At 47.1% G+C, this 57,671-nt stretch carries 60 protein-coding genes, 1 riboswitch and 1 other annotated feature (2 of these 62 only partly in view); of the genes, 11 read left to right on the top strand and 49 right to left on the bottom strand.

Going from position 1 to position 57,671, the window contains the following annotated elements; translation table 11 throughout:
* From typA to trmL, 6 genes are all read right to left on the bottom strand, one after another.
* Positions 1–269, bottom strand: partial view of a translational GTPase TypA gene (gene typA, locus SATMO3_RS14910; protein ID WP_371381567.1) — the start only. 1,543 nt of this gene lie to the left of the window's left edge; 269 of the gene's 1,812 nt are visible here — the first part of the coding sequence; the start codon lies at positions 267–269; its stop codon lies beyond the left edge, outside the window.
* Between the two features lie 288 nt (positions 270–557).
* Positions 558–2,168, bottom strand: coding sequence for an MBL fold metallo-hydrolase RNA specificity domain-containing protein (locus SATMO3_RS14905; protein WP_371381566.1), 1,611 nt, complete (start codon positions 2,166–2,168; stop codon positions 558–560).
* Between the two features lie 165 nt (positions 2,169–2,333).
* Complete coding sequence (gene murB / locus SATMO3_RS14900; RefSeq protein ID WP_371381721.1) at positions 2,334–3,251, bottom strand: UDP-N-acetylmuramate dehydrogenase; 918 nt, start codon at positions 3,249–3,251, stop codon at positions 2,334–2,336.
* A 7-nt stretch (positions 3,252–3,258) separates the two neighbouring features.
* A complete protein-coding gene (locus tag SATMO3_RS14895) occupies positions 3,259–3,609 on the bottom strand; it encodes a YlbF family regulator (RefSeq protein WP_371381565.1) in 351 nt (116 codons plus the stop codon).
* Between the two features lie 68 nt (positions 3,610–3,677).
* A complete protein-coding gene (locus tag SATMO3_RS14890) occupies positions 3,678–4,532 on the bottom strand; it encodes a TIM barrel protein (protein ID WP_371381564.1) in 855 nt (284 codons plus the stop codon).
* A gap of 23 nt (positions 4,533–4,555) precedes the next feature.
* A complete protein-coding gene (trmL, locus tag SATMO3_RS14885; protein ID WP_371381563.1) occupies positions 4,556–5,014 on the bottom strand; it encodes a tRNA (uridine(34)/cytosine(34)/5-carboxymethylaminomethyluridine(34)-2'-O)-methyltransferase TrmL in 459 nt (152 codons plus the stop codon).
* Between the two features lie 187 nt (positions 5,015–5,201).
* On the opposite strand from trmL, the gene SATMO3_RS14880 reads away from it, so the two are divergent.
* Positions 5,202–6,299, top strand: a complete 1,098-nt coding sequence (locus SATMO3_RS14880) for a PRK06851 family protein (protein ID WP_371381562.1) — start codon at positions 5,202–5,204, stop codon at positions 6,297–6,299.
* Positions 6,300–6,527: 228 nt separating this feature from the next.
* Positions 6,528–8,147, top strand: a complete 1,620-nt coding sequence (locus SATMO3_RS14875) for an SGNH/GDSL hydrolase family protein (protein WP_371381561.1) — start codon at positions 6,528–6,530, stop codon at positions 8,145–8,147.
* Here SATMO3_RS14875 and SATMO3_RS14870 read toward each other — a convergent pair.
* The 6 genes from SATMO3_RS14870 to phoU all read right to left on the bottom strand — a co-directional run bounded on the left by SATMO3_RS14870 (position 8,116) and on the right by phoU (position 13,578).
* Positions 8,116–9,024: a prephenate dehydrogenase gene (locus SATMO3_RS14870; protein ID WP_371381560.1), complete on the bottom strand. Its 909-nt coding sequence runs from the start codon at positions 9,022–9,024 to the stop codon at positions 8,116–8,118. The two genes, SATMO3_RS14875 and SATMO3_RS14870, sit on opposite strands and share 32 nt — an antisense overlap.
* Positions 9,021–10,037 carry a 3-deoxy-7-phosphoheptulonate synthase gene (aroF, locus tag SATMO3_RS14865; protein ID WP_371381559.1) on the bottom strand — a complete coding sequence of 339 codons (1,017 nt, stop codon included), beginning with the start codon at positions 10,035–10,037 and terminating at the stop codon, positions 9,021–9,023. The genes SATMO3_RS14870 and aroF (SATMO3_RS14865) overlap by 4 nt, the downstream gene beginning before the upstream one ends.
* A gap of 121 nt (positions 10,038–10,158) precedes the next feature.
* Positions 10,159–10,403, bottom strand: a binding site (T-box leader).
* Positions 10,404–10,459: 56 nt separating this feature from the next.
* Complete coding sequence (locus tag SATMO3_RS14860; RefSeq protein WP_371381558.1) at positions 10,460–10,897, bottom strand: zinc-ribbon domain-containing protein; 438 nt, start codon at positions 10,895–10,897, stop codon at positions 10,460–10,462.
* 38 nt (positions 10,898–10,935) lie between these two features.
* A complete protein-coding gene (locus tag SATMO3_RS14855; RefSeq protein ID WP_371381557.1) occupies positions 10,936–11,181 on the bottom strand; it encodes a TIGR03905 family TSCPD domain-containing protein in 246 nt (81 codons plus the stop codon).
* A gap of 81 nt (positions 11,182–11,262) precedes the next feature.
* Entirely contained in the window at positions 11,263–12,894 is a 1,632-nt protein-coding gene (locus tag SATMO3_RS14850) for a putative manganese-dependent inorganic diphosphatase (protein ID WP_371381556.1), read from the bottom strand.
* 12 nt (positions 12,895–12,906) lie between these two features.
* Complete coding sequence (gene phoU, locus SATMO3_RS14845) at positions 12,907–13,578, bottom strand: phosphate signaling complex protein PhoU (protein WP_371381555.1); 672 nt, start codon at positions 13,576–13,578, stop codon at positions 12,907–12,909.
* Between the two features lie 188 nt (positions 13,579–13,766).
* Between phoU and uvsE the strand changes: the two genes are divergently transcribed.
* Complete coding sequence (uvsE, locus tag SATMO3_RS14840) at positions 13,767–14,723, top strand: UV DNA damage repair endonuclease UvsE (protein ID WP_371381554.1); 957 nt, start codon at positions 13,767–13,769, stop codon at positions 14,721–14,723.
* Position 14,724: 1 nt separating this feature from the next.
* Here uvsE and SATMO3_RS14835 read toward each other — a convergent pair whose 3' ends face one another.
* From SATMO3_RS14835 to mobB, 16 genes are all read right to left on the bottom strand, one after another.
* Positions 14,725–15,795 carry an ABC transporter ATP-binding protein gene (locus tag SATMO3_RS14835; protein ID WP_371381553.1) on the bottom strand — a complete coding sequence of 357 codons (1,071 nt, stop codon included), beginning with the start codon at positions 15,793–15,795 and terminating at the stop codon, positions 14,725–14,727.
* Between the two features lie 14 nt (positions 15,796–15,809).
* A complete protein-coding gene (locus SATMO3_RS14830) occupies positions 15,810–16,469 on the bottom strand; it encodes an ABC transporter permease (RefSeq protein WP_371381552.1) in 660 nt (219 codons plus the stop codon).
* Between the two features lie 25 nt (positions 16,470–16,494).
* Positions 16,495–17,379: a substrate-binding domain-containing protein gene (locus SATMO3_RS14825; RefSeq protein WP_371381551.1), complete on the bottom strand. Its 885-nt coding sequence runs from the start codon at positions 17,377–17,379 to the stop codon at positions 16,495–16,497.
* Positions 17,380–17,452: 73 nt separating this feature from the next.
* On the bottom strand, positions 17,453–17,941 hold the full coding sequence (locus SATMO3_RS14820) for a molybdenum cofactor biosynthesis protein B (protein WP_371381549.1): 489 nt from the start codon (positions 17,939–17,941) through the stop codon (positions 17,453–17,455).
* A complete protein-coding gene (locus tag SATMO3_RS14815; protein WP_371381547.1) occupies positions 17,934–18,374 on the bottom strand; it encodes an MOSC domain-containing protein in 441 nt (146 codons plus the stop codon). The genes SATMO3_RS14820 and SATMO3_RS14815 overlap by 8 nt, the downstream gene beginning before the upstream one ends.
* A 1-nt stretch (position 18,375) precedes the next feature.
* Positions 18,376–18,855 (bottom strand): cyclic pyranopterin monophosphate synthase MoaC, encoded by a 480-nt coding sequence (moaC, locus tag SATMO3_RS14810; protein WP_371381545.1) that lies wholly within the window; start codon positions 18,853–18,855, stop codon positions 18,376–18,378.
* Between the two features lie 28 nt (positions 18,856–18,883).
* Positions 18,884–19,120 (bottom strand): MoaD/ThiS family protein, encoded by a 237-nt coding sequence (locus tag SATMO3_RS14805; protein ID WP_371381543.1) that lies wholly within the window; start codon positions 19,118–19,120, stop codon positions 18,884–18,886.
* Between the two features lie 15 nt (positions 19,121–19,135).
* On the bottom strand, positions 19,136–21,076 hold the full coding sequence (locus SATMO3_RS14800) for a molybdopterin biosynthesis protein (RefSeq protein ID WP_371381542.1): 1,941 nt from the start codon (positions 21,074–21,076) through the stop codon (positions 19,136–19,138).
* 1 nt (position 21,077) lies between these two features.
* On the bottom strand, positions 21,078–22,319 hold the full coding sequence (glp, locus tag SATMO3_RS14795) for a gephyrin-like molybdotransferase Glp (RefSeq protein ID WP_371381541.1): 1,242 nt from the start codon (positions 22,317–22,319) through the stop codon (positions 21,078–21,080).
* 2 nt (positions 22,320–22,321) lie between these two features.
* Positions 22,322–22,519 carry a hypothetical protein gene (locus tag SATMO3_RS14790; protein WP_371381539.1) on the bottom strand — a complete coding sequence of 66 codons (198 nt, stop codon included), beginning with the start codon at positions 22,517–22,519 and terminating at the stop codon, positions 22,322–22,324.
* Positions 22,520–22,729: 210 nt separating this feature from the next.
* A complete protein-coding gene (locus SATMO3_RS14785) occupies positions 22,730–23,890 on the bottom strand; it encodes an iron-containing alcohol dehydrogenase (RefSeq protein ID WP_371381537.1) in 1,161 nt (386 codons plus the stop codon).
* A gap of 426 nt (positions 23,891–24,316) precedes the next feature.
* Positions 24,317–24,580 (bottom strand): hypothetical protein, encoded by a 264-nt coding sequence (locus SATMO3_RS14780; RefSeq protein WP_371381535.1) that lies wholly within the window; start codon positions 24,578–24,580, stop codon positions 24,317–24,319.
* Between the two features lie 256 nt (positions 24,581–24,836).
* On the bottom strand, positions 24,837–26,837 hold the full coding sequence (locus tag SATMO3_RS14775; protein ID WP_371381533.1) for a sigma-54-dependent Fis family transcriptional regulator: 2,001 nt from the start codon (positions 26,835–26,837) through the stop codon (positions 24,837–24,839).
* Between the two features lie 109 nt (positions 26,838–26,946).
* Entirely contained in the window at positions 26,947–28,668 is a 1,722-nt protein-coding gene (locus SATMO3_RS14770) for an aldehyde ferredoxin oxidoreductase family protein (RefSeq protein WP_371381532.1), read from the bottom strand.
* 42 nt (positions 28,669–28,710) lie between these two features.
* Positions 28,711–28,819: riboswitch (molybdenum cofactor riboswitch) on the bottom strand.
* A gap of 70 nt (positions 28,820–28,889) precedes the next feature.
* The gene (gene moaA / locus SATMO3_RS14765; RefSeq protein ID WP_371381530.1) at positions 28,890–29,870 is read right to left on the bottom strand and encodes a GTP 3',8-cyclase MoaA; all 981 of its coding nucleotides are present in this window, start codon (positions 29,868–29,870) and stop codon (positions 28,890–28,892) included.
* 6 nt (positions 29,871–29,876) lie between these two features.
* Positions 29,877–30,380, bottom strand: a complete 504-nt coding sequence (gene mobB / locus SATMO3_RS14760) for a molybdopterin-guanine dinucleotide biosynthesis protein B (RefSeq protein WP_371381528.1) — start codon at positions 30,378–30,380, stop codon at positions 29,877–29,879.
* Positions 30,381–30,563: 183 nt separating this feature from the next.
* On the opposite strand from mobB, the gene SATMO3_RS14755 reads away from it, so the two are divergent.
* On the top strand, positions 30,564–31,229 hold the full coding sequence (locus tag SATMO3_RS14755; RefSeq protein ID WP_371381526.1) for a metal-dependent hydrolase: 666 nt from the start codon (positions 30,564–30,566) through the stop codon (positions 31,227–31,229).
* 119 nt (positions 31,230–31,348) lie between these two features.
* Here SATMO3_RS14755 and SATMO3_RS14750 read toward each other — a convergent pair whose 3' ends face one another.
* Positions 31,349–31,801 (bottom strand): N-acetyltransferase, encoded by a 453-nt coding sequence (locus tag SATMO3_RS14750; RefSeq protein WP_371381524.1) that lies wholly within the window; start codon positions 31,799–31,801, stop codon positions 31,349–31,351.
* Between the two features lie 56 nt (positions 31,802–31,857).
* Positions 31,858–32,499 (bottom strand): endonuclease III, encoded by a 642-nt coding sequence (nth, locus tag SATMO3_RS14745; protein ID WP_371381522.1) that lies wholly within the window; start codon positions 32,497–32,499, stop codon positions 31,858–31,860.
* Positions 32,500–32,802: 303 nt separating this feature from the next.
* Here nth and SATMO3_RS14740 point away from each other — a divergent pair, with 303 nt between their 5' ends.
* Complete coding sequence (locus tag SATMO3_RS14740) at positions 32,803–34,095, top strand: dicarboxylate/amino acid:cation symporter (protein ID WP_371381521.1); 1,293 nt, start codon at positions 32,803–32,805, stop codon at positions 34,093–34,095.
* Between the two features lie 428 nt (positions 34,096–34,523).
* On the opposite strand, the gene SATMO3_RS14735 is transcribed toward SATMO3_RS14740, so the two are convergent.
* Positions 34,524–35,552, bottom strand: coding sequence for a low specificity L-threonine aldolase (locus tag SATMO3_RS14735; RefSeq protein WP_371381520.1), 1,029 nt, complete (start codon positions 35,550–35,552; stop codon positions 34,524–34,526).
* Positions 35,553–36,083: 531 nt separating this feature from the next.
* Between SATMO3_RS14735 and aroF (SATMO3_RS14730) the strand changes: the two genes are divergently transcribed.
* The 3 genes from aroF (SATMO3_RS14730) to SATMO3_RS14720 all read left to right on the top strand — a co-directional run bounded on the left by aroF (SATMO3_RS14730) (position 36,084) and on the right by SATMO3_RS14720 (position 38,765).
* The gene (aroF, locus tag SATMO3_RS14730; protein WP_371381519.1) at positions 36,084–37,097 is read left to right on the top strand and encodes a 3-deoxy-7-phosphoheptulonate synthase; all 1,014 of its coding nucleotides are present in this window, start codon (positions 36,084–36,086) and stop codon (positions 37,095–37,097) included.
* Between the two features lie 122 nt (positions 37,098–37,219).
* On the top strand, positions 37,220–38,023 hold the full coding sequence (gene blaOXA, locus SATMO3_RS14725) for a class D beta-lactamase (protein ID WP_371381518.1): 804 nt from the start codon (positions 37,220–37,222) through the stop codon (positions 38,021–38,023).
* A gap of 55 nt (positions 38,024–38,078) precedes the next feature.
* A complete protein-coding gene (locus tag SATMO3_RS14720; RefSeq protein WP_371381516.1) occupies positions 38,079–38,765 on the top strand; it encodes an FHA domain-containing protein in 687 nt (228 codons plus the stop codon).
* Positions 38,766–38,775: 10 nt separating this feature from the next.
* On the opposite strand, the gene SATMO3_RS14715 is transcribed toward SATMO3_RS14720, so the two are convergent.
* The 7 genes from SATMO3_RS14715 to SATMO3_RS14685 all read right to left on the bottom strand — a co-directional run bounded on the left by SATMO3_RS14715 (position 38,776) and on the right by SATMO3_RS14685 (position 45,683).
* Entirely contained in the window at positions 38,776–38,973 is a 198-nt protein-coding gene (locus SATMO3_RS14715; RefSeq protein ID WP_371381515.1) for a YwbE family protein, read from the bottom strand.
* 30 nt (positions 38,974–39,003) lie between these two features.
* On the bottom strand, positions 39,004–39,276 hold the full coding sequence (locus tag SATMO3_RS14710; RefSeq protein ID WP_371381513.1) for a GIY-YIG nuclease family protein: 273 nt from the start codon (positions 39,274–39,276) through the stop codon (positions 39,004–39,006).
* A 9-nt stretch (positions 39,277–39,285) separates the two neighbouring features.
* Positions 39,286–39,843 (bottom strand): GDYXXLXY domain-containing protein, encoded by a 558-nt coding sequence (locus tag SATMO3_RS14705; protein ID WP_371381512.1) that lies wholly within the window; start codon positions 39,841–39,843, stop codon positions 39,286–39,288.
* The gene (locus SATMO3_RS14700) at positions 39,833–41,128 is read right to left on the bottom strand and encodes a DUF2157 domain-containing protein (RefSeq protein WP_371381511.1); all 1,296 of its coding nucleotides are present in this window, start codon (positions 41,126–41,128) and stop codon (positions 39,833–39,835) included. Before SATMO3_RS14700 ends, SATMO3_RS14705 begins: the two co-directional genes overlap by 11 nt.
* Positions 41,129–41,220: 92 nt before the next feature.
* A complete protein-coding gene (recQ, locus tag SATMO3_RS14695; protein WP_371381509.1) occupies positions 41,221–43,386 on the bottom strand; it encodes a DNA helicase RecQ in 2,166 nt (721 codons plus the stop codon).
* Positions 43,387–43,412: 26 nt separating this feature from the next.
* Positions 43,413–43,748, bottom strand: coding sequence for an arsenate reductase family protein (locus tag SATMO3_RS14690; RefSeq protein WP_371381508.1), 336 nt, complete (start codon positions 43,746–43,748; stop codon positions 43,413–43,415).
* Between the two features lie 24 nt (positions 43,749–43,772).
* The gene (locus tag SATMO3_RS14685) at positions 43,773–45,683 is read right to left on the bottom strand and encodes an ABC-F family ATP-binding cassette domain-containing protein (protein ID WP_371381506.1); all 1,911 of its coding nucleotides are present in this window, start codon (positions 45,681–45,683) and stop codon (positions 43,773–43,775) included.
* Positions 45,684–46,037: 354 nt separating this feature from the next.
* On the opposite strand from SATMO3_RS14685, the gene SATMO3_RS14680 reads away from it, so the two are divergent.
* Positions 46,038–47,363 carry a DEAD/DEAH box helicase gene (locus SATMO3_RS14680; RefSeq protein WP_371381505.1) on the top strand — a complete coding sequence of 442 codons (1,326 nt, stop codon included), beginning with the start codon at positions 46,038–46,040 and terminating at the stop codon, positions 47,361–47,363.
* Here the strand turns inward: SATMO3_RS14680 and SATMO3_RS14675 are convergent, their stop codons facing one another.
* The 4 genes from SATMO3_RS14675 to SATMO3_RS14660 all read right to left on the bottom strand — a co-directional run bounded on the left by SATMO3_RS14675 (position 47,364) and on the right by SATMO3_RS14660 (position 51,904).
* Entirely contained in the window at positions 47,364–49,370 is a 2,007-nt protein-coding gene (locus SATMO3_RS14675; RefSeq protein WP_371381503.1) for a DNA topoisomerase III, read from the bottom strand.
* The gene (locus SATMO3_RS14670) at positions 49,367–49,657 is read right to left on the bottom strand and encodes a rhodanese-like domain-containing protein (RefSeq protein WP_371381502.1); all 291 of its coding nucleotides are present in this window, start codon (positions 49,655–49,657) and stop codon (positions 49,367–49,369) included. The genes SATMO3_RS14675 and SATMO3_RS14670 overlap by 4 nt, the downstream gene beginning before the upstream one ends.
* Positions 49,658–49,911: 254 nt before the next feature.
* Positions 49,912–51,087 (bottom strand): DEAD/DEAH box helicase, encoded by a 1,176-nt coding sequence (locus tag SATMO3_RS14665; protein ID WP_371381500.1) that lies wholly within the window; start codon positions 51,085–51,087, stop codon positions 49,912–49,914.
* 25 nt (positions 51,088–51,112) lie between these two features.
* Entirely contained in the window at positions 51,113–51,904 is a 792-nt protein-coding gene (locus SATMO3_RS14660; RefSeq protein WP_371381499.1) for an inositol monophosphatase family protein, read from the bottom strand.
* Positions 51,905–52,027: 123 nt separating this feature from the next.
* On the opposite strand from SATMO3_RS14660, the gene SATMO3_RS14655 reads away from it, so the two are divergent.
* Complete coding sequence (locus SATMO3_RS14655) at positions 52,028–52,342, top strand: hypothetical protein (RefSeq protein ID WP_371381497.1); 315 nt, start codon at positions 52,028–52,030, stop codon at positions 52,340–52,342.
* A 189-nt stretch (positions 52,343–52,531) separates the two neighbouring features.
* On the opposite strand, the gene SATMO3_RS14650 is transcribed toward SATMO3_RS14655, so the two are convergent.
* The 4 genes from SATMO3_RS14650 to SATMO3_RS14635 all read right to left on the bottom strand — a co-directional run bounded on the left by SATMO3_RS14650 (position 52,532) and on the right by SATMO3_RS14635 (position 56,104).
* Positions 52,532–53,890, bottom strand: a complete 1,359-nt coding sequence (locus SATMO3_RS14650; protein WP_371381496.1) for a PFL family protein — start codon at positions 53,888–53,890, stop codon at positions 52,532–52,534.
* 47 nt (positions 53,891–53,937) lie between these two features.
* Entirely contained in the window at positions 53,938–54,207 is a 270-nt protein-coding gene (locus SATMO3_RS14645; RefSeq protein WP_371381495.1) for an ACT domain-containing protein, read from the bottom strand.
* 147 nt (positions 54,208–54,354) lie between these two features.
* Positions 54,355–55,266, bottom strand: a complete 912-nt coding sequence (locus tag SATMO3_RS14640) for an NAD(P)/FAD-dependent oxidoreductase (protein ID WP_371381720.1) — start codon at positions 55,264–55,266, stop codon at positions 54,355–54,357.
* Positions 55,267–55,345: 79 nt separating this feature from the next.
* Positions 55,346–56,104 (bottom strand): flavin reductase, encoded by a 759-nt coding sequence (locus SATMO3_RS14635; protein WP_371381493.1) that lies wholly within the window; start codon positions 56,102–56,104, stop codon positions 55,346–55,348.
* A 123-nt stretch (positions 56,105–56,227) separates the two neighbouring features.
* Here SATMO3_RS14635 and SATMO3_RS14630 point away from each other — a divergent pair, with 123 nt between their 5' ends.
* Positions 56,228–56,437 (top strand): DUF896 domain-containing protein, encoded by a 210-nt coding sequence (locus SATMO3_RS14630; protein WP_371381492.1) that lies wholly within the window; start codon positions 56,228–56,230, stop codon positions 56,435–56,437.
* Between the two features lie 155 nt (positions 56,438–56,592).
* Here SATMO3_RS14630 and SATMO3_RS14625 read toward each other — a convergent pair whose 3' ends face one another.
* The 3 genes from SATMO3_RS14625 to SATMO3_RS14615 form a co-directional block, all read right to left on the bottom strand.
* Positions 56,593–56,979 (bottom strand): DUF1540 domain-containing protein, encoded by a 387-nt coding sequence (locus SATMO3_RS14625; protein ID WP_371381491.1) that lies wholly within the window; start codon positions 56,977–56,979, stop codon positions 56,593–56,595.
* A gap of 56 nt (positions 56,980–57,035) precedes the next feature.
* Positions 57,036–57,269 carry a hypothetical protein gene (locus tag SATMO3_RS14620; RefSeq protein ID WP_371381490.1) on the bottom strand — a complete coding sequence of 78 codons (234 nt, stop codon included), beginning with the start codon at positions 57,267–57,269 and terminating at the stop codon, positions 57,036–57,038.
* 119 nt (positions 57,270–57,388) lie between these two features.
* Positions 57,389–57,671, bottom strand: the end of a protein-coding gene (locus tag SATMO3_RS14615; protein WP_371381489.1) for an APC family permease. Its footprint extends 1,028 nt past the window's final position; only the last 283 of its 1,311 coding nucleotides appear in the window; the start codon falls outside the window, past its right edge; the stop codon is at positions 57,389–57,391.

Below are 57,671 nucleotides of genomic sequence, written 5' to 3'. Positions count from 1 at the left end.
AGCACCCGTTCTACTTCCCCGCCGAAATCGGCATGCCCCGGAGTATCTACAATGTTAATCTTGGTATTGTTATACATAACTGCTGTATTCTTGGACAAAATGGTGATGCCGCGTTCACGTTCCAGGTCGTTGGAATCCATGACCCGTTCGGCAACATGTTCGTTTGCGCGGAAAACACCGCTTTGTTTAAGCATAGCATCCACTAAAGTTGTTTTGCCATGGTCGACGTGAGCAATAATAGCAATATTACGTAAATCGTTGCGTTCCATATAAATGACTTCCTCCCTATAATAAAGAAAACACGGCTTACAGAGCCCTTAGCAGTCGCTCAAGCCCGATGCTGCGTCTGTACCTCTGAAGCGGTATAAAGAAAACACGGCCTGCTCCGGGGTTTGTCGAAAGCAAAAGCTGTGCTGTCCTAACCGGCAAGAAAGTTATACTTTCTATCAGAGCAAACAAAAGGATGCATTTATTTGCACCCTTTTGTAGTGTCATGCACAATTCACTATATTATACCAGCCAACAGATGTCAAATTAAATTTATTAAATACCCTATACTATGACCATAATTCGTGCAATGTCTTTTTTATAAAAGTCCGGATTTTCTCAGCCTGCCTTATTACTTGCTGAAGTTTGCCGGCGTCGGCGGCAACCAGTTCTTCCAGTCTGCGCCGTGAATCGGTATATTCTTTTTCCATTTCGTCGAGGTATTCCCTAAGCAGCTGAACAGCAGGTTCGACGGTAATAGCGGAAGGCTCTACCTGCCAGTTGCGCCCGGCAATAATAATCGAGTCGCCGTATTTGGGAATATAGGTGGGAATGCCGAATTGGCCGCTAATCTGTTTGGCGAATGGCTCAGACATCTCGGACTCGCCATGCACAATAAAGATATTGGCCGGTTTGGTTTTAAAATTTCCCAGCCAGGTAGTCAGCTGGTTGCGATCGGCATGTGCCGAAAAACCTTCAAGATTATATATCTTGGCTTTTACACTGATTTCTTCACCCATAATTTTGACCTTTTTAACACCTTCCAACAGGCGCCGCCCCATACTGCCCTGAGCCTGATAGCCGACAAAAAGCACTGTGCTTTCCGGCCGCCAGAGATTATGCTTTAAATGGTGCAGAATACGCCCGGCATCGGCCATACCACTGGCAGAAATAATGACAGCCGGATGATCCAGCTTATTGATGGCCTTGGATTCATCTGAGGTTTTGGTATAAGTCAACTGTGGCAGCCGCAGGGGATGATCGGCATCCTTATATAACATATCATACGCTTCTTTGTCATATTCCTGTGAATTTTTCAGAAAAATATCAGTGGCTGAGATAGCCAGCGGGCTGTCAATTATTACTGGAATATCAGGAATAAGTCCGGCCTTGAACAGACTGTGCAAGTGGTAAAGAATAGTTTGGGTCCGGCCTACGGCAAAAGACGGAATAATTATGTTGCCGCCCTTGGCCACACTGTCATTAATATATTTCGCCAAAAGCTCCACCGGGTCACTGGGATCATGCTGCCGGTCCCCATAGGTAGACTCCATAATAACGTAGTCAGCATAATCAATTACTGCCGGATCTTTGATGATTGGCTGTTCCGGCTGTCCCAAGTCGCCGGAAAACAGAATCTTAGCGGTTTGTCCATTTTCAGTCACCCATATCTCAATCATGGATGATCCCAAAATATGACCAGCTTCCCTAAATTGAACAGTCATTTGGTCATCCAGCTTCAATTCGGTATCATAAGCAACAGGCGAAAACTGTTTAAGACAGGCGTACGCCTCATCTACCGTATACAAGGGTTCTATCGGGTTACGACCGGCCCGCTGACCCTTTCGGTTGGCAATCTCGGCATCAAATTCCTGAATATGCCCGCTGTCAGGCAGCATTATGCTACATAATTCAGCTGTAACTTTTGTTGCATAGACAGGGCCTTGAAAGCCTGATTTGCATAGCCTGGGTATAAGACCGCTATGGTCAATATGAGCATGAGTTAGAAACACTCCGTCAATTTCAGCAGGATTATATAAGAAGGGACGCCGGTTTAGCGCTACAATGGCTTTCGAGCCCTGAAACATGCCACAGTCAACTAAATACTTTTTTTGTCCAAATTCCAAAAGATAGGAGGAACCGGTTACCATTCCGGCCGCTCCTAAAAAAGTTATCCGCATTGGCTTATCTCCTTTTCAGCTTGATGGCTAACATATCCGTCGTTTCCAGCGTGTGTAGAGATCTAATTTTCTAAATTCAACAAGTCCGGTCAATTTCCTGCAAAAATAGTAAAAACCGGGATATTAATCATTTCCCGGCTTCTTCTTGCTGACCCTATATTTACCCTATTCTTCACCCAGAACCCGTACTTCCGGATGCAGTGATACACCAAACTGCTTATACACACTGTCCTGCACTTTGCTGATCAACGCCAGTACATCCTGAGCGGTAGCGCCACCGGCATTAATAATAAAGCCGGCATGCTTGGTAGAAACCTGTGCACCGCCAACACGAGTCCCTTTTAGTCCGGCCTGTTCAATCAGGGTGCCGGCGTAATGTCCTTGCGGGCGTTTAAACGTGCTGCCGGCACTGGGCATTTCGATCGGCTGTTTGCTATGTCTTTTGGTAGTATAATCATCAAGCCTAACCCGAATTGTAGCGTCTTCACCATCGCATAAAGCCAGTTCAACTTCACATACTATACAACCATTTTCCTGAAACACACTATGCCGGTAACCAAACTGCAGGTCTTCCCGCGTGAACCGTCTTAAGAGACTGTTGCCGCATACTGCGGTTACTGCGTCTACTACTTGACCCATTTCCCCCTCATAGGCGCCTGCATTCATAAAAACAGCGCCGCCAATGCTGCCCGGTATACCAATGGCAAATTCAAATCCTGTCAGATTAAATTCCGCCGCATATTGGGAAACATCAGCTAATAACGCTCCCGCTCCGGCAAAAACAGTAGTACCGTCATGCCGGACGTACCCCATCTCAGGGCCAAACTTAACGACCAGACCGCGAATTCCCCTGTCAAGTACTAAAACATTAGAGCCATTTCCCAGCACTGTAACAGGTACATTAAAGTGCTGAACGATATCCAGCAGCCGGGCTACTTCCTGCAAGGAGGCCGGAAAAGCAAGATAATCGGCCGGACCACCTATACGGAATGTGGTATGATTGGACATCGGTTCATTAATTAGCAGTCTTTCCGGGGGAACAGCTTTTTTTAATTCGGCAGCAAACTCCACAGGCATACTCATCACCATCTCATTTTTTGCCAAATAAATCCATTCCTTCGGCGACCGCATCGCCAATTATTTTGTAAATATCAGCAGCGACCTGCTGAAAACGCATGTGGGCATGGATAAAGTCTCTGGCCTTAGGATTCACTAGAATGAGCTCATACATTTTCTGCAATTCCTGAGACTGTTCTTTATCTTCAGGATTGCCGGCCATTAAATCATACTCAGCTGCCAGCTTTTTTTTTAAAAAATCCTGCACCATTGTCTTACTTGTTATGTCACTGTCAATACTCTGTTTAGCGGCCAAAAAAGCCCGGTATTCCTCAGAATTTCTTAATGCTTTACCCAAATCATGCGCTTTGTCGTGCACGGTCATAATGATTCCTCCAGTTCACCATCTATCTTATGCTTAGCCGCTGGCATTTATACCCTACCGGCCTCCTTCTATTTCAATAACGCCCGATAGAAATCCTGCATAGTTTTGGCATCCTGCGCCTGTGTACCGGCTGACTCGGAAATAATTCGCGGCGTATACCGGCGTTCAGCAATAACCGCCAGCAGAGGCTCATGAGGCGGTCCAAAAGGATCAGCCAGCGTCCAATGGCGTTTTTCTCCCGCCTTGGTAAATTCAATCCGACTAAAATGTATATGCAAATTTTGCGCCGCTTCTTTTCCCAGTGCTCCGGCTATTTTATCAAATACGGCGGCAAATTCCTCACTGGTTGTACAGCCGCCGCCTGATACGGCATGCAAATGGCCAAAATCAACAGCAGGCCGCACATAAGCAGACATCTTACATAATTCCAGAACTTCATCCAGTGATCCCAGCTGATTTTGCTTGCCCATCGTTTCAGGCAACAGCAATGGACCTGTTAATCCCTGCCTGTCCACCTGTTCCAGAACCCTGGCAAACAGGCGCTTGGCCCGTTCCATCGCCTGGCGACGGTCATTGCCTTTGCCTGGGCCGCCAATATGAAATACAATCCGTTCTGCACCCATCCATTGGGCAACCTCAAGTGAACGCAGGAAATGACGCTGGGTATTCGCCGCAATCGTTTCATCTTCTGTAGCCAGGCTAATATAATAGGGTGCATGAATACTGAGCTTGATACCGTAACGCTTAGCCTGCTCACCTACTAATTCAGCAGTAGGCTGCCTTACATTAACTCCCCGGCTGCATTGATACTCATAAGCGCCAAGTTTAAGGCTCGCCAGCCATTCCGGCATATCTGCCGACGCTTTAAATCCGGCTTCATAAAATGCATCGGGGTTGCCGGCCGGACCGAATTGTGCAAACATGACGTCACCGTCCTAAAATTTCATCATCTTAAGCCTGAATAATTCTGTTGCCTAAGCGCTTCATAAACTACAACAGCTACTGCGTTTGACAAGTTAAGCGATCTGGCATCATCAACCATCGGAATACGTACACAGTTATTTGGATAGGCAGCAAGCAGCGCCTGCGGCAATCCGGCCGTTTCCTTGCCAAAAACCAGGAAGTCTTCCGGCTGGTATACAATATCACTATGTCGTTTACCGGCCTTAGTGGTATTGAAATAAAAATTATTTGACGGGTATAGCTTTTGAATCTCTGCAAAATTTTCATGAACATGAACTTTTACTAAATGCCAGTAATCCAGTCCGGCCCGTTTCAGGTACTTGTCTTCAATGGAAAAACCCAGGGGTTTAACCAGATGCAGCTCACTCCCTGTAGCGGCGCACAGTCTGGCAATATTTCCGGTATTGCCGGGTATTTCCGGTTCCACCAGTACAATATGCATCAAAATCACTCCAGTTATACAACTAAAAAAAGACTAAGGTATTAATTATTCTACACAGAAAACAAAAATCCTACCCGTTCCCTGCCAGCTCTGCCAAATCTGCGTAAATTCAGATATACTCACACAAATTCAATCATAACATTATACATAGACATTAATGGCAACTGCCATAAAAGGGAGGAAGAAAATGGCTGGAGAAAAAATCAAGCATGTATTCCCTGGCGGCAATACTCCCCAAGGATTTTATTCTTATTACGAATATGTAATACCTGTTAACGCAACCCGGATTTTTTTACTAAAAGGCGGTCCTGGCGTTGGCAAGTCGACCTTTATGAAAAAAATTGGCCAGGTCATGCTGGAACGCGGCTATAACATTGAACACCACCACTGTTCCAGCGACCCCAATTCTCTGGATGCTCTGGTCATACCGGCACTCAATATTGCCCTGATTGACGGCACTTCTCCTCATATTGTCGACCCTAAACATCCCGGCTGTGTTGATGAAATACTAAATCTTGGTGAATACTGGGATGAAGCTGCACTGATTAAACATAAAGCTGCCATATTATATTACACCAAAGAAATAAGCCGTAGCTTTCAGCGCGCTTATCGCATGCTTACAGCCGCCAAGGCCGTCTATGACGATTGGGAAGCCGCCAACAGCGAAGCTATGATTTTTTCACGGGCTAACGAGAAAATAGCTGCTGTTATCACCAATGTATTCAGCGGTGTAAATACTGTTGGCTATGGCAAGAACAGGAAGTTGTTCGCTTCCGCCATTACACCGGCGGGTCCGGTTAATTATATCGATTCTGTCTCTGCAGGAATTCCCTTCAGGTACATTCTTACAGGATTGCCAGGCACAGGCAAAGCCACGCTTCTCGCCGCGGTTGCCGCTGCTGCCATAGCCAAAGGCCTCGATATTGAAACCTACTATTGTCCGCTTGATCCGCAAAAGATAGAACACGTAATAATTCCGTCTCTGGATACGGCGCTCTTAACTTCAACACCGCCGCATAATTTATCTGCCAGCGAAGCGGCTGCTACGATTGATATGAATGAATGTCTTGATCAGACTATTATTGACAAATTAACAGCAGTTACTGACTATGATCGCACCGCCTTCTGGGAATTCTTCGGCAAAGCCGGGTCATATATTAAAGAGGCCAAAAAATTGCATGATGAACTGGAAAAATTTTATATTCCTAATATTAATTTCTCCGGAGTCGATGAACTTTGGGAAAACACATTGGCAAGAATAGTCAAGTGCTGTGAAAAACAATAAGCGTTAAGTATAAAAAAAGAAACTTTGTGGAAATACTCACAAAGTTTCTTTTTTATTCAACTTCTTATGTCTTGCCGGTGTTAGGAAATACTATAATGTGGTAAGATATAGAAAACACGGCTTGCACCGAGCCTCAGGCGAAAGCGGGAGCCGATATTGCCGTTTATACTAGTAACAATATACTTTCAGTATGAGAGAAGCGCTAAATAAATCCGGTAGGTGTAGTGTTTGAAAAAAATCGTTATTATTATTTTCCTGATCCTGGCAAGCCTCTATGCATTGGAAACCTCGGCCGCTGTCGGGCTGAGTCAGTTCAAACCGCAATTAACCATCAACTATACGGCTAATGAATATGTATTGAGCTGGCCTAAACTGCCGTATCCCGTACTATATCAGGTTGAGGCTTTAAGCACTCCTCCCGGAGATGACCAATTGGAGGCGGGAAGCTCAGAACGCATTGTCAGTTACCGGACAGTAAAAAATAAGTTGGTCATTGACGAAAACTTTCCGTTTCACACTTACTGGCGTGTATCAGCGCAAACGCTGTTTCACAGACCCTTGGGCAAGTACTCTAACTATATCAGCCTGTCCGAAGTCAACGGGCAGGAAACAGAAGATTTCGACAAGGTCAAGCCGCAACCCACTTCTTTCTATCCTGCCAGTCAGCCGGCTTCTACCCGTCCAATACTAACCTGGACGGTAGTCCCTGGCGCAGTGTACTATGAGCTTGAATTTTTGACTGCACCCCCGGAAAATCCTAATGATGTTCTTCCCTCCGAAAACCAGATCCGCATTACCCGCGAAGTCTTTACCAACGGCTATCAGGCTGATTTTTCCTGGTATGAAGGCGAATGCATTTTATGGCGGGTTCGGGCTCTCAATCAGAAGGGTAATCCACTGGGGGTGTTTTCCAATACCGCAGAACTCTGGATGAACCGCGATGTGGCTGCGCCTGTCAAGCCGGCTCTTAATAACCGGTCAAAATTTGCCGCTTTGCCGGTGCCGCTGTATCCGGCCTACTCCTGGATACCACTTCATGGAGCAATCAGTTATGAAGTCGAACTTACCCGCCGGCCTCCGGAAAATCCCAACGGGATTGAGCCTTCCCAATACCGCATCTGGAGCAAGACAGTTACCAACCTCAATGACTGCTATGACGACCAACCCCGCCTGGTCCCCGGTATATACTACTGGCGGGTTCGCGGGATTGATGCCGCCGGTAACCCTGTTGGGGTATATTCCGATACTGCGGAATATACTGTTGATTTAAGCCGTGGACAATATGCCGCAACTTTTGGCGACAGCATTACTCATGGCGGCGGCGCCATCTCTTATTCACCAGCCGATTATGAGTACAGTTTTCAGAGCTATCTGCACTTCCCCGCCGTCAATCTGGGCAAAAGCGGCGATACCTCAGAAACCATGCTGGCCAGATTTGATCATGATGTACTGCCGTTCAGGCCTAAATTTCTAATTATTCTTGGCGGCACCAATAGTCTGCGCGGCGGTGTTCCTGCCGCACAGGTCATCGCCGATCTTGGCTCGATACGTGATAAATGTTTTGTCAACGGCATCAGACCTATATTTTTGACTTTACCGCCAATCAATCCCGCCGCTATCGATACTGCTTTTAATGAAGAAACCGTTAGTAATTGGCAGGAAGAGTTTGCTGCTGTCAACCATTTTATTCGCCAACAACGATACTATATCGATATTGAACCCTATTTTACCGACATCAACCATGAGCTTCCCGACCATCTGGCCATTGACGGCCTTCACCCGGATATAGAAGGCAAAAAACTAATGGCGCAAGTCATTAACGCCCATTGGGCAAGGGTTGTTCGGTAACCATCTGTTCCATTTCCAGCAGTTCATCACGCCGCTTTTTGGCGGCGACAAAAAACGAATGAACACAAGCGCGGTCACCTTGCCGTACGGCAGTTGCCACCCGGCTTATGATATGAATGAATTTTTCCAGACTATCCGCAATGGGTTCGGCATTAGTCATACAAATATCGGCCCACATATCGGCATTGGAAGAAGCAATCCGCGTAGTATCGCGAAAACCGCCCCCTGCCAGTTTTATACTGCTGTCCTGATCTTCAGAGTATGTCAGTAAATTTACTAAAGCAGCGGCGCCAATATGCGGCACATGGCTAATAAGAGCAGTACACCAGTCATGATTGCCTGCGTCCATCACGGTAATTCGTGCTCCGGTCCAGCCAACAACCCGCCGGACGCTTTCGACAGCCTGCGCACTAGCTGCCGTGGCAGGAGTGAGGATATACCATTTATTGCAAAAAAGCTGTTCATCGGCGGCATCAATGCCGCTTTTTTCGCGCCCGGCCATGGGATGACCGGGCACAAAATGAACTTCAGCGGGAAGTATTGCCGTAATCTGCTCCATTAGATAACGTTTTGTACTGCCTGTGTCTGTTAAGATGGCCCCTGGCTTAAGAAAGGGTGCTATTTCTTTTACCAGTGAGGTAACCTGCAGCACCGGTGTGCAGAGAAAAATCATATCAGCGTCAATAACACCGGCTTTATGGTCAGTAGTGACACTATCGGCCGCACCACGCTGACGGGCTTTAAAAAGTGACAGTTCATTAGTATCAATACCTATAATTTCAACGGTATTGCCTTTAACTGCCTTAAATGCAAGAGCGAGTGAACCACCTATCAAGCCCATACCGATAATCGCGATCCGCCTAATACCTAGTGTCATGCCATTCTCCTGCCTACCGCCTGGGCAACCGCACTTGTTTCCTGCATGAGAGCCTGGAAGTTCTCCGGCGTGAGCGACTGATTACCGTCAGACAATGCTTCCGCCGGGTTAGGATGAACTTCAATCATGAGGCCGTCGGCTCCACCGGCAACTGCTGCCCGCGCCATCGGCCGCACCAGTTTCCATACACCGGTGCCATGACTGGGATCTACAATAACCGGCAGATGGCTTAAATTTTTCAGCGCAGCAACCGCACTTAGATCCAGCGTATTGCGGGTATAATCCTCAAAGGTACGGATGCCACGCTCGCAAAACATAACATTAAAGTTACCCTCACTCATAATATATTCGGCCGCATGCAGCCATTCGTTAATAGTTGCCGCCATCCCCCGCTTTAACAGGACAGGCATGCCGCTTTTGCCTACTGCCTTAAGGAGTTGGAAATTTTGCATATTGCGGGCCCCGATCTGCAGTACATCGGCGTAAGCGCTTACCACCGGCACGGACTGAATATCCACAACTTCTGTTACAACTTTAAGACCGGTCAGACTCCTGGCTTCCGCCAGCATTTCCAGTCCTTTTTCTTCAAGTCCCTGGAATGAGTAAGGCGAAGTTCGCGGTTTGAAAGCACCGCCGCGAAGAAATTGCGCCCCGGCAGCCTTGACAATGTTTGCGGACTCTAGCAGTTGTTCCCGGCTCTCAACAGCGCAGGGTCCGGCCATTACAACCAGATTGACGCCGCCGACAAGCACTCCGCCGACATCTACAATAGTATCTTCGTTTTTAAATTCCCGGCTTACCAGTTTATAGCCTGCGGTAACCGAAATGGCTTTTTCCACTCCAGGCATGGCTTCTAATGGCAATTGCGCCATTAATTTTTTTTCGCCAATTAGACCAATAATGGTACGAAGTTTACCTTCTGATAAATGTACTTTTAATCCAGCCCCGGTTACGCGGGCGACAACTTGCTCAATCTCATTCTGGGTAGCTGATGGACTCATTACAATAATCACCTTGATCGCCTCCATTACTATTTTGTCCCGGTAAACACGCGGTTATATTCTCTCTCCTAGGCAGAGAATGCTGCGCGTACTTTCCAAGACCGATGAAAATATAAAAACCCCGCCCCCTGTACACAGGGGCGAGGTTTAAATCGCGGTACCACCCTGCTTGCTTAAATAGCAAGCCACTTTTTCGGGTACAGGAAAAACCGATACCCTAGCCTATGTTAACGGTGGCAATCCGGCGCAGTCTACTTGCCTGGCGTTCGACCTGCTGCTCACGGGTGTATTTCAATAAGTACGCCTACCGGGTCACACCGCCCCCCGGCTCTCTGATAATAGCGCTACAAATCTACTTATCCCGTTCATTGCATTTAAATATCCTATTGGAGAAAAATATACCACGGAAACCATCCACTGTCAATAGCTATTAGTTAGCAACAATTTTTGCGAAACGTAATATTATACCAGGCAGCTCCCTCTTTGTCCACTTGGCGCCAGCCGGACTGCAACAGTTTCTGCAAAAGATCTTCGAAAGCTTTTCTATGACGTTTATTTTTTTGATCAGGATTAAAGGAGCAGGACATAATTTCGATTTTAGCCGAAGTCGCGATAACGGCCTCTCCCTGCTCACCGGCCTGAAAACCCGCAGGATTGACAAGCCGGGCCTGAAATTCACCTATGTCACGGGGAAATATACCCCACCGCTCGCCGGTTGCCTGGTAAATAATCTCGCAGGTAAGGTTTTCGTTGACGGTTACCTCACTGTTACTACTGACATCAGCCGTCTCGATCTTGGGCAAAGCTTGCCCGCACTGGTGGCAAAACTTAGCTTCTGCCGGCAGCTTTATTCCGCAATGTACACAATACATAGTATGCTCCTATCTTTCAAGCCGCGGGTTATTACCTGTCATTTACAGTACATTTCTTCCAGGGCCATGGCCAACTGATCCGGGCAGGAGGTTTCTTTATTACCACATTTGATGCCTTTTAGCTTACTGATAACATCTGTCACTTTCATCCCTGCAGCCAGCCGGCTGACACCCTGCAAGTTACCCGGACAGCCAGACAGAAATTCAACATTCTTCACAACGCCGTCTTCTACAACGAATTCAATTTTTTTTGCGCAGACACCACTGGTTATGTAAGTAGCCATATACCCCATTCCTTCCGCAAGATGATAATTACGGGCACAATTATAACATAACAGCACTATCCGCACCAGGATTTATTTGAACTATAAGCGGCGAACCGCCTCGATGAGCGGCGGAACCACCTGTTTTTTCCTTGACATGACTCCTGGTAAATACCAAGTGCCGTCAGGGCGGCCTTCCCCGAAAGCAGCCGCTATCAAACCGGAAGGCTGGCCATAGTAAAGCAAATAGGTAGATTCGCCTAGAATTCCGGTAATAAGCAATATCGCCATATTATACTGCTCTTTTTCACAAATAGCCTGGAGAGCGTCCTGTAAATGACTCTGCTGGCTAAGTATCGCCTCAGGATCCATCACGGAAATCTGACTGATGGCAACATGATATTCGCCAATTTGAAATTCTTTAAGGTCGGTAGATATGATTTCACCCGGACTCAGCTTGGCAATAACCGATCCGGCCGTCAGCATCCCCATTCCGAACTCCTGAATATCAACGCCTGCTATCGGCGCCAGTCTAGCCGCAGTATCACGGTCTTTTAACGTTGCGGTAGGTGATTTAAATAAAACAGTGTCTGATATGATGGCAGCCAGTAATATGCCGGCGATGTGCCTGGGCATGGCAATATTCTGGTGCCAGTACATATTGGCAACAATGGTTGCGGTGGAGCCTACCGGCTCATGTCTGATAAAAATCGGTTCACTTGTTTCCAGTCCCCCTAAGCGGTGATGGTCTACTATTTCCACAATTTTTGCTTCTTCAATTCCATCCACCGCTTGTGAACGCTCATTGTGATCGACGAGAATAACCTGATCACGTTCAGGAACGATTAACCGGTCACGGTCAATCAGCCCTACTACTTTGCCGTTTTGCACAACCGGGTAGTTGCGGTAACCGGTACGAATAAAAATACTTTTTATATCTGCGACCATATCGTCAGGTTTAAAGGAGGTAACTGTCGTTTTCATTACCTTGCGCACCGGGATGCTCTGATTGATCAGCCGCCCGCACGTGTAGGTATCGTAGGGAGCTTTGATAACATAGGTTCCAGCTAGTTTAGCAGCTTCAATCACTTCGGGCGCAACCTCAAAACCGCCGGTTATAATCAGGCAAGCCGCGCCGACTTCGATGCAAGCCAACTGCGCATTGGTACGGTTGCCCACCAAAACAATGTCACCCGGTTGTATCACCTTGGCCATGGTTTGGGTACGGGAAGCGGCTATTTTAACGCGGCCTTCAATCCGGTTTGCTAAATCTCCGCCACACACCAAAGTACCGGTAAGGCTACGGAGAATCCCGCCATAATCAACACCGGTTTCTCTTAAATCCTGCATACCCAATTCATTAACATAACGTTCCGCTAAATCTCCGACAGTAACAATACCGACCAAACTGCCGTCACTCTCGACAACAGGTATAGACTTAACACTATGTTCCTTAATAAGCTGCCCTAATTTTCTAAGTGTGTTCCAGGGATGGATCACAACAATTTTTTCGTGCATTACATCTTTCGCTCGCGGATACATATCCAGAATAAGCTTTGGCGTTGGAACATCAAAATAATCCAGCACATATTTGGTCTCGGCATTGATTTTTCCGGCACGGGCCGGAATAACCTGCTCCCCCAAAAGGTCTTTAAGATAAGTATAGGCTATGGCTGAGCAAATAGAGTCAGTATCAGGATTGCGATGACCTATTATATAGATTGGCTTGGACAAGTAGTTTCACTCCTAGGATTTTTTATCTCTCATGCGGTAGCCGGTAGCAATATAGAATACCCATTCAGCAATATTTGTCGCCCTGTCAGCCACCCGTTCAATATAACGGATGGCAACATTGTATTCAAGAACGACTTCCTGATTGCCAGGATTATCGATGGCAATATTCAGTATATCTTTAAGCAGTTGTTTGTTCAGCTTGTTCACCTCAACATCCCGCTCTCTAACTAGACTCGCGAGATTAGCATCATTTAATTCATATGCCTTGATCGAGTCGGCAAGCATTTCGACAGCCATATCTCCCAGCTTTGTTATCCGGGCTGACACTGGCGCAAGCGACGATAGCTCCAAGCCGGGAAACTTCTTTTGGACTATCTTGGCAATATTATTGGCATAATCAGCAATTCTTTCAATTTCATTGGCAATTTTAATACTCGAAACCAGGAATCTTAAATCTATCGCTGCCGGCTGCTGTGTTGCCATAGTTACAATGCATTTGTCATCAATTTCTTTATACATAGCATCTACTTCTTTTTCATATTGCCGCGAACGCATTGCACAGGAGACATCATTCGTTGTAAAAGAGCCGACTGCCATCTGCACCGATAAAGTAGCCCGTTCTCCCATATTCTTTATTGCCTCGCGGATACCGGTAAGCTCTTGCATAAAATTAGCCCTTAACACAACAATCATCTCCTTTGTTATTATGTGACAAAATTAGCCAGTGTTAATCTATTAATAGTTCGCCATAATGAGAAGAATCCCCTTTATAATTTCGGTTCAGTGTTACAGTAGTAAGGAATAACTGACTTAGTTATAATATATATTAACATATTTCACAAATATGATTTTGACTAACAGAGGTACATATTATGCGAGTTAGGTTTGGCTATGTTGCGATTGCCCTAAATATCGCCGATGGTTCGCCTAACAAAACAGTTACGGCAACTTCGCTAGCAAAAATAGCTGACCAGAAGGGACGCATTAACCGGTTACGGCGCTTAACACAGGAAAATTTAGCCACTACACTTCGCATATTGCGTTACAATGCGGCCCATGGTATTCATTTTTACCGCTTTACCTCCAAAACCGTTCCCCTGGCCACTCATCCCTTAACCGCCAATACTTGGAATTACCTTGCTGATTTTGCCTCCGAATGGCAGGAAATCGGCGATTACATTAAAAGCCACGGCATGCGTGTCAGCGCTCACCCGGATCATTATACTTTGCTTAACAGTCCTAAGACAGAGGTGCTGGCTGCCTCAGTCAAGGATCTTGACTATCATGTCAATATGCTGGAAGCCATGGGCCTGCCGACTGCTCCGCAGTTAGTTATACATGTTGGCGGCGTCTATAAGAATAAAGAAAGTTCGCTAGACAGATTTGTCAGCCAGTTTAACAGTTTATCTGACCGGATTCGCCTGCGGCTGATGCTCGAAAATGATGATAAAGTGTATACTGCCGCCGAAGTGCTGGCGCTGTGTCAAGAAATTTCCGTACCCATGGTGCTTGACGTCCATCACCATTATTGCGCTAATAACGGTGAAACTGTGGCCGATTTATGGCCTGATATTGTCAGAACCTGGCATGGGGCTATACCCAAAATTCATATTTCCAGTCCCAAGAATATGAAGGAGTTCCGCAGTCATGCCGATTTTGTTGAAGTAGCCGATGTTCTCCCTTTTCTCACTATGGCCGGTAAATTCGGCCAGGATGTTGACGTTATGATAGAAGCCAAAAATAAAGACCAGGCATTATTCAAGCTTCTGGATGAGCTTGAGAAAATACCTGGTATCAACCGGATTGAACAAGCAGTTATTGAAATATAAACTAAACAAGCTGAATCTCATCAGGATTAAAGCCCACTTCAATATTGTCCCCTAAAGACAGACCGCTTGTCTGCTCCCGCGGCGCCCGCAAAGTTAAAGCTAAACAACTTGACTTAATGCTGACTTTATAGGCTCCGATACCCGGAGTAATGGCGCTTATCGTGCCATTAAGCGTGATGAAGGGCCGGCACTCCCGCATAGGACTCTGATTCAGAATATAAATAGCATCGCCAGGCAGACAGCAAGCGGACGGCCTGGCTGGAGCCGGTGCATTCTTGCTGAATTCAATGCCGCCAGGAAGACGTATCATCACACTGGATCCGCTGCATTCCACCTGGCACGGCAGAATATTGTCCATATCCACCAAATTAGCCACCGCCTGTGTTGCCGGCCGGCGAAGAACGGCTTCCGGACACTCATCCTGAACAATCCGGCCGCCCTCTAAAACCACAACCCGCTCGGCAAAATACAATACATCGTTGAAATTATGGCTGACCAGTAGAACTGTCAGCTTATTTTGCATTGCAACCTGTCGCAAATCACTAAGAATCGCGGTGCGTGAAGCCGCATCCAGAGCGGCAAAAGGTTCGTCCAAAAGCAATAACTGCGGCTGATAAACAATTGCCCGGGCAAGCCCGACCCGTTGCGCTTCCCCGCCTGACAATTGGTTTGCCTGCCGCCTGGCCAAGTGCTGACACCTAAATGTGGCAAGGGCAGCAGTAACCTTTTCGGCTATCTGACTGTCAGGGCAACCGCGAAATTTAAGCGGTAAGGCAACATTATCATAAACAGTACCTCTCACAAGCAGCGTCTCCTGAAACATCATAGCACTGTAAAAACGGGCATTTTCCCGGCCATATTTAGCAGCATCCTGACCAAACAGAGTAAGCGTCCCCTGCTGGTATGGCAACAACATATTAATTACCTGCAAAAGCGTACTTTTTCCTGCCCCGTTGGCACCAGCCAACGCCACCATTTCGCCGGCAGTTACAGTCATATTATCTATGTCGAGTACAGGCCGGCGATTGCGGTATATTTTTATCCCGGCCAACTGAATAATGGCTTTGCCCATAGTCCTCCGCCTGCTCATTTTGCCGCCCTGTTTTGCAGATACGTCAGGGCGGCAACTATGCTGTACGCTACCAGTAACAGGATAGCACTAAGCGCCAGAGCAGTATCATAATTTCCTTTGCCGACTTCCATAACGGTAGCGGTTGTTAATACTCTGGTTTGTCCCTTAATGTTTCCGCCCACCATCATGGAGGCCCCCACTTCAGATACTACGCCGCCAAAACCAGCCATAACAGCAGCCAGCAGACCGAGTCTGGCTTCCCGTATAAGCAGCATATTGGCCTGCCATTTGGAAGCTCCGAGAGACATCAGTTGTAGACGAAGCTTAGGATTAAGGCTGCTGATTGCAGCAAATGACAAACCGGCAACAATGGGGCTGGCAATTACGGCTTGGGCAATAATCATGGCCCAGGACGTATACATAATCCCCAGCATACCAAGAGGGCCATACCGCCAAAGCATTAAACTCACCACCAATCCCACAACGACAGGCGGTAACCCCATGCCAAAGTTAACAACGCTGACAAAAAGTTTTTTTCCCGGGAACTCATTCAGCGCCAGCCAAAGGCCCAGTGGCACTCCCAGTATTATACTTATCAGCGTAGCCGTCCCCGAAACCTTAATGGTCAATAATGTTACCGCCAATATCTCAGGATCCTGCCAAAGATTATCCATAATACACTGTAATCCTCAAATCAAATTATAGACCAAAATCCTTTTCCGTTTTACCGCCATCTTCAGTAAATAAAGCCTGACCATATTTATCTTTGCCAAAAGCAGCAATTAAACCTTGTCCTTCACTGGAAAGCAGGAAGTCGGCAAAAGCTTTGGCTCCTTCTTTATTTACTTTGGTAAATTTCTCAGGATTGACTTCCATTACGTGGTAAATATTAAGTAATTTGGCATCGCCTTCCACTAAAATTTTCAGGGTAATATTTTTCGCCTGCGCTAAATAAGTGGCCCGGTCGGCGATAGTATAGCCTTTTTTCTCATCCGCAATTTTCAGTGTCTGCCCCATACCGGCTCCGGCTTCCTGATACCAGGAGCTTCCTTGCGGTTTAATGGCCGCAAGTTTCCACAAATTCAATTCTAATTTATGTGTACCTGAGTCGTCACCCCGTGATACAAATACCGCATTCGCGTTGCTAACCGCTTTGAGTGAATCCGGCGCCGATTTGCCTTTAATTTTAGCCGGGTCTTCAGCAGGTCCGACAAGAACAAAGTCATTATGCATAACCATCCTGCGGCTTATGGCAGCCCCGGCTGCAACAACTTTCTTTTCAGCGTCCGGAGCATGTACCAGCAATACGTCAGCTTCACCTTTTTCCCCCATAGCCAGAGTCTGACCGGTACCAACGGAAATTGTCTTAATTTTATAACCTGTTTTCTTTTCAAATGCCGGTATCACCACATCCAGCAGTCCGCTGTCCTGAGTACTGGTAGTCGTTGCCAGGATTACTTCCGGTTTGGCAGGCTTAACCGGCGCCTGCGCCTGCTGCTCGGGAGCTTTCTGGCAGGCAGACAAAACAAAGGTCATGAGTATTATCAACAGAGCACCCAGCAAATGTTTTCCGGTTCTTTGCATGTTGCACCTCTTTCTATTTCTCCCCGAATCTAAAGATCCGTGACTTATTTACACTTTAAATAATGCTTCAAGTCTAAGGCCGCGCACATTCACCTGCCTCCCCTTTCATAATAGCTAACCCATGTTCCAGTGCCGGTAAAATTACTTCCAGACACTCCTTTACCCCTTTCGGACTGCCGGGAAGATTGATGATAAGCGTACGCCCGCGCATTCCAGCTACCGCCCGTGACAACATGGCCCGGGAAGTAATTGTTAAAGACTTGGCCCGCATGGCTTCCGGGATCCCCGGTACCAGTCTGTCTATTACTGCCAACGTTGCTTCCGGTGTAACATCACGTGGCCCCAGTCCGGTACCGCCGGTAGTAAGAATGAGATCGATTTGTTTTTTATCGGCCATATCCACGATTGCCTCACTAAGGGCGTTCTGTTCATCGGGAACAATCAGGTAGTGTTTAACCGTCCCCAGTTCCGTGAGCATTTCTGCAATAATCCTGCCGCTTACATCCTCGCGTTCACCGCGCGATCCTTTGTCACTTGCGGTAACAATACCAATGCTAAACATTTTCGATCACCTCAATAGCATCGCCGTTTGCTACTTTCCCGCCTGTTATTACAATGGCAAAAATTCCTTCCTTCGGCATTACACAGTCACCGGCCTGATAATAAATATTGCAGCGGGTATGACATTCCTTACCTATCTGGCTGACTTCCAGCAATGCCTCTCCAATCCTCAGTTTGGTGCCGATCGGCAAAACCGGGAGGATTAGACCTTCGGTTGTCAAATTTTCCGCAAAATCACCCGGGTGGACATCCAACCCCATATTTCGCATTTTTTCAATACTTTCCAATGCCAGCAGACTAACCTGACGGTGCTGGAAACCAGCGTGAGCATCGCCTTCTAAGCCAAGCCCAACCAATAGCTTCGCCTGCCCGACGTTTTTTTTGCGTTCCCCTTTATTCTTGCTGGTACAAACAGCCACAATTTTTCCCTGCATATTATTTATCCTCCCTGACATAATCGCCGCTTTTGCCGCCTGATTTAGCCATTAGCCGTATATACTCAATGGTCATGCCTTTATCAACGGCTTTGCACATATCATAGATTGTTAACGCAGCAACAGATGCCGCAGTAAGCGCTTCCATCTCCACCCCGGTTTTACCTGTAGTTTTGACAACTGCTTTGATATTGATGGCACTGCCGGCATCATCAATTACAAACTCCAGGTTTACTCCGGTTAATAAAAGCGGGTGGCACATCGGAATTAGATCCCATGTTCGCTTAGCGCCCATTACACCGGCTACCTGAGCAACCCCTAGCACATCCCCCTTGCCCATAGCGCCTTGCTTTACCAGGGCAAGCGTAGATGGCTTCATAGTTATCCGTCCTTCAGCCACAGCTTCCCGCCTGGTTTCTTCCTTTACGCTGACATCTACCATGCGGGCCTTACCGGAGTTATTAAAATGTGTAAGTTCCATTCCTGTGTCTTAAGCCCCTCTCTTTTTCTTAACCGCCGCCGACTGGCGGAAACAGGCCAATCCTGTCGCCGTCTTTGATTTCGCTACTTAAGTCGGCCTGTACGCCGTTAACCATGAAAATTTTTATTTCGTCAGGGTTGAGCTTTAAGTTTGTAATAAGTTCCCTGAGGGTACCGGCCGTTGTGTCTTCAACGGCAAGCACTCCTCCCGGCGCCTCAGGAAAGTAATTGCGCAGTGTGGCAAACAGCCGAACTTCCAAAGCCATCCTGTACACGCCTCCTCACATAGTATTAACTGCCATTACTGTGCCAGCCTCTGTCAGGTCGTAACCCCCCAGGCGTTCCACTTCCTGCCGGAATTCGGCTGACTGCAAAATACCAATTATCGCCTCTGCCGCATTATCCTCCGGCGGAAAATTCAGAATTACATCATAGCATTCATGGGAAATTGGAATAAACTCCAATCCTAACGCTTGGGCCGCCGCCCGGATGCCCATACCGGTATCGGCCGCGCCAGCTTTAATTGTGGCTGCAACCGCCATATGGGTACTAACTTCTTTTTCATAGCCGTCCATATCGCCGGCGGATATTCCCTGCTTTTTCAGCAGATAATCCAGCAGCATCCGCGTTCCCGAACCACGCTGCCTATTTACATAGGTAATATTCTTGCGGACGAGATCGGCTAATCCCTTTATATTTTCCGGATTCCCCGGCAGGACCATCAAGCCTTGCTCACGTTTGGCCAGCCGTACCAGCTGCCAGTTCCCTTTAGGCAAATATTTATTGACAAAAGGTATATTATACTCTCCGGTTTTTTCATCAAGCATATGAACGCCGGCCAGGTGGGCCTCATTGTTTTTTATTGCCATTATACCACCCATACTGCCGACATTTGCCGCAGTCAACAGTTTTCCGGCCTGCCGTTTGAGAAAAACACCTAAAATGTCAAGCGCCAAATCATGGCTGCCTACTGCCAGCACCGTCTCCGGCTGCTGTGGGTCAAACAACCGGACCTCTACTGCGGCTCCGGCTTGTAGACCCGGACTCGCCGCGCCGACTGCCAGCACGCCTTGCGCTTTTATCAGTGAGGAAAGTATACCGGCGCCCCTGCTAAGCGGCGCGGCAACTGTTTTGCCCTGAATTTTACCAATAGAAACGCGCACATACTCCTCAACGCCAACATATGAGTACAGTTGCCGTGCAAGCACGGCCTGCATCACCGGCACTTCAGGCAGCGGCAGTTTTTGCCGCTCACGCAATATATCTCTGACAAACAGTTCAGCTGTCAGCATGGCAGATACCGGATATCCCGGCAAACCAATTACCGGTTTACCGTTGCAGATAGCCAGGACAACTGGTTTACCCGGTTTAATGGCCACGCCGTGAACCAGAAGCTCGCCAAGTTCTGCCAGAATGCGCGCAGTATAATCTTCAGTTCCTGCGGATGTTCCGGCATTGGTGATAACCATGTCGCTGGTTTTAAGGCTGGTTATAACTGCCTGTTTAATTTGCTCGTAATCATCAGGAACAATCTCATGACGTTCGCCTTGGCCGCCCCACTCGGTGACAGCGGCACACAGCATATGGGAATTAACGTCCAGAATGGCACCCGGTTTTAAATCCTGCGCCCGGGGGACAAGTTCAGTACCGGTGGGAATAACCGTAACAATAGGACGCGAGATCACCTCGACTGTTTCCAACCCGGCGGCCAGCAGGGCTGCCACATCAGGCGGCCTGATAACGTGGTGCTCGGGTAGAACCATTTCATTAACAACTATATCTTCACCAATGATTCGCACATGCTGCCACGGTGTGGCGGCGGCGATAATCTCTGCCAAGGCATCTTCAATATGGACATCCTCAATCATTATAACGGCGTTGGTTTCTGCCGGCAGCAAATCACCGGTATCAACAATGTAACATCCGCCTGGAATAAACGGCTCATGGTTCCTTAAGAGGGTCAGGTGTACAGGCTTGGTTTCTGAGGCACCGAAAGTATCCTGCGCCCGGATGGCAATACCGTCCATGGCCGCACCATTATAATGCGGGACAGACTGCCCGGCATAAATACACGTGGCAGTAACCCTGCCCAAGGACTGCACAACAGGCACCAATTCAACAGGTACATCGGCAAAATATGCGGCGGCTTCCAGTTTACCATGCCATAATTCCCATGCTTTTTCTCTGGGTAAACATTCCAGATAAGCTCTTCCCGTGTGCATGCTAGGCCTCCCTCATAACTTCGACATTAACAACATCGCCGGCATACAATCCGCTGCTTTCAGCAGATATCCGCACAATACCGTCAGCCTGCGTCATAACGCTGATAAGCCCTGATTTTCCCAGCACAGGCTCGGCCAGATATTCTCCTTCCCGCCAAACAAGTCTGACACGCAGGAAATCGTCCCGCCCTGGAGCTGAAGCAATATTCCTGGTAAGTTTCGCCAGAACCTGAATACCAGCCTTGCCGGTCCTTAAGCCGTGCATTTTTTTGACCGCAGGGATTACTAACGACTGGCAAACAGTCATAGCAGCAACCGGATGGCCTGGAAGGCCAAACACAGGCACTTGTCCGATCATGCCAAAAATGGTTGGTTTACCCGGTTTTACAGCTAAGCCGTGAAACATAACTCTTTGTTGACCAAGTTCTTCAATTACCCGCACAGTATGATCCCGCGCACCAACCGAACTGCCTCCCGAAACAAGCACTAGCTTGGTTTCCGTTACAGCTTTAATAATGGCTTGCCGCAATTTTTCATAATTATCTTTTATAATGCCATAATATCTCACCTGGCAGTCTGTTTCCGCCAACATAGCCCCTAACGTATACGAGTTAATATCACGCACCTGGCCGCCAACGGGGACAACGTCTACAGCAACGACCTCGTCACCTGTGGAGATCACTCCGACCGTAAGCCGTCCAAAGACTTTGACTTTCGCAATACCGCAAGCTGCCAGCGCACCAATTTCCGCTGCTGTCAGCTTACTCCCGGCAGTTATGAAAACCGTGCCTGCTTTAATGTCCTCACCTTTGACAACAACATTTTCACCGGGAGCAACCGGTTTGAGCACCAGCAGCGTTTCATTGTCAGAGCATTCCGTATACTCAAGCATTACGACTGCATCTGCCCCTGCCGGCAGCATCCCGCCTGTCGGAATAACCACGGCCTGCCCCGGAACAACGCTGTACTCAGCCGACTGACCCATTAATACCTCGCCAACAACAGCCAGCATCACCGGTACACCTTCCCCGGCCCCAAAGGTATCACGGCTCAATACAGCATATCCGTCAACTGTAGATCGGCTAAAAGGCGGCAAATCACTGCCCGCAGAAATATCTTCGGCGACAACACGGCCAAGAGCCTGTATAAGATCAACTTCTTCAACCCCGGTAGGTGATACGGATAGAGCATCCGCTACCAGCCCCTGCGCCGTTCTTAATGATATGCAATTAAAAAAATCCATAATTAGCCTTCCTTTTTGACCCCAAAACACCCTAATTGGCAAGCAGTAATTTTGACTCCGGCAGCATCGGCAGCCTGTCCGACTATAGTTGGGGGAACGCCTTGCGCTTTGGCAAGTTCTGTAGCTTCGGCACAGGTAATTCGGCCATTTTTTGCCAGTTCGGATACTTTGTGTTTGATAGCTTCGTTTACTTGTTCCACGGCTACCTCCATATGTATGTAAGATTATACTTACTATTTTGCCATTTGTTTAATAATTCCTGCATTATTAATGCTAACATATTGCTCATTTTAGCCGGCCACTCCCTTTAGAGATAATTAAGCCAGAGGGTTTTAATTTTTACATCCCGTAGTAAAACGGAGTCAGGAGCCCGGCCGAGAACCAGGCTCCTGTCGCGATTCACTTCTAAATTAAATTGCGGCTCTATAGATATTCTCAATTTCTTCCTGGGTAGCCTGTTTGGGATTGGTCAAGCCACAAGCGTCTTTAAGCGCATTGGCGGCTAACACCGGGATATCTTTTTCCTCGAAGCCGCTAAGATCTTTCAGTCCGGCAGGAATACCGATATCGGCTGAAAGCTCACGTATGGCGGCCAATGCGTCAGCTGCCGCTTCCTGGGCAGACAATCCGGCAACGTCTTTACCCATAGCTTTAGCAATATCAACAAATCTCTCCGGCACGATTTTGGCATTATAATCTTCCACTGCAGGCAGCAGGATTGCATTGCAGACACCGTGCGGCAAATCATAGAAACCGCCAAGTTGGTGGGCCATTGCATGCACATAGCCCAGACTTGCATTATTAAAGGCAACACCGGCAAGATACTCGGCGTAGGTCATCATTTCTCTGGCTTCCATATCATTACCGTCTTTAACAGCTCTTCGCAGATAGCCGGCAATCAATTCAACAGCTTTTAAGGCTGCACAGTCAGTAACAGGGGTGGCAATAGTGGAAACATACGCTTCAATGGCGTGAGTCAGAGCGTCCATACCGGTAGCGGCGGTCAGAGCGGACGGCATGGCAACCATCAGGTCGGCATCATCAACTGCGATAACTGCTGTTGTATGCCAGTCAACAATAGCCATTTTTACGTGACGGCTTTCGTCAGTGATAATACAGAAACGGGTCATTTGGCTGGCAGTACCGGAAGTGGTATTTACAGCAATCAGAGGCAGCTGGGGTTTAGCTGACTTGTTAATACCTTCATAGTCTTCAATCTTGCCGCCATTGGCAGCTACAAGGGCAATACCTTTTGCACAGTCATGCGGCGAACCCCCGCCAAAAGACACAACGAAATCACATTCGTTATCCTGCAGCATTTTTAAGCCGTCATTAACATTACTTACGGTTGGGTTAGGCTGGGCCCCGTCAAAAATAACATATTCAACACCAATGCCATCAAGGACATCAGTTATTTTTTTTATGAGTTTTATTTGAACAAGGACTTTATCACTGACAATCAAGGCTTTTTTGAAGCCCATAGGCTTTATGTAATCAGTAATGTCTTCAAGACAACCAACACCCATAATAGTTACCGGAGGCATAAAATACCCATAAGATTTTTTTGTCATTGCAATTCCTCCTCACAAATCTTTTTAATTTTAACTCTCTTTTTAGTAAACCGGGGCATGTTGCCAACACACATAACAGAGTTTACTACTCACCTCCCAGTTGCCGGAATCTTCAGTATATTATAGAGTTTCCTCTATGCCCCCACTGTTTTGAAAACACATTGCACTCTGGGCAAAAACGATTTCATCCCATTATTTTCCACGCATTATATATTAGCAAAATCCATGCCAAACCAATTTTCCCAGGTAATTTACTAATTTGAAATTATAAAATCAGTCTGTTTTTAGTGAATATGTTAGATAACTGTTCCATTTGTGCCATTTTTGTGTTACATTGCTATAACACAAAGATGACACATTATCATGAGAAGTTTAGGGCATAAAAAATCTCCCGTATGCAACACAGGGAGATAACGCAGGCTAGCGCTAATTTATGTTAAATGCCTCACGGACTGATAATACCCATTGATTGGCGGAATGTTTAGCATCACGATAATTACTATGTCGTTCCTCAATACGCATTTCCCGACGCGACTTATCGGGAAATACGGCAAATCCCGCAACCGTGTAACTTGTCCTGGTTACTACAATTTCGACGAAAATTGCATCAACGGTAAATGGATACACCTGATTTGGATAAGGCTCATAATAAATTGCGCATTCGCTGCCTGTATATAAATCCTTTTTCATCTTTTCCACCCAGACGCAATGATTGGCAAAAGCGACCGAGCGAATAGGTGTAACAATAGTGTATAGTGTCGGAATTTCTGAATTTACCCGGGTCAAATATTGTTCACTTCCTTCAATTGTACGATTAGCCGGTATCCTGTATTATATGGAAAATATCCTGAACATACACTCAACAGACAAAATAAAGGCGTAACTTTCACAAATAAGGAAAGTTACGCCTTGGGTTTCCATTAGCTTTTCTGTTGAAAAGCCTTTATTAGTTTTCGATTGCATATAAACGCATTTTTCGATATAACGTGTTCCGGGAGACCCCGAATTCCCGGGCCACAACGCTGATATTTCCGCCATGCTTGGATAAAAGCGTCAATATCTGCTGTCTTTCCGCCTTGTGCATAAGCTGTTGCCGCTGTTCGCGGTCTCGTGCTTCGTTGGTCCAGAGTGACAAGCCGGCTTGTAATACATAAAATGGCGGTGCTATATATACCTCAGAAGGCAAATGGGCAACAGTAATTTCTCCCGCTTCCGCCAAACTCACAGCACGTTCGGCAACATTTTGCAATTCCCGCACATTGCCTGGCCAAGCATACCGCTCCAAATATTCCAGAACCTGTGACTCAACATAAAAGTTGCAGCTACGATCCCGGCCAATTTTGTCCATAAAATGTTTAAAAAGCAGCGGAATATCTTTAATCCGGTTACGCAGCGGCGGTATAGTTATCGATATGACATTCAGGCGATAATATAAATCTTGCCGGAAAGTACCCTGCTCAATTTCTTTGGGCAAGTTTTTATTGGTTGCACAAATAACCCGTACATCCACAGGTATAACTTTATCGCTGCCAATCCGGGTAAGCTTTTTTTCCTGCAGTACTCTGAGCAGGGCTACCTGCTGTTCCAGCGGCATATCACCAATTTCGTCAAGAAAAAGAGTACCGCCTGAAGCCAATTCGAACTTACCTGGCTTTCCTCCCCGGGCAGCTCCCGTAAATGCGCCTTCAACATAACCAAACAGTTCACTGCCAATAAGTTCCCGCGGAATAACGCCGCAATTAAGGGCAACAAAAGGACCTTTGCGACATTCACTGCGGTTATGGATTGCTTGCGCAAATATTTCTTTGCCGGTGCCACTTTCCCCCTGTAACAGAATATTCGAGGACGTAGTAGCCGCCAGCGAAGCTATTCGTATTGTCTCATGTATTTCCGCACTGTCGCCGATAATGTCGCTAAACTGCAATGCGGCATGGTAGCCGCTAAACCGGTTGACCAAGTTTTTCACATTTTTAATAGGCCGTAAGATAAGCACTCCGCCGCTAACCTTTCCCTGTTCGTCGGACAATGGCTCCCCGGACGCCATACAATGAATAGTACTGTTTCTTGTTTCTATCATTATCTCGATATCTGTAAAAGATTCCTTGGCATTAAGCATCCGCCAAATTGCAGCTGCTTTGCCGTTAAATATACCGTCAATAGACATGCCCAGTATATCTGATTCATTTTTGTTAAATATTTTTTGGGCGGCAGGATTTAGCTGATTTACAACTCCCCTTGCATCAATCATCAGTATCCCGTCAGATAACGAATTCAGAATATCTATAGAGCGATTATTCGCTAATATCAACTCACGGTTTTTACGGCGGATATCAATTTGCGCCATGATTGCTTCGGTGGCTGCCACAACCATTCCCAGTGTGTGCATGTGCGACAAGGCAAACGGGCCTGACATATCCAAAATTCCGATAATTTGTCCACAATCATCAAGTATCGGGGCAGCTGAGCACGTCAGGCAATGATGTTTCTGGCAGTAATGCTCGGCACCGGAAACCTGAATAGGCCGTTTAAGCACCAGTGCTGTTCCGATGGCGTTGGTACCTGCTTCTTCCTCTCGCCAGCACGCGCCATGAAAAAAGTTACTGGTTCTTGGATTATTTAGCATATCCTCGTCACCGAACATCTCCAATATATAACCCCGCTCATCGCTCAAAACAACAACAAAACCGGACCCACGCACAAATTCATAAAGATTGGCCATAAACGGGACTGCAATGGTAATTAGCTCCTGCTTTTTCACAAGTGTCCTGTGCAGCGCCGCTTCATCAAGTTTACTTTGCAGTTCATGGTTATACGGGTTCACACCTGCCTGTTCACAGCGAGTCCAAGATTCAACTATCTGTTGGCGGATGGAAGGCATCCAGTTTTCCCCTGAAATATACTCCTTCCAGATAAGAAGAATATCATCCTGCTCAAAATGAGTAAGCATAGCGCCCCTCCGGCTTGCATCAGTAAATTTATTCAATTAATTCTATAATTTGTAAGGAAAGATCAGATAGTGAGCCCGACCAATAGTCGGGCTCACAGCCAAGAAAAGTTTAAAAGTTAAATACTTGCTTGAGTTCTTCTTTACTGATGTCAAAGACCACATTATGAGGCTTGAGCGGTTCATGCCGGAAAAAGTCAGGCAAATCATCAGAATCGTCGCCAAAGCCAGCCGCTTTGTTAAAAGCCCGTTCATCGCGAAGCACTTCTTTACCCATTTCCAGATAGTCATTAAGTGTATAATTCCAGCCATAGCGGGCATTACACATTTCAACTATGCCTTCCATCCCTTCAGGAATATCCAGGATTGCAAAAGCTACAAACAGGCAGAGACCGGTAGCATCGATAAAGGAAGTGGCTATTTGGAAATTACGGGACAGATCTACTTGACCCTCAGCTGCCAAAGGATCTGTTTTGCCACTGATACCAAGAATATTAGTAGCTACAACATAGCCGGCAGTATGGTCAGCCCCCATCGTAGTTGTTGCATAGGTCACACCCACGCCTTTAACGGCGCGAGGATCATAAGCCGGAATACCCTGTCCTTTGACTGCCGGGACACGGCTTACACCATACACTTTACCGGTAACAGTCGCGCCAGCGCCTAAAATGCGTCCAAGCGGCGTTGCTTTGCCCATCTCATGAATCAGTTCAATTGCCGCTTTACTGTCACCGAACTTTGCTACACCGGCTTCCATGGCCACACCCAGAGTTACAGCCATCTCAATGGTGTCTACGCCATAATCGTCGCACAGCCGGTTCATATAAGCAATATCGTCCAGATTGTTGATACCGAGATCAGCGCCAAAACCCCAGCAGGTTTCATACTCCAGGCCGCCGGTAATCATTTTTCCGTCTTTATCTTTATAGGTTTGTGAACAGCGGATGATGCAACCGGGCGAGCAGGCGTGAGTCGGATTGGCACCCCTGGCTTTGATGGTCTCATACATAGTTTCGCCGCTAATATCATTAGCGCCTTCAAAACGTCCCTCTGTAAAGTTTCTGGTCGGTAAACCACCGGCTTCGTTTAATATATTGACAAGTACGTTGGTGCCATAGGTCGGCAGGCCTTGACCGGTAACAGCATGGGTAGTAAGGGCTTTTGCCAGTTTCTTCGCGCCGGCCCGGAATGCCTCTTCGTTAACAAAAGGTATATTGGCTGCACCGGCATCATCAACGACAATCGCTTTTAAGCCTTTGCTGCCCATGACTGCCCCCAGACCGCCGCGGCCGGCCTGACGGGTAGGTTCTCCATCCTGGTCGGTTGCTCCGATACAGGCGGAAGCCATTTTGTTCTCGCCGGCAGTACCGATAGTGGCGATACCGGCTTTAGCGCCGTATTTTTGCTGCAGTTTGGCAGAAGCATCGTAAATGTTAAGTCCTTTCAGTTCGGGGCATTCCTCTAATTTTATCCCGTCTTTTGTAACTACTATTGTGTACATTTTATCGTCTGATGCTGTATCTTCAACAATAATGGCCGTTACGCCGCAACGGCCCAGCTTATGGCCGATAAAACCGCCTACATTACTTTCCTTGATAGTTCCGGTCAGCGGGCTCTTGGCGCCAAAAGACATCCGGCCGGCGTTGGGGGCAAAAGTGCCGGTTAGAAAGCCCGGTGCAAGAACTAGTTTGTTGAGCCTGCCAAGTGCATGGGCATTGGCATCCACTTCGGTTTTTACTATGCGGGAGGTAAGTGCCCGCCCAGCCAAGCCTTTGTACTGTTCGCCCGCTTCTTTGGTTACTGCCAGAGTGGCCATGTTAACACGGTAAAACACAAAAATCTCCTCCTTAATTATGTTTAGAAAAACAAAAAAAGAAAGTCTGCACACAGACTTCCTTTGCGTAAGGCAGGCATGAAAATTACTCTCCATGCCCTTTGGTCAATACTTCCGTTACGGAAACACTGACTCGGAACTCATCTTAGTAATACATATTCTCCTAGATGTCAAATATTCCTTCTCTTTTTTTAAAAAAAGGGAGTGAAAATTTCAAAAAGTCATCCGCCAATTTGCGACATTTTGCGAAAAAATGTTGTTTGGCTGTCAGAACTTGCCAATGTATGTCCCTGAGGTTTTTCCGCAATTGTATTGTAAAACAATCGGGCAATCTCGTCATCGGTTGCACCGCTCCTAAGTGCCGCCTTAATATCAATCTCCTGGTTGGATAATAAACAGGGCTTAAACTTGCCATCGGCAGTCAGACGGATACGGTTGCAAACGCTACAGAAGTGCTCGGAAATTGGCGTTATAAACCCGAATGATCCTTTAGCCTGCGGCAAATAGAAGTATTTAGCCGGTCCATTACCGCGAATATCAAGTGTAGGCTTCAGACTTCCCCGGCCGAAAGAGTTAATTGTTGTTTTAATCTCATCGATACTTGGCCCACGGCCGACCTGATTTTCACCTATCGGCATATATTCAATAAAGCGAACCGAAACCGGCTCGCGATGTACCAAATCGACGAAATAGGCAATATCTTGCTCAGTTACTATATTAGTAAGCACAACATTAAGCTTGACAGGTGTTAACCCTGCCTGCAAAGCGGCTTCAATCCCTTGGAGCGTATCGTTAAGATTGCCGCCTCGGGTAATGCTGCAAAATTGTTTTGGGTTAATTGTATCTAAACTAATATTTACTCTGGTTAAACCCGCCTCTTTGAGTTGGACAGCCATTCCGGCCAATAAACTGCCATTTGTTGTCATAGACAGATCAGTTATCAGCTTTAATCCGGCAATATTGCGAATAAATTCCACAATACCACGCCGGACCAGCGGTTCGCCGCCGGTAAGCCGGACCCGGCTTACTCCCTGTTGGCCGACAATACTAATTACCCGCAGAAATTCTTCGTAGGAGAGAATTTCATCATGCTTTAACAATTTCACGCCTTGTTCGGGCATACAATAAACACAGCGAAAATTGCATAGGTCAGTTACCGAAACCCGCAGATAGTTTATTTGCCGGTTATGTCCGTCATGCATAAATAATCAGTCCTTTAAATTAGCGTTATTTAGCACTTTATGTTCTAAAAAATCTGCCATAGCGGCTACATCATCAAGCGCATAGTGAGGCACACCTTCATAAAGCGCGGTATCTGCCACCACCGCTAAAAGCTCAGGCTTAGAACCAAGCGGCAAATGCCCTGCCGCCTGGCGAAACACTTCTATCTTGGGTTTGTTTTCCGCTTTATAGCCTTCTGTAATTATTATATCTACATTGTCAATGCTGCTAACAATCTGGTCAAGAGGCAGTTCCTGGTCAGTCTTTCTAATCATAGCCACTTTATGCGGGGATGCCAGATAAACGACCTCGGCTCCGGCCTGCGCGTGCCGCCAGGTATCTTTTCCCGGCCTATCAAATTCAAAATCGCTGTGATGGTGTTTTATTACCGCTATTTTATAACCACGCTTTTTAAGCTCGGTAATTAGTTTCTCCAGATATGTGGTTTTGCCGCTATTTGAACGTCCTACTACAGATAATATCGGGATCATTTTCAGTCGCCCCTTTTGCCGGTAGAAATGATTGATATTTTTAAAAATTCTCCATTTTTACCGATTAACCTTCCTGGCAAATCATTATACTTTACTTTTTTCCTGACCAGGCAGGATTTTTTTATGGTTAATCGGAAAAATACTATATTAAATTCAATTGATTCTTTTTGGAGGTGTATCACTATGACTACTTTAACCTTTTATGGCCATGCATGTTTTTCTCTGACTAACGGCACTGCCACTTTGCTGTTTGACCCGTTTTTAACCGGCAATCCCCTGGCAACTGCCAAGGCTGACGAAGTTGAATGCAACTACATCCTTGTCAGCCACGGGCACGGGGATCACCTTGGCGATACTGTAGCGATCGCCAAGCGCACCGGCGCAACAGTCATAGCAACCGCCGAGTTGGCAGGCTTGGTGGGAGAACAGAATTGCGTCAACATAAGTATGCATCTGGGAGGAAAACGAACCTTTGATTTCGGCTATGTGCGGCTAACGCCGGCTTATCACGGCGCGGGCGTTCCCGGCGGCCATGCGGCCGGTTTCATTGTCAATTTCTATGGCAAGACAGTTTATTTCGCAGGTGACACCGCACTATTTGGCGATATGGAGCTTTTAGGCCGTCTGGAGAAAATTGATTATGCCTTATTACCAATTGGCGATAACTATACCATGGGACCGGATGATGCTGCAGAAGCTGCCAAAATGCTTAAGCCAGGCACTGTCATTCCTATGCACTATAATACCTGGCCGGTAATTGAGCAGTCGCCTGAGGTATTCAAAGCCAAAGTGGAAGCCTTTCACATACCTGTACATATCTTGACCCCTGGTCAGAGCATTACACTGTAATTTTCTTACTAGCGACAAAATCGTCCGCAGCTTCTGCTACGGACGATTTTTTTATACGAAAATATATTTGGAGTAAAACTACCTGCGCCTTTAAGCCTGGGAACGGCGCAACTCTGCTGTTACAGTTCTTTCACCATTGCGATTTCATCACAGTTAGGAAACTTGGGGCAATTGATACATTCTTTCCACATTTTATGAGGCACGCTTTCCTTAGGTACCTCCTTGAAATTAAGCTTAGCAAAAAATCCGGGCTGATAGGTTAAAGCAAACAGAGTTTTAACCCCCAGCTCCCTAGCTTCCTCGGTTAGCATTTCAACAATTTGCCGGCCAATTCCCAGTTTAGTCTTGCTGGGGTGCACAGCCAGCGCCCGAATCTCGCCCAGTTCATCCCACACGAGATGTAAAGCGGCAATACCAACAACTTTTCCCTCTTCTTCCGCCAGGATAAATTCCCGCAAACCTTCATACAGGGTGTTGCGGGCCCGCGCCAGCATCAGTCCCTGGTCGGCATAATCATTAATTAATTTAAGGATGTCTTCGACATCACTGAATTTAGCCTTACGATAAATCATAGCTCATCCCCCAATCCCCTGCATTATTATACAACAAATATAATATTTATACAACATTAATTACTTTTAACCTTACTGCTTGGACACAACAGTTGTAAGGGACAGATGGTACAGGCCGGACTGGCCGCTTTGCATATCTTACGCCCATGCCATATGAGCCAATGATGGGCATCTCCCCATTTATCCCGGGGGATAGCGCGCATAAGTCCCTGCTCAACAGCGAGCGGTGTGTCGCCGGTTGCCAGCTTAAGCCGGTTTGCTACACGAAATACATGGGTATCAACAGCGATCGCCGGAATGCCAAACAGCTGGCTTAACAATACATTCGCCGTTTTACGGCCTACACCCGGCAGTTTTATCAGCTCTTCAAAGGTGTCTGGTACCTGGCCGCTATATTCATGGCACAAAATTTGGCAAGTGGCAATTATATTTTTGGCTTTGCTGCGAAAAAGGCCGCAATCCCTTATTTCTTCCTCCAAACCTGCCTGACCAAGCTCCAGAATTCTGTCCGGTGTGTTATATTGGGGAAACATGCGTGTTGTGATGATATTTACCCGGACATCGGTACACTGCGCCGACAGAATTACGGCAATTAACAGTTCAAACGGTGTAGAATACTGTAGCGCAGTCGTTGTATGTTGATAATGTTGTTCCAAAAGTTCGAGCATTTGTTGTTTGACAGCTTTTGTGATTCGCACACCCGGAGCCTCCAATTTATAATCTGATCATGTACATATTGTACCCTATTTAGCTCAGCAACTCCAGTACATAAAAACATTTACCCGGCTACCGGATAATGGATATTGAATTCAATATATTTTTGTCAATTTCAGCAATTGTTATTTTCATCTTCCTTTTTTTGTGGTATTTTCTCTTTATTGGGTATTGATGCCCTGTGGCTAAATACACAAAACTTACAATTTCAAATTATGGAAAGGTCGTGATCATCTAAGTATTACATTTTCAGTTCAAACTTAATATCGACGAAAGGGAGTATCAACATGAAGGCATCTTTTTTCAAGTCCCTGCACACACAAGTTTTTCTCGCCATTATCCTGGGTGTAGGGCTGGGACACCTGTTTCCTGCCGTAGGAGAAAACATGAAACCATTGGGCGACGGTTTTATTAAACTCATTAAAATGATCATTGCCCCGATAATTTTCTGCACCATCGTCACCGGGATCGCCGGTATGGACGACATTAAGAAGGTTGGCCGGGTTGGCGCCAAAGCGTTAATCTATTTTGAAGTGGTCACAACTTTTGCACTGATTATTGGCTTATTCCTGGTAAATTGGCTGCAGCCGGGAGCTGGCATGAATGTCGATGTCAGCAAACTTGATACCAAAGCCATCGCAGCGTATACCACGGCAGCCAAAGCGCAAAGTTCAGTTGATTTCTTCATGAACATTATCCCGAACAGTGTTGTTGATGCTTTTGCCAAAGGGGATATTCTCCAGGTTCTCCTATTTTCCGTTCTGTTTGGCTGGGCATTACTGGCTATGGGGAAGAAAGGCGAGGCTGTCTTTGGCCTGATAAGCGACATCTCGCATAGTTTATTTGTCATCGTTGATATTATTATGAAGGTTGCCCCTATCGGCGTCTTTGGGGCTATGGCCTTTACCATCGGCAAGTACGGGATTGCCTCACTGGGTCCGCTTGCCAAATTACTGGGCTGTTTCTACGCAACCTGCGCCTTCTTCATTTTAGTAATTCTTGGCTCAATAGCCAGATGGGCTCATATCAGTATTTTTAAGTTTCTCGCCTATATTAAAGAAGAGCTTTTAATTGTACTGGGTACTTCCTCGTCGGAAAGTGTATTGCCGCGTCTGATGGAGAAACTGGAAAAACTGGGCTGCGCCAAATCAATAGTCGGTTTGGTCGTGCCGACAGGTTACTCTTTCAATCTGGACGGTACATCAATTTATTTAACAATGGCCGCCATCTTTGTAGCCCAGGCGACTAATACCGAGCTTACCCTGATGCATCAGCTTACTATCCTTGCAGTCCTGCTGCTAACCTCTAAAGGAGCCTCCGGTGTAACAGGCAGCGGTTTCATAGTCCTGGCAGCCACTTTATCTGTCATTCCCGGCATTCCGGTGGCAGGCCTGGCCTTAATTTTTGGCATCGATAGGTTTATGTCCCTCGGGCGGGCCATCACTAACCTGATCGGTAACGGCATTGCCACTATTGTTGTCTCCAAATGGGAAAATGAACTGGATGTAAAAAAAATGAAACAGACTTTGACCTTAAATCCGGTATCTGATCCCAAGTCGGCCGATACGTATTCCCACTAAGCCAACAAGTTAAACTAATACCTCTATACCATCGGAAAGGGGCTTCCACGCATGATTATGCTTAGCTTGCGACACTGTACCCCACTGAACAATAATGGTATAACAGGTTTAGTCGAATTATTCTGGAATGCAAGCATTGCGGTACGGCACACGAACCGAAATAATACCAGCGCCCCGTGTTCCTGCCCCATTCATGAAAATAATCATGTGACAAGTTGCATTCAATGCGAAACGACAGCGACCTAAGACCTTGGAAAACCCGATCAGGGCTTCCAAGGTCTTTTATATTTTCCGACGACTAACCGGCTCTAAGACGCCCACTTCCACAAGTGGGGTTTATACCCCTACGGGCACAGGCGGGCGGCTAAATCTATTTTATAAGAAAAAAGCCATCATCCATGAATTACCCGGATGATGGCAGTCAATAATTATTTTAAGGCCTTTGCAATCGCCGCTACTGCACAATCCACATCCTCCGGGGTGATTCCCCAGTGAGTAATCATGCGGCAGGCATAGGGACCGATAAGTTTTATTTTTATATGTTCTTTGAGCAATGCTTCAGTAACAGAAACTGCATCTTTCCCGGCCGGTTCAAAGTTGATCTGGACGACATTGGTTTTGACCAGGTTCACATCCACCAGACGTTCATCGACAGCTGCCAAACCTCTTGCCAGCCGCAGGGCATTCTCGTGGTCTTCCCGCAATCGCTGCCGCATAGTCGTTAGCGCAACAATTCCGGCAGCCGCCATATGACCGGCCTGACGCATGCCGCCGCCAATCCGCTGTTTTATCCATTTGGCTTTTTCAACAAATTCCTTGCTGCCAAGCAGCATGGACCCAAAGGGAGCAGCCAAGCCTTTCGTCAGGCAGAACTGTAATGCGTCTGCATGTTTTGCCAGTTGCGGCAGATCGACCTGCAAAGCTTCTGCAGCGTTAAAAATCCTGGCCCCGTCAAGATATACGGACATGCCATGATCGCGGGCAATTCCGGCCATTTCGGCCTGATACTCGGGCGATAACGGATATCCCCGGTTTAAATCATAGGTGTTCTCCAGGCATAAGACCCGGCTTACAGGCGATTGAACGCCCTTCGGTCGGATAGCTTTTTTCACATCATTAACTGCAAATTGCCCCTGAGTGCTTGCAATAGGACGCGCCTGCACACAGGACAGAGCCGCTAAGGCCCCAACCTCCAAATTGTAGATGTGCGTGTCCTCGCCCACAATCACCTCGTCACCAAGCTGCGTTAAGGCCATAATAGCAATTTGATTGGCCATGGTACCGGAAACCGTCAGCATGGCCGCTTCTTTACCAAACATAGCGGCACTCATTGTTTCAAGTTTACGGACAGTCGGATCTTCTCCCAGGATGTCATCCCCTACCTCGGCTTCAAGCATAGCCTGCCGCATATCCTGTGTCGGCTGAGTAACCGTATCACTGCGAAAATCTTTGTACATAATATTATCCCCCATTCCCGGAACAAGTTGTCTATATAGTATCCAATAAAGATTTACAAGAAGGTGTTGGGTAAAGATTAATACTTAAAAGTATATAGGCAACCAACAGTCAATGTCAATTTTATTCCAGTTTATTTTTCTTGTTAAGTCTTTTCATATCGACTCCTCTTTTCACACAGTCATACTGCGCTGCAGGACAAACTTTACACTCCGGTTGGTTTTTAACTGTTTTTAAAACTCAACTTGACACTCCCCGATTCTCTGCTATAATAAGTTACAGGATATTAAAATCGCCGGACATAATAGGTGGTCGTTATGATGATAAATGCTATTAATTTATATACAAAACAATACTTTTTCTTTTTTGCTTGGGCCAGCTTTTTTGGCGCAGGCTTGTTTACATGCAACAATTTAATAACACCACTGTCTGTGAGTCCTTAACAAGAGAACATGTCGTGCTATGACAGCAAACCTAAGGCTCATTGAGCCTTAGGTTTTTTTATTTAAAACAAAATTCAGGGGGTATACATTATGGTCATTGTATTAAATTCTTCGGCTACACCGGAACAAATCGAAAAACTAAAACAAGAGCTCGAAAACTATGGCTGCAGTGTCTGGCCGACCTATGGCCAGTTTCAGACCATTTTGGGGATTGTCGGCGATACCGGCAAGCTCGACCGGGATTACCTTTTAAGCAAGCCTTATGTGGAAAAGGTGCTGTCTGTTCAGGAGCCTTATAAAAAAGCCAATCGGACCTTTCATCCGGAAAACACTGTTGTTACTGTTGGCACCCAAACCATCGGCGGCAATCAGTTAGCCATCATTGCCGGACCGTGTTCTGTGGAAAGCCGCGAACAAATTATTACTATTGCGCAGGAAGTAAAGTCAGCCGGAGCCGGTTTCCTGCGCGGCGGAGCCTTCAAACCCCGTTCCTCACCCTACAGTTTCCAAGGTATGCAGCAGGAAGGCCTTGAGTTGTTAAAGCAGGCCAGAGCGGCAACCGGACTGCCGATTGTCACCGAAATTATGTCAGTCAAACAATTGGAAGAGCATCATGAAGATATTGATGTAATCCAAATCGGGGCCCGCAATATGCAAAATTTTGACTTGCTTAAAACAGCTGGCCAGCTTAACAAACCTATACTATTGAAAAGAGGACTCAGCGCCACTATTGAGGAGCTTTTAATGTCGGCGGAATACATTCTGGCCGGCGGTAACGAGAATGTAATCTTGTGCGAACGCGGCATCCGGACATTTGAAACATATACCCGCAACACCCTTGACCTTAGTGCCGTATTGGCCATTAAAAAGCTAAGCCACTTACCGGTTATTGTCGATCCCAGTCATGCCGCCGGCTTATGGTGGATGGTGGAAGCCCTGTCCAAGGCAGCTGTCGCGGTAGGCGCCGATGGAGTAATCATTGAAGTCCATCAAGACCCCAGTAACGCAAAATGCGATGGACAACAGTCCATTAAACCTGAACGCTTTGCCCGACTTATGCAATCTTTACGGGAAATCGCCCGTATTGAAAACCGGACAATCTAGCGCTGCTTCATTATTGTAAGCGTTTTATAATTATTCCGCTATTTTATGCTCCCCTTACAAATGTTACAATAATTACAGCGCTCCTGGCCAGGGCAGCATTGTTGAGGGGTGATGATATATACATGAAGAGACTTCTGCTGACCGGTGTCCTTGCTCTCCTGTTGTCTTTAAACTGCCTGACGAACGCTTTCGCCGGCAACACAATTATCCGCGAAGATCTAGGCAAATTTTTCACCGGCTATGAAGGAACCTTTGTTTTATATGACGAAATTAACGATCAATATACTATCTATAATGAGCAGCAAAGTAACGCCCGGCTTAGCCCCTGCTCCACCTTTAAAATCTATAACTCGCTTATCGCTCTGGAAAGCGGCGTCGTGGATAAAGAGGATGTGTTTACTCTCATTAAATGGGACGGGACACAATACCCTTTTCCGGCCTGGAACCGTGACCAAACTTTATCATCGGCCATGAGCAACTCGGTTGTGTGGTATTACCAGGAGTTGGCCAGAAGAGTGGGCGTTGAAAAAATGCAGTACTTTATCGATCAGCTGCATTACGGCAATCAGGATATCAGCGGCGGTATTGATCACTTTTGGCTCAGATCCAGTCTGACAATATCAGCCAAAGAGCAAGTGGAGTTGCTGAAGCAGCTCTATAACGGTACCCTGCCTTTCACTGCCGAAAATATGGCTATAGTCCGGAAAATAATTGTGCTGTCTGCAGACAACAATCTGACCTTTTCAGGAAAAACAGGTTCAGGCTATCAGGACGGACAATATATACTAGGCTGGTTTGTGGGTTCTCTTGAAAAAGACGGCCATAAATACTATTTTGCAACAAATATTGTAAACAATCAGGCGGCCGATGGCGGCAAAGCCAGAGAGATAACCAAATTAATTCTGAAGGATTTAGGACTACTTTAATGTTAGAAAGTCACCGGCCCACAAGCGGTGACTTTTTATTTGGAAAGGAGCTGTAATGGTTACTCAGTTTATCATAGAGAAAGGACTTCCTTATGAAGAGGGCGCCAGAATCGAAGTTTCCAAACGGCAGATAGTCCTTGGCCGTGTCAGCCATACCGAGAAACCTGACATTATCTTTGAAAGCAAGTTCATTTCGCGCAAACACTGTTTACTCAGCGTTAATGAAACCAGTATTACCTTAACAGACTTAAACAGCAAACATGGCACGCTCATCAATAAACAGCAAGCCGTTGCGGGTCAGCCAATTGAACTTAATGCCAATGACAGGATAATTCTGGCCCAGGGCGCCGCCGTACTGCGGCTGGCAATACGGCAGGAGCTTAATGATGAAACACTGGATCTAAGTCATACAGCCTTCGATTTCCCCCAGCTTTCTCCCTGTCAGAAAAAAATTAAACTAGACATTGCCAGAAGGCAATGTCTAGTTAATAATACAAAGATTCCTCTCTCCCCAAAGGAATGGCAATTGTTACTACTGCTATACGCCAATTCCAACCAGACCGTATACCATGACAAAATACGCTGCAACGTATGGCCGGAACGTAATATTTCTGGCGGTGAAATACCTACTGTTGGTCTTGACGAGATCAATCTGTTAATCTATCGCCTACGTCATAAACTAGGTGTATATGGTAGCCTCATTAAGAATATTCGCGGTGTGGGTTGCGTTCTGGAATTATAAAGCCGCCTCCTTACGAGCCGATAATTTCCTGCACCCGTCCAACCGTCCCATCTGTAAGCCGGACTTTAATGCCACGATGATGTACCGGGCTGCTTGTCAAAATATCTTTTACTGTCCCTTCGGTCAATTGCCCTGTCCTTTGGTGGGGCTTTTGCACGATTTTCACTTTAATGCCGGGCGTAATATTTTTTCTCTGTGTTCCGTCCATTAGTTTACTCCTTACACTTTTTCTTTAGCACTATCGAGCCGATCCGGTTAAGACTTCTTCTTGGAAAGCGGCGATCAACGCCTCCTTGGCCTTCCGGCTGAGCTGCTTTATCGCATATTCCCGCTTTCTGGCCTGGCTCTCGCTGGGACAAAGTTCATAGTATATCAGGGTAACCGGTAAGCGGCTGCGCGTGTAGCGAGCGCCGGTACCTTTGTTATGTGCGGCTACCCTGGTTATAAGATTTGTTGTCCAGCCTGTATAAAAGGTGCCGTCGGCACACTCAACAATATAGGTATAAAACATGCCTGGCTCCTATGACTCCGGCGGAACCTGCCGTAAAAATTCACGCAGGGGTCTCTCGCCAATATATAATTGTTCCACCACACCATAGCCGTCTTTAATCCGGATGGCGGCAACACCGTTTTTGCCGCCATGTTCTCTGTAGGCTGACTCAGCGGCAGGCGCCAGTTCTTCAGGTAAATAGTAACGTGAAAATGGCAATACAACATGCGCCTTATTCTGACTGTCGGTATAAGCTTTGACTTTTATATAAGTTCCCGTTTCAGGTTTTTGGGCGCTTACTTCTTTGATGTAGGCCTTGCCTTCCGCATTCTCGGCTACAATCGCGTAGACTGTCTGTCCAACTGGCAGACCGGCCGAATCGCTGACCGGACCGCTGGTTTCTTTAAATCTAAGTTCAACATAGCGTCCTTTGAACGCATCGTAGGGATCAATTGGCGCTGTTTGCCACAGGAATCTCTGACCGGTACGCAGGATGTTTTCCCAATGCCATGCCATGTATATAGGAACAGTTGCCTGGATAATGGCGACACTGATAAATAAACCAAGCAAAATTTTTCTACTTTTCATTTTCCCACCCCGCCTTGCGCCGTACCAGCACCACATTGGCCGCTATAAATCCAATCCCTACCAGAACAAAGGCCACACCGCGGACAACAAAGCTTAACTCCACATCAAAGAAGCGGGCAACTATCAGCGCCGCCAACAGCAGCATGCCTGTATTCACAATCCCGAGCCGGTGCTTATGAATCCCGGCAATAATAATGCTGATACTCAGCCAAAGAACATAGGCATTCATAATGGCAGTTGCCCCCAGGCCGCTATTGTCAAAAACCTGAACCACATATGCCACAGCAGCGGCACAGGGAATTAAGGTATAGTGCAAAACTTTCAGGTTCCTTCTTACGGACAATACATTACCGCCAATAACCAGCGCCAGCAGCGCAGCTAATAGCACAAATGCCGCAATTGGCAGTGAGTTCCTGCTAAATATCAAATGCCGCCATATATCCTGGAAGGTTAGAATAAAAAGCAATCCTGTACTGCCTGCCAGACCCACTATTTTGAACGGCATGCGCCAGTTTTGCTCAGCCTGGTTAAACCACAAAACTCCTGCAAGATAATGAATAGTAAATAGCGCACAGTATATGACAAGACCCAGATGATCCAAATAGTTGGTAAAGGCCGCCCCAAAAGAAAAATAAAAGCAGATGCTTACAGTCCAGGATACTATAACAGTACTGTTGGCGTAACGGCGCTCACGCAGCATACGCCAATAATAAGGTAAAAGCATACCGAGCAAAAGCCAAATGTACTGTTTGCTTATATCATAAGAGCCGCCAACAGCCCAGGCTGTTACGCCCATAGTATACAGTACGGCCACGCTGGCCGAATTCATCAGGTATACAAGCGGCAGTGACACCAGCATCCAGGTGAGCAGAAAAGAATCCGTATCCTCCACCAGATGGTATGTTTGCCCGACTAAAGCCATAGAAGCGCCAATCATTAGCATGAGTATAGTCGCGGCTGATTCAAGCCAGACCAAACTATCCCGTTTGAACCACAGCACACCTCCGGCCAGCGCTTGAGCCGCAACCAATAAACCAACCGCAATGATCAAACGGCTTAATTTAGACAATTGCTCCCAATTATGCGCCAGAATCAGAACAATACCCAGACCAATCAGGAGAGCGCCAATAAGGCCAAATACCAGTAAAAAAGTTTTTGTTCCGGTATTATCTTCCACGGGTCCGTAATGTTGTTTTAGCCGTTCAGCACTTTCAGCCGGAATAATTCCCTTGTCTACAAGTCCAGGTAACTCGCGATACAACCATTCCACTGCTTTCTTATTCATATATGCTTCTCCTGGTCAATCGGTATTGATTGTCCTCATGATTCTTTTACTATTGTTTGATAATATAATTTTCCGAATGGTCCAGCCCACAACTATTGACCGCCGCCATAAGGAAAATGTTTGCACAGTACAGCCTTAATAGCCGCATAACTAACAGCTTCAGGCAGAACATCCTTCAGCGGCTTCAACTGTTGACCGCCGATTTCTTTTATTTTGGCAATGATCAATTGTTCATATTGACCGGGTATAAGCCTGTCCCAGTCAACTGCGTGCCCTTCCCCGGCGCAGCGAACCAGATGATTTTGTACGGTATTTACGGTTAAATCCCGGACTTTGGCAATATCCTCAAGCCCGCTGCCTTGCCGAAACATCGCCAGCGTAATGATATGGCTGGGCTCGCTTTCGGGCTGGCTCTTTTGTTTGCTGGCGGTTTTTTTAGTACTTTCCACAGTGGCTGCGGGCGCAACAGTACTTGTTGCGGCAATATTATTTTCTGCCAGATAGCCGGTTATAACCGCCAGGAATTCACCGCCGTACTTCTTAAGTTTAAGCTCGCCAATCCCCTTGATCTGTCTCAGGTCAGCCATGTCTGCCGGACGCTGCTGACTCATTTCCCTTAAGGTTGTATCAGCAAATACTACAAACGGCGGCACTCCTTCCCGTTCGGAAATCCGTTTACGGCACTGGCGCAGCAGTTCAAACAGCGAGTCATCGACTACAGGCTGACGTTCGGTAAATACCTTTTGCCAAACCTGAGCCTGATTTTTCAATACAGGCAATGCCTGCGGTTCGAGTTTTACTACTGGATATTCGCTTTCGGTCAACCGCAGATAACCGGTAGCGACAAGCCGCTGCACAAGTGTTTTTATATCCGCTAGTGTCCGTCCAGCCATCAGACCGTAAGTCGGCAACTGATCAAAGCCAAACTGCTGGATTTTTTTATTTTTTGAGCCTTTCAGCACATCGGCAATCGTTGAGATGCCAAAGCGTTCCTTCAGCCGGTAAATGCAAGAAAAAACCTTCTGCGCGTCTACCGTAATGTCTACCTGCTCACCATCTGCCATACAGTTGCCGCAATGCCCGCAACCCGGACCGGCGGTGAATTCGCCGAAATAGTTTAAAATATACTGCCTGAGACAATCCGGCGTATGACAATAATCTACCATTTCCTGCAGTTTTTTCAGTTCATGCTGCTTACGTTCCGGATGCTCAACCGACTTATCTATCAGGAACCGCTGCAGTAACGGGTCCTGCGGTCCGTACAAAAGAATGCATTCGCCAGGTTCACCGTCCCGCCCGCTGCGTCCGGCTTCCTGGTAGTATGATTCCATATTTTTTGGCATATTGTAATGAACAACATACCGCACATTGGATTTATCAATGCCCATCCCAAAAGCATTGGTTGCTACCATCACCCTGATATCGTCATAGAGAAACTGTTCCTGCTGCTGCATGCGCTCCTCATCACCCAGTCCGGCGTGATACCGCCCGGCCGCATAGCCTTTCTTTCGGAGCAGTTCATACAAATTATCGACCTCTTTACGGGTAGCGGCATAGATAATGCCTGATTGCCTCGCATTGGCTTTAATATATTGCAAAATAAACTGTTGTTTGTTTTCGCCGCGTAAAACGGCAAAAGACAGATTGGGGCGGTCAAAGCCGGTGATATGTACCTGCGGCCAGCGTAATGCCAACAGGTTCTCAATATCCCGCTTAACCTCCGGCGTGGCCGTGGCTGTAAACGCGCCAATAACCGGCCTGTTGGGCAAACCGTCAATAAACGAGCTGACATTGCGGTAGCTTGGCCTGAAATCGTGGCCCCATTGCGAAACACAGTGAGCCTCATCAACAGCCAGCATACTGATATCCAGTTCCCCGATTACAGCTTGAAACCAGTCAGCAGTCAGGCGTTCCGGCGCTACGTACACCAGTTTATAACGGCCGGCGCGCAGGTTGTGGAGCCGCCTGCCGGCTTCGGCTCCGGTCAGCGAACTGTTAATAAAGGTCGCCGGTATTCCCTGTTCGGTTAACGCATCCACCTGATCTTTCATGAGTGAGATAAGCGGCGAAACCACCACAGTAACACCAGGCAGCAGCATCGCCGGAACCTGGAAGCACAGCGACTTACCGGCTCCGGTCGGCATAATGGCTAAAGTATCTTTGCCGCCAAGCAGGCTGGTAATAACCTTAGCCTGTCCTGGCCGGAATTCATCATAGCCATAGTATTTTTTTAGCACTTTACGCGCTGTTTCAAGCATGTATTTTTATTCTCCTGTTTTTAAAATTAACTCCAGCTGCCCCATATTTCAGGGCAATACCCTACTGTCGCCTTAGGTCCGTTACGCACAATCGGCGTCTTAAAGAGTAAAGGGTGCTCCAGCAATTCTGCTTCCACATTATGCACCAGAAATTTAAGATTACGTTTAGCGTATTCCTTGCCTGCCTTATCAATCAGATTCTCCAGTCCGCCGACGGCGGCCCTGACTTTATCTAGTTCGCCCTTGCTTAAGCCCCGCACGGCAAGATCAATAAACTGAAACGGTATCTTGCGTTCTTTGAAATACCGCTCGGCCTTACGGGTATCCTGACATTTCTTTGTGCCAAATATCTGTATGTTCATAGCCTGTCAAACTAGCCCCTTTAATCAGTTACTCAACTCTTCCACCAGTTCATTAAGATATGTCCAGCGATTCAGCAGTTCATCAAGCCGGCCGGTAAGTTCCTGCTGCCTTACCGTAAGCTCCTGCAGCAATTCAAAATTACTGCCTGCCGTGTTAATAGCGGCAGCAATCTGAGCCAGTTCCTGTTCCACCCCGGCAATAACGTCCTCAATCTGTTCAAACTCCCGTTGCTCCTTAAAGGACAATTTGCGCGGACGCTCTTTGGGCCTCTCCTGCGCCGGCGGCTTTTTCTCCGCTGTGTTCCTGGTTTTAGCGGCCATCACTGTTTCTGCCGCCTGCACACCGATTCGATGCTGATAATCCGTGTAATTACCGGGATATTGCTTGACGCTCCCCTGTCCCTCGAAAGCAAAGATCTTATCAACAAGCCTGTCCAGGAAATACCGGTCATGGGATACTACAATAACAGCCCCCGGAAAGTCTTCCAGATAATCTTCGAGAATACTCAGGGTCTGAATATCAAGATCATTCGTTGGCTCGTCCAAAAGCAGCACATTGGGCGCGCTCATGAGCACCCGTAATAAAAACAGGCGGCGTTTTTCCCCGCCGGATAATTTCACAATGGGTGTCCACTGAAGATGAGGGGGAAACAGGAAACGTTCCAGCAGTTGAGCCGCACTGATAGTACCGCCATCTGCTGTTGGTAAAAAATGAGCTTCTTCCTTAATATATTCAATGACTCTGAGTTCCTGATTCATCTCGCTGCTTTCCTGTGAGAAGTAGCCGATCTTGACTGTCTGGCCAACTTCTAGCCGCCCCTGATCCGGCGTCAGCCGGCCGGCAATCATATTCAGCAAAGTGGATTTGCCGCTGCCATTGGGCCCAATAATGCCAAGGCGGTCATTTCTAAGAATAATATAACTGAAATCGTTAATTAGGATTTTGCCTTCATAGGCCTTGCGGAGATGCTCCATCTCGATTATTTTACGCCCTAAGCGGGTTGCTCCGGCCGCAATCTCAATTTGTCCCTGACCGAGCTCCGGCGTTTGAGCACTTAACTCTTCAAATCTTTCAATTCTGGCCTTTTGCTTGGTGCTGCGCGCCTGTGCTCCCCGCCTTATCCAGGCCAGTTCGTTGCGCAGGATATTCTGCCGCTTACGCTCGCTGGACTCGGCCTGCTCCTCGCGTTCGGCTTTTAGTTCCAGAAAGCTGCTGTAGTTGCCGGTATATGTATATAACTTACCTTTATCCAGTTCAATAATCCGGTTGGTAACCCGGTCAAGAAAATACCGGTCATGGGTAATCATTAAGAGGGCGCCCTTGCGTCTGGCAAGATACTCTTCCAGCCAGGCTACGGTATCATTATCAATATGATTCGTAGGCTCATCCAGAATTAAGAGGTCTGCAGGATTAATGAGAGCGCTGGCCAGGGCCACCCGTTTGCGCTGCCCGCCAGATAAGGTGCTGACAATGGCGGTAAAGTCGGTAATCCCTAATCTAGTAAGAATTATTTTAGCGTCACTCTCAAGCTGCCAGGCATTCTGCGCATCCATTTGCTGACTCAGGCGAATGATCCTTTGCTGACAGTCTGCGTCTGCCGTTTTTTTCTCTGCATCAGCTAAAGCCTGCTCATAATCTCTTATCACTTTCATCAGCGGAGAATGGCCTTTAAATACCTGCTCCAGCACAGTTGCTTGGTCATCGAATTCAGGGTTTTGCGGCAAATACTCAACGATAACGCTGCCGCCTGCCGTTATTTTACCGGTGTCGGCAGCCTCCACACCCGCAATCACTTTTAAAAATGTGGATTTTCCTGTGCCGTTTACACCAATCAAGCCAATTTTATCGCCTTCGTCAATGCCAAAGGTAACATTGCTGAATAGTACCCGCTCACCATAACTTTTCGCTAAATTCTCTATCGATAATAAATTCATAGTCCATTCCTTTTTGTCAATTTCCTTCATTCTAACACAAATACATAATTTTATGAAGAAATACTCTTTACTTTTTTGGAAATAAGTAGTATATTATATTTTTGCTCACGCATAGCTATGATAGGGAAATTCAATAAAGAACAGCACGGCTTCCTCCCGATTCTTCGGGCGAGAGCGGAAGCTAACATCACACTCTTACATCTTAGTTGGGATATGATCTACCCGGCTTGCGCAAACTGAATTAACGGCATAATATAAAGATAACACAGCTTGCCGGATCTTTGGCGAAAGCTTAAATTTGCTGTTGCCCTTATACTAAAAGAAATTCATTACAGGAAAAGAAAGGGGTTCTTTATGTCGACAAACTTTTCAGCCTTAGGCATCCGCCCTGAGCTGACGCAATTTTTAAAGGAAACGGGTATTACCCGGCCCACACCGGTACAAATTCAGGCAATCCCGGCGCTTATGGCAGGCAAAGACATAATTGCGCAGGCGCAAACAGGTACGGGCAAGACCCTTGCCTTTTTATTGCCCATTTTGGAGAAACTAAAACCAGCCGCTTCCCATGTCCAGGCTCTAATTATCACCCCAACCCGGGAACTTGCCCTGCAGATCACGGCCGAGGCCACTAAACTGGCCAATATCATCGGCATTAACGTATTATCTGTGCATGGCGGCAAAGACCTGGACGACCAAATCCGCAAATTAAAAGGCCAGCCGCAGATTGTTGTCGGCACGCCGGGCCGTTTGCTGGACCATGTCCGCCGCAAAACGCTGGTGCTTAACGGAGTTTCCAAACTGGTGCTGGACGAGGCCGACCAAATGCTGCATATGGGCTTTTTAGAAGAGGTTACAGAACTGATTGAATTGACCTCGGCCAAACGGCAGGTCATGCTGTTCTCAGCCACCATGCCGCCCAAGATTAAGGGACTGGCCGCCCGGTATATGAACAAACCGGCTGATATCCGTATCCAGACGGAAAATATAACGCTGGACGAAATCAAACAAATTATGGTTGAGCTGCCGGAAGAGAGTAAGCTGGACAAGCTCTGCAGCATGATTGACGAATACCAGCCGTACCTGGCCATTGTCTTTTGTCATACAAAAGAGCGGGCAAAAACCGTCAATACCGCGCTTATCCAACGCGGGTACAAAGCAGATGAATTGCATGGCGATTTGTCGCAGGCCAAACGCAGCCAGGTTATGCGGCGGTTTAGTGAAGCCAAGCTGCAAATCCTTGTAGCTACGGACATTGCCGCCAGGGGCCTTGATATTGAAGGCGTAACCCATGTTTTCAGTTACGACATTCCCCATGATCCGGAAAGCTATATCCATCGCATCGGCCGCACCGGCCGGGCCGGTCAAACCGGAACGGCCGTTACTTTTATTATTCCGGGTGAGCATATGTACCTGCGGATGATTGAACAGGGCATCAAATCTTCGATTGAGAAATATAAAGCCAATGGCCAAAAAGTAATTAAGAATGCCAAAAAAGCTGATACGGCTGCTGGAAAAAAAGTAACTGAGCGGCCGGTAACCGATAAAAAGACGGACGATAAGAAAATGATCAGCCATGGCGGCAATAACCTGCGAAGCCGGCGCAAACCTAAAACTGCCGGAACATCTTCAGGCAGCAAAGCACTTAACGGCCGGCGTAAAACAACCAGGGGCAAGGCGTAATCAGCCTTGCCCTTCCGTTTGTCTTACCGGTATATCCGGCTTATCATTTTTATCATCGTAAGAAGCCCGGCAGGAGGGGTAGCGCGAACAGCCCCAGAACTTACCGTGCTTGCCGTTTCTTAGCTGCAGTACGCCTTTGCGGCACCGCGGGCAGTGATGCTCGCCTTTTAGCGGAATATTGGCGCCCTTGGCTTTGTAACACAGGCTGGCGGCAAAACGCGCCTGCTGCCCCAGAAAGGTGTCCAGGTTGGCACTGCCATCCGCCATTTGCTGCAGGATGTCTTCCCACAGAGCGGTAAAATCCGGATAGGTAATCTCTTCAGGCAGCATATCCACTAAGAGGTAGGCCGGTTCAGTCGGTTTAAGATATTTTTTCTTGGTTTCTTCCCGTAAAAAGCCGCGTTCAATCAGTTCTTTAATGATCGTGGCCCTGGTAGCCTCGGTGCCAATACCGGCCACATCTTTAAGCTGTTTTTTCAAGTCAGGATTTTTGACATATTTGTGGATTTCTTTCATAGCCGCCAATAACGTAGCGGCCGTAAACCGGCCTGGCGCTTTTGTCGACTTTTTATCGGCCGACGCCCTGATAAATTCTGCGCTGTCCCCTTTGGTCATAGCCGGCAATGTAGTACTGTCGTCCTCTTTCTTTTCCTCGGCGTCAGCCCCGTACACTTCTTTCCAGCCCAGTTCCTTAATAATGCGGCCATTGGCGGTAAACCGTTCACCGGCGTGTTCCAGCTCCGCCTTGGTCTGGTCATACACGTGCACCGGATAAAACTGGGCAATGTAGGCCTGCGCAATCAGAAAATAGATGTTTCGCTCGGTTTCACTCAAAGCGGCGTAATTGCAGCGTTCCACTGTGGGAATAATGGCATGGTGAGCTGTAATTTTTTTATCATTCCAGGCCCGGCTGCGGGTCAGGCTGTCGGCTTTACCGGACCAGCCGGCTAGTTCACCATGGGCCAGACCGCTTAAATTGCCGAGTATTCTGGCTGCGTCCTCATGCTGGGATTCAGGCAGAAATTCGCAGTCAGACCGCGGATATGTAGTCAATTTTCTTTCATAAAGTTTCTGTGCTGTATCCAGTACCACTTGCGGGTCATAGCCAAATTTTTTACCCGCCATAACCTGCAGGGTTGAGAGCGCCGGCGGCAAGCGCTGCGGTTCCTTTTTCTCGCTTGTCTCACATAAGGTAACTGCCGCCGGCTGAGCGGCGCCTTCCAGCATTTCCAGCAAAGCCTTGGCAATGGCCTTATCTGCCAGGCGGCCTTCCGGATCAAGTCCCGGCTGATCTTCACGGGGTTTCCAGTAAGCAGTGAACACAGTATCTGAATGCTGAAAATCGGCTTTAACAGTAAAATAATCGGCCGGCTTGAAGTTTTCTATCTCCCGTTCCCGTCGTACTACCAGCGCCAGGGTGGGCGTTTTCACCCTGCCGACCGGCAGGGTGGTTCTGTGACCGGCTCGCTGGGCCGCCAGCGTAAAGGCGCGGGATAAATTCATGCCAATTAACCAATCGGCCCGTGATCTGGCTAACGCAGATTGCTTTAGATTAAAAAAATCCTGATTGTCGCGCAGATTGACAATAGCTTTCTTGATACTTTGCTCATCAAGCGCATTCAGGAGTATTCTTCGTACCGGCTTTTGGTTATCCACATAGTCAAGCACCTCGTCAATTAAGAGCTGTCCTTCGCGATCCGGGTCACCGGCATGAACAATTTCGGTTGCCTGATCAATCAGGTTTTTCACAATTTCAAACTGCTTTTTACAGGAGTCGGCCACTAACAGCTTCCATTCCCGCGGAATAATCGGCAGATCTTCCGCCCGCCACCTTTCATACTTGGGGTCATACTCGTCAGGTTCGGCCTGCCGCAGTATATGACCATAACCCCAGGTAATTACGCCGCCGCCGGTATTTATATAGCCGTCTTTACGACTTGCCGGTCCTGGCAGGCATTTGGCAATTTCGGCAGCCATACTTGGTTTTTCTGCAATAAATAACCTCACTTGACCACCGGCCCCCGCCAAGCCAGCATACCGCCGTCAATATTATCTACATTTTCAAAACCTTTGCTTCTTAACAGGCCGGTTGTCCTGCCGCTGCGGTTGCCGCTGCTGCAGATCAGCAGTACTTTTTCACTTTCCGGCAATTCACTCAAATAACTCTCCAGTTCGCCGACAGGAATAAAGGGCGCGTCCGGAATATGACCTTCCTGGTACTCTTCTTTTGTGCGTATATCAATAATCATAGCTTCCTTGTTCTGCCATAAAGTAAGGGCTTCATCAACAGTCATACTAACTCCTCCTTGGTGGTCCGGGCACCGCTCTTAAATCTCGCATACGGCCAATAGCATTATAACAACTACAGTCAGTAGCATTTTATTTATTCCAGTTCAATACCTCTGCCCATATTTTTATATTCTACCATAATTCCTTGTACAACTGCCAGCCATATACTTGAAGAGGAATATTAATACAGATGTGGAATAACCTAAGTACAGTATTAAACGGTACCGGCAGATCCAGTACCGTTTAATACTGGGGAAAATTACTTACGGATAACCGGTCCCGGTTTAGGTCCTGCTTTTTTATCAAAAATCTTGCCGCGGACAATTTGTTTAGGCAGCATTGTTATCTGCAGAACCTTCTCATATTTAGGAATTAGCGGAGTTTCCCGCGGTGAAACAAAGGAAATTACCACACCGCTGTTACCGGCCCGTCCGGTTCGGCCGGCGCGGTGCAAATATATTTGGGGGTCTTCAGGCAAATCTAAATTAAAGACAAAGCCAATTCCCGGTATATCAAGCCCCCTGGCAGCCAGATCAGAAGCAACCAGCAGCCGCAGCCGGCCTTTTCTAAAGCCCTCCAGAGCTGTTTTTCTATCCTCTTTATTAAAACTGCCATGAATTCCGGCGGCGGTCAGGCCATGATAATTAAGCTTGTCAACAGTAAGTTCGACGTCATCGCTTTTATTGATAAATACCAGCGCCTGAGCAATCTTGGCGCTGTGCACCACTTTGCGCAATACTTCAAATTTATCCCGCTGATCGGCGGCAAAGTACAAATGCTCAATATCAGGGGCGGCCTCCGCTGTAGCGCTCACCGTTACCAGTTGCGGCGCATTCATAAGCGCTTGCGCCCTTTCCAAAGCCATAGGTGATATTGTTGCGGAGAAAGCCAGCAGCTGCCGGTCCTTCTGGGTAGTCTTGAGAACGGCTTTGATACTGTCGATATTTTTGTCATCAAGCAATCTGTCAGCTTCGTCAAGAATAATGGTTTTAACCGTCTGGGAGTTTATCTTCTTTTTCTGGATAAGTTCCAGAATCCGTCCGCTTGATCCGGTAATGATATGCGGTTTTGCTTTCAGCTTTTCTATTTGCCGGGCTATGTTAACATCCCCGATAATAGGCGCACCCGTCACCGGCAGGCCCGAACTCTGTGCTAATAATTCAATCTGCCGCTGTATCTGAATGGCCAGTTCATGCGTTGGCGCGAGAATACAGGCCTGGATTTCGCGTTTGTCAATATCAAGCTTCTGGAAAAGCGGCAGTAAATAAGCCAGTGTCTTACCCGTCCCGGTAGGTGATTGACCGATAATATCCTTACCTGCCAGTACTGCCGGTATTACCTCGGTCTGGATAGCAGTCGGCGATGCAATCTCAGCTTTGGCCAGTCCGTCTATTAGGGGTTTGATTAGTCCAGTTTGCGTAAAATTATTAGTCATATCGATTACATTTAGCCTCCAGCGTTTACATTAATTCGCTTTTTAGTTCATGCTCAATCCGGGAAACAATACCGTTGTTCCCTGCTATAATTGAGATTTTCCGGTCACTGCGGTAGGGAATTACTCTGCCGCCGGCTTCCTCCACCAATAGAATCCCGGCAGCCACATCCCACGGTGACAGGTTAAGCTCCCAGTAACCGTCAAACCGGCCGCAGGCAACACCGGCCAGGTCGTAAGCGGCTGAACCAAACCGTCTAATGGCCCGTGTTTTCAGCAATAATTTATTGAAAGAGTCAACATTATTGACCTGATGGCTGGCGACGTCATAAGGGAAACCCGTTGCCAATACACTGTCAATAAGCTGATTTTTGGCAGAGACCTGAATTGGCTTATCATTCAGATAGGCCCCCTGCCCTTTTATCGCATAATAGAATTCATTCAGTACCGGCGCATAGACAACGCCGAGGACAGTCTCGCCGCGATAACTCAGAGCAATCGATATGGAAAAGACGGGCAGCCCCTGTGCATAATTGGTTGTACCATCGAGCGGATCTATCGTCCACAGGTAATCGGAATCAGACGCCGCCTGTCCGGACTCTTCCGCCAATATACCGTGCTCGGGATAATATTGCTTTATAAATGCAATAATCTTTTGCTCGGATTGCTTATCCACTTCGGTGACAAGATCAATTGCTGTTGATTTAACGTCAATCGCCAAGTTGACTCGCCCCAAATTTTCTTTCTGCAGTTCACCGACGTGAAGGACAAGCTCTTTGAGTTGGTTAACAGCAGCTGACAAATCTATCAATTGTTCCATTGTAAATCACCCCGTTACATTATGCCCTGTTTTATTTTTTATCATGGCTTTATTCCACAGCAATGGCTTGATTACCTCTAAAACTGGTAACAACAGCTAAAAATAAACTTAGGAGATGATCCAATGAGTGAATCTGTTTTAGATTATTATGCAGCCCTGGGTTTTGAGGAAACTGAAATTGACGACAATCTGATTGTACTGGGTATTGAACTTTCGCCGGAGGGCATATATGCCTTGCTCACTGATGACGAAGGCATTATGCCGGTAAATTTGCACAAGCCTGTCATGTTTGCCTGCTATACGCCTGACGGTTCTTACCAGTGGAGCGCCAGTTTTAAAAATTCGGCTCAATTTAAAGAATTATGGACCTCGGTCCAAGCAACCGAAGACAGACTTGCCGCCATAACCAGGCATCGCGAAGCCAACCAGACATTTTAAATCTATTGGCGGGTACCTAATACGGGTTTGAACCGGATAAGGATAGATTTTTCCCTGAGCAGGTGCATGAAAAAGGCGAGATTGCTTCACTACCGCTCGCAATGACCAGCGAAGATAGCCCTAATCTGAGGCATATCCCCTTTGGCATTGCGAGCGTAGCGTGGCAATCTCGCCTTTGTGATTCCTTTTTTAGTTGGTCAGGCTGCGGATTGGCGCCGGAATCCGCCCGCCCCTGGCAATAAAGTCATCTGAGCGGAATTTGCTGACGGCAATGATCGGGCTATAGCCCAATAACCCGCCAAATTCAACGCTGTCGCCAACGGCTTTACCCGGTACCGGGATAATGCGGACAGCCGTTGTTTTGTTGTTAATCATGCCGATAGCCGCTTCATCGGCAATAATGGCCGAGATGGTAGCCGCCGAAGTATCTCCCGGTACGGCAATCATATCAAGACCAACCGAACATACGCAAGTCATGGCTTCCAGCTTTTCCAGCGTCAGGCTGCCGCGTTCAACGGCAGCAATCATGCCGGCATCCTCGCTGACGGGAATAAATGCGCCGCTAAGACCGCCAACATGGGAAGAAGCCATTAGGCCGCCTTTCTTAACGGCATCATTCAGGAGAGCCAGCGCAGCCGTTGTGCCGGGAGCGCCGCAGCTTTCCAGCCCCATCTCCTCAAGAATGTGGGCTACACTGTCACCCACGGCCGGTGTCGGCGCCAAGGATAAATCAATAATGCCAAAGGGGTATCCCAGCCTGCGCGAAGCTTCCTGGGCAACAAGCTGCCCCACGCGGGTAATTTTAAAGGCTGTACGTTTTACAGTCTCAGCCACAGTACTGAAATCCCGTCCCCGGACGTCTTCCAGAGCCCGTTTGACAACACCGGGACCACTAACCCCCACGTGAATGGTGGTTTCAGGTTCGCCCACACCGTGGAAAGCACCAGCCATAAAGGGGTTGTCTTCGGGAACATTGGCAAAAACCACCAGCTTGGCACAGCCTAATGCATCCCGGTCTTTGGTACGTTCAGCAGTAAGTTTGATTATCTCGCCCATTTCCCGGACGCAATCCATATTAATACCGGCTTTGGTCGAACCCAGGTTGACTGAGGAACACACCCGTTCGGTGATGGCCAAAGCTTCCGGAATAGAACGAATCAGAACACGGTCTCCGTTGGTGTAGCCTTTCTCCACCAAGGCCGAGAAACCGCCGATAAAGTTTACGCCAACCTCTTTGGCCGCCGCGTCCAGCGCCTGCGCTACTTCGACATAGCTGTTGGCACGGCAGCTCTCAGCAGCAATCGCAATGGGAGTCACCGAAATGCGTTTATTGATGATGGGAATACCGTACTCGGCCTCAATATCCTCCCCGGTCTTAACCAATTTCTCAGCTGTACGGGTTACTTTATCATAAATATTTTTGCAAAGAACTTTAATGTCCGGATTACCGCAGTCGCGTAAGCTGATTCCCATCGTAATTGTCCGGATATCCAGTTTGTTTTCTTCAATCATGCGGTTTGTTTCATTGACATCCTGCATTGTGAACATATGTATTACCTCCATGCTTAAGACTGACTGGAATAATCAGTCTGGTGTTAGACGCGATGCATGCTGCGAAAGATATCCTCATGCTGTACTTTAATATCAAGCCCCATGGCAGCGCCCTTCTCACCTAATAGCTGGCCTAAATCTTTCAGGCTGATAATGGACTGGCTCATATCCACAAGCATAACCATGTTAAAAAAGCCTTCGAGTATGTTCTGGTTGATGTTAAGAATATTAACATTGTTTTCAGCCAAAATATTGCTAACCATAGCAATAATTCCCACTCTGTCGTGTCCGACAATTGTTATAACAGTTTTCACTTTGTCACACCCCAATTGAATTTTGTATTATGTCCATCATGGTATGATAATATTATACTCATTTTCTCAAAAAAGCCAAGTGTATCTGAAGAAAAAACACCCGTCGCACACGACAGGTGTTTATTTGCAAAATTCTCATTTATCCTGTTAAGATTGTGAACGCTTGTGCAACAGGTATTCATAGGCTACTAACGCCGCTTTCGCGCCGTCGCCGGCGGCAATGACAATTTGTTTATCAGGGCCGTTAGTTACATCACCAGCGGCAAATAACCCCGGCAACCCAGTCCGCGTGCGGCAGTCGGTAACAACCTCGCGATATTCGTTGAAATCGAGCAGCCCTTTGCAATATTCCGAATTAGGCTCTAAGCCGATTTCTACAAAGATCCCCTGTACCTCAAGTTCGCTGAGCTCACCGGTTGCATTGTTAGCTGCCACCAATTTTTCTACCGCCTGCGATCCTTTGATTTCCTTAGTCGTATAACCCATAAGTTCGATGACAGGGCGCTCAAGTTCGTTAAGTTTTTCAATAACAATCGGATCAGCCTTATAACCATGGAGTGATATCAGGTAGACCTTGGCGGCAAATGCACTTACTTCAATTGCAGCCTGCAGGGCGGAATTTCCGCCCCCGATAACGGCTACCGCTTTTCCTGCAAACAAAGGGCCATCACAGGTCGCGCAATAGCTAACCCCTCGCCCGGTAAATTCGACTTCACCCGGAACCTTCAGCCGGCGCGGGCGTTTACCTGAGGCAATAATAACGACTTTGGCTTGGTACTGTCCGTCAGCGCAGATAACAGTAAAGGTTCCATCAGCCTTGGCTTCTAAACCTGTGACTTCTTCATACTTAATTTCTATAGGAAACTTTCTTACCTGTTCATCAAATTTTTCCATGAGCTCGGGGCCGGTCACAAATTGATAACCCATATAATTCTCAATATCCATAGTCCACATCGGCTGCCCGCCAAATTCTTTGGTAATGATCAGGGCATTCATTCTTTTGCGGGCGGCATACACGGCAGCCGTCATGCCGGCCGGGCCGCCGCCGATAATAATCACCTCGTACAATTCTATCACCCTCATAGCCTTATTTGTTTTATTGAGGATGATTAGAGTTGCTGGGTGACTTACGCTCCAATCATCCCTTACTGCTCCTATAAAGACTATATGTAAGAGCGTCGTCGTTTGCTACCATTCTGCCGGCGGTAACATCGGCAATAAAGAGAGTATGCGTGCCTATATCAACCGTTTTTTCCGGTATTACGGTTGCTTCAATATAGGCCAGGCAATTTTTAAGTATAGGGCAGCCGTTTTTTGCCGGCACATACGCCACCCCGGCAAATTTATCGGCCGTACGGCCTGATTTATAACCGAATTGCCGCACAGTTTCTATTTGATTGGCAGCAAGCATGGATACGGCAAATACACCGCTGGCCATAACATATTCGTGGGTGAGATTGTTTTTGTTCAGGCATATTGAGATCCGTAACGGGTTGCTGGTTAATTGAAATACGGTATTACAGCATTGCCCGTTAATATTATTATCTTTAAATGAAGTCACGATATACAGGCCGTAGCTGATTTTATCAAGAGCCGAATTGGCGGTATCCAGTCCGGCTTCGCTTACGGCTTCCCTGGTTAAGGCCACAGCGTCATCCAGCAGCAATACAAATAATTCCGGGCCTACACCGCATAAAGGACACTGATCAGGCGGTGTATCGCCTTCATGAACATAATCGCATACCGTACACTTCCAGCGCTTGCTGGCTTGTTTCGGCTGCTTATCCTCTGTTAATAATATAAAATCTTCGGGTCCCACCCCGCAAACAGGACATTCTGCCGGGGGCTGCTCCCCCTCATGTATGTAGCCGCAAACATTGCAACGCCATTTTTTCATTACTTTCTCCTCACTTTCATAATAGCAATAAATTTTCCTTTAGTTGTTATTTTCATTCTACCTTGCACATTTGTCAATAATTTGCTAGTATCTTTTTATGGAATGAAAGTGAGGGGATTGCGAATGATCACTCCGGAAATGATTGCCAGAATAAACGATTTGGCGAAAAAAAGCCGCGAGACAGGTCTCACCGACGATGAACGGTCTGAACAAGCCGAGCTTCGCCGTCAGTATATCGAACATATAAGAACCCAGGTAAAATCTCAGTTGGATTGTATTAAGATTGTTGATCATGATGAAAACTGTGGTTGCGGCTGCAAAGGCCACCACTAAAAATACCGGAGCCAATGGCTCCGGTATTTCTATCCTGTAACTAACCCGCACTAAGACTCCTGCTTCTATAAGCGGGAGATAAGTGCGGCTAAGTTCCTGGATAAGGGCGACTAAACTTCAGGTGGGGTTACTGAAGCTAAGTCTACTTTATTAAATCAGCCTTTCACTGCAAATGTCTCACAATCGGTATCACTCGTTTTGGCGGCGTTAGATCCGGTAACATGAATGTTTTCGGCCTGACAGTAGTTTCCTGTATTCCAGTATTTACAGTTATTTACAAAGCATTCTACAGCCGGAGTAATTTGTGTGCCTTCCATAAAGGCTGCCGACATAGTTCCACCGACATTGGCATTATGGAATGCTCCTATCATATCCCCCATCGTTTTGCGGTGGTGAAAAGATTTGCACAGGGTATCCTGAGATTTGGCGGAAGTTCCGCGCATTTCATCATTGTAAACACTGATTTTAGCCGCCATACACTGATCGCCGGGCATATAATGGGTGCATTGATCAACAGTACACTTAACTTGCGGATTTGACATAGTATTCACTCCTTTACTTTTTTTTAGTATCTGTTTTTTTTTTGCTTTTATGCCGCTTAAATGGTCATCATTGCCTGCAAAACCTGGGTATCATAACCGCATACCGGGCAGTACAAAAGGTGAATACAGTACCTATCCGTCTGAAAAGGCAAAAAATCATTTTCCGCATAAGGACTATAGGGGCCCAGATAATTATTCACGGCTCCGCCGTCAAGCATGATCTCACCACATGACGGACATGCTTCTTCAACTTTTTCCATAGCGTTGCACAACGGGCAAACGTTTTCCACCGATTTTCACCCCACAGCGGTAAACTATATTTACCTGTAGTTTGTTAAATCAACGCCTGTTTCATACAAAAAAAAGACAGGCGCAACCGGCACATAGTGCCTTACGCCTGCCTTTAAAATTATTTCTTATGCATTATCATATACACCGGAATACCTGCCAGCGTAATCCCCAAGGCGTAAAGCGCGTCACCAGGACTGTTTACCAGCATGCTAAAAGCAATAAAAACCGATCCCAGAATAGCAATCACCGGTACGACCGGATAACCCGGGACACTGTAGGGCCGCTTGGCGGCCGGATTACGCTTTCGCAAAATAAATACGGCAACAAACGCCAGCACATAAAAAACCCAGATAATAAACATAGCCATATCGGTTAGACGGTCAGGGTCGCCCAAGGTCATC

This window comes from Sporomusa aerivorans, from assembly GCF_041428895.1.
Classification (GTDB): domain Bacteria; phylum Bacillota; class Negativicutes; order Sporomusales; family Sporomusaceae; genus Sporomusa; species Sporomusa aerivorans.
This window is presented reverse-complemented; position numbering and strand designations above follow the sequence as displayed.

Coding starts and splice junctions, on each gene's coding strand:
- SATMO3_RS14905 (WP_371381566.1), bottom strand. CDS start 2,168: ATGCGGATAACTTTTTTAGGAGCGGCCGGAATGGTAACCGGTTCCTCC.
- murB (WP_371381721.1), bottom strand. CDS start 3,251: ATGAGTATGCCTGTGGAGTTTGCTGCCGAATTAAAAAAAGCTGTTCCC.
- SATMO3_RS14895 (WP_371381565.1), bottom strand. CDS start 3,609: ATGACCGTGCACGACAAAGCGCATGATTTGGGTAAAGCATTAAGAAAT.
- SATMO3_RS14890 (WP_371381564.1), bottom strand. CDS start 4,532: ATGTTTGCACAATTCGGTCCGGCCGGCAACCCCGATGCATTTTATGAA.
- trmL (WP_371381563.1), bottom strand. CDS start 5,014: ATGCATATTGTACTGGTGGAACCGGAAATACCCGGCAATACCGGAAAT.
- SATMO3_RS14880 (WP_371381562.1), top strand. CDS start 5,202: ATGGCTGGAGAAAAAATCAAGCATGTATTCCCTGGCGGCAATACTCCC.
- SATMO3_RS14870 (WP_371381560.1), bottom strand. CDS start 9,024: ATGACACTAGGTATTAGGCGGATCGCGATTATCGGTATGGGCTTGATA.
- SATMO3_RS14860 (WP_371381558.1), bottom strand. CDS start 10,897: ATGTATTGTGTACATTGCGGAATAAAGCTGCCGGCAGAAGCTAAGTTT.
- SATMO3_RS14855 (WP_371381557.1), bottom strand. CDS start 11,181: ATGGCTACTTACATAACCAGTGGTGTCTGCGCAAAAAAAATTGAATTC.
- uvsE (WP_371381554.1), top strand. CDS start 13,767: ATGCGAGTTAGGTTTGGCTATGTTGCGATTGCCCTAAATATCGCCGAT.
- SATMO3_RS14835 (WP_371381553.1), bottom strand. CDS start 15,795: ATGGGCAAAGCCATTATTCAGTTGGCCGGGATAAAAATATACCGCAAT.
- SATMO3_RS14830 (WP_371381552.1), bottom strand. CDS start 16,469: ATGGATAATCTTTGGCAGGATCCTGAGATATTGGCGGTAACATTATTG.
- SATMO3_RS14825 (WP_371381551.1), bottom strand. CDS start 17,379: ATGCAAAGAACCGGAAAACATTTGCTGGGTGCTCTGTTGATAATACTC.
- SATMO3_RS14820 (WP_371381549.1), bottom strand. CDS start 17,941: ATGTTTAGCATTGGTATTGTTACCGCAAGTGACAAAGGATCGCGCGGT.
- SATMO3_RS14815 (WP_371381547.1), bottom strand. CDS start 18,374: ATGCAGGGAAAAATTGTGGCTGTTTGTACCAGCAAGAATAAAGGGGAA.
- moaC (WP_371381545.1), bottom strand. CDS start 18,855: ATGGAACTTACACATTTTAATAACTCCGGTAAGGCCCGCATGGTAGAT.
- SATMO3_RS14805 (WP_371381543.1), bottom strand. CDS start 19,120: ATGGCTTTGGAAGTTCGGCTGTTTGCCACACTGCGCAATTACTTTCCT.
- SATMO3_RS14800 (WP_371381542.1), bottom strand. CDS start 21,076: ATGCACACGGGAAGAGCTTATCTGGAATGTTTACCCAGAGAAAAAGCA.
- glp (WP_371381541.1), bottom strand. CDS start 22,319: ATGGATTTTTTTAATTGCATATCATTAAGAACGGCGCAGGGGCTGGTA.
- SATMO3_RS14785 (WP_371381537.1), bottom strand. CDS start 23,890: ATGACAAAAAAATCTTATGGGTATTTTATGCCTCCGGTAACTATTATG.
- SATMO3_RS14780 (WP_371381535.1), bottom strand. CDS start 24,580: ATGAAAAAGGATTTATATACAGGCAGCGAATGCGCAATTTATTATGAG.
- SATMO3_RS14775 (WP_371381533.1), bottom strand. CDS start 26,837: ATGCTTACTCATTTTGAGCAGGATGATATTCTTCTTATCTGGAAGGAG.
- moaA (WP_371381530.1), bottom strand. CDS start 29,870: ATGCATGACGGACATAACCGGCAAATAAACTATCTGCGGGTTTCGGTA.
- mobB (WP_371381528.1), bottom strand. CDS start 30,380: ATGATCCCGATATTATCTGTAGTAGGACGTTCAAATAGCGGCAAAACC.
- SATMO3_RS14755 (WP_371381526.1), top strand. CDS start 30,564: ATGACTACTTTAACCTTTTATGGCCATGCATGTTTTTCTCTGACTAAC.
- SATMO3_RS14750 (WP_371381524.1), bottom strand. CDS start 31,801: ATGATTTATCGTAAGGCTAAATTCAGTGATGTCGAAGACATCCTTAAA.
- SATMO3_RS14740 (WP_371381521.1), top strand. CDS start 32,803: ATGAAGGCATCTTTTTTCAAGTCCCTGCACACACAAGTTTTTCTCGCC.
- SATMO3_RS14735 (WP_371381520.1), bottom strand. CDS start 35,552: ATGTACAAAGATTTTCGCAGTGATACGGTTACTCAGCCGACACAGGAT.
- aroF (WP_371381519.1), top strand. CDS start 36,084: ATGGTCATTGTATTAAATTCTTCGGCTACACCGGAACAAATCGAAAAA.
- blaOXA (WP_371381518.1), top strand. CDS start 37,220: ATGAAGAGACTTCTGCTGACCGGTGTCCTTGCTCTCCTGTTGTCTTTA.
- SATMO3_RS14720 (WP_371381516.1), top strand. CDS start 38,079: ATGGTTACTCAGTTTATCATAGAGAAAGGACTTCCTTATGAAGAGGGC.
- SATMO3_RS14715 (WP_371381515.1), bottom strand. CDS start 38,973: ATGGACGGAACACAGAGAAAAAATATTACGCCCGGCATTAAAGTGAAA.
- SATMO3_RS14710 (WP_371381513.1), bottom strand. CDS start 39,276: ATGTTTTATACCTATATTGTTGAGTGTGCCGACGGCACCTTTTATACA.
- SATMO3_RS14705 (WP_371381512.1), bottom strand. CDS start 39,843: ATGAAAAGTAGAAAAATTTTGCTTGGTTTATTTATCAGTGTCGCCATT.
- SATMO3_RS14700 (WP_371381511.1), bottom strand. CDS start 41,128: ATGAATAAGAAAGCAGTGGAATGGTTGTATCGCGAGTTACCTGGACTT.
- recQ (WP_371381509.1), bottom strand. CDS start 43,386: ATGCTTGAAACAGCGCGTAAAGTGCTAAAAAAATACTATGGCTATGAT.
- SATMO3_RS14690 (WP_371381508.1), bottom strand. CDS start 43,748: ATGAACATACAGATATTTGGCACAAAGAAATGTCAGGATACCCGTAAG.
- SATMO3_RS14685 (WP_371381506.1), bottom strand. CDS start 45,683: ATGAATTTATTATCGATAGAGAATTTAGCGAAAAGTTATGGTGAGCGG.
- SATMO3_RS14680 (WP_371381505.1), top strand. CDS start 46,038: ATGTCGACAAACTTTTCAGCCTTAGGCATCCGCCCTGAGCTGACGCAA.
- SATMO3_RS14670 (WP_371381502.1), bottom strand. CDS start 49,657: ATGACTGTTGATGAAGCCCTTACTTTATGGCAGAACAAGGAAGCTATG.
- SATMO3_RS14665 (WP_371381500.1), bottom strand. CDS start 51,087: ATGACTAATAATTTTACGCAAACTGGACTAATCAAACCCCTAATAGAC.
- SATMO3_RS14660 (WP_371381499.1), bottom strand. CDS start 51,904: ATGGAACAATTGATAGATTTGTCAGCTGCTGTTAACCAACTCAAAGAG.
- SATMO3_RS14655 (WP_371381497.1), top strand. CDS start 52,028: ATGAGTGAATCTGTTTTAGATTATTATGCAGCCCTGGGTTTTGAGGAA.
- SATMO3_RS14650 (WP_371381496.1), bottom strand. CDS start 53,890: ATGTTCACAATGCAGGATGTCAATGAAACAAACCGCATGATTGAAGAA.
- SATMO3_RS14635 (WP_371381493.1), bottom strand. CDS start 56,104: ATGAAAAAATGGCGTTGCAATGTTTGCGGCTACATACATGAGGGGGAG.
- SATMO3_RS14630 (WP_371381492.1), top strand. CDS start 56,228: ATGATCACTCCGGAAATGATTGCCAGAATAAACGATTTGGCGAAAAAA.
- SATMO3_RS14625 (WP_371381491.1), bottom strand. CDS start 56,979: ATGTCAAATCCGCAAGTTAAGTGTACTGTTGATCAATGCACCCATTAT.